A 57,671-nucleotide genomic window follows, 5' to 3' on the forward strand; every position below is an offset into this window, starting at 1 on the left:
TTCCTATCCCCACCTTTGGGGCCAACGATCCCCGCCGGTAAATCGTAGCCGGCCTTCTGCCCTCCTTAGCCTTGTGGGCGGAGGGCGCGCGCCCGGTCCAGGGCGCTCGCCGCAGGAAACGACCCTCACCTGCGCAGCCAAGGAGAATGGAGAGCCACACCCATGCGAATGCCACCCGGTGCGAGTGCCCGGCGGCTCATGGCGACCGCCCTGGCCGTCTGCCTCGTCTCCATCGTGCCGGTGGGGACGAGCCCCGCGACGGCCGCGGAACCCGAGCCGCCCAAGGGGACCGCCGTCACCGAGGCGGAGGCGACGCGCGTGGCGCGCTCGTCGGGGCAGCCGGTGGAGGTGCTGGCGCTGCGCGGCGAGTCGCGCGAGGTGCGCGCCCTTCCTTCGGGCACCTTCGAGCTGGTCCAGCACCAGCGCCCGGTCCGCACCCGCAAGGACGGCGCGTGGACCCAGGTGAACCCTGAGCTGACCCGGCTGCCCGGAGGCGGTCTCGGGCCGATCGCCTCGACGGTGGACCTGCGCCTGTCCGAGGGCGGTTCGGGGCGGTTTGTGACCATGGGCCGGGCGGGACGGACGCTCAGCCTGTCCTGGCCGAAGCCCCTGCCCGCGCCGGTCGTGGAGGGAGATATGGCAACGTACCCCGAGGTGCTGCCCGGCGTGGACCTGAGCGTGCGCGCCGACGTCGACGGCTTCTCGCACCTTCTCGTGGTGAAGACGCCGGAGGCGGCGCGTAACCCCGCGCTGGCCCGGCTCAAACTGAGGACGGAGTCGCCCGACCTGAACCTGGCAGCCGACGCCGTCGGCGTGCTGCGCGCCACCGACAAGGCGACGGGCGGCGAGGTGTTCGAGGCGCCCGCGCCGCTGATGTGGGACTCCGGGCCGCCGGCCGTGGGCCTGCTGTCGGACGGCCAGGCGCGGGAGGCGGGACCCGCCGAGGGCTCCCGCGTCGAGCAGGTGGGCGTCGGCCTGGCGCGGGGCGAGCTGGCCCTCGTCCCCGACCGCGGCCTGCTGACCGACCCCGGCACCCGCTTCCCCGTCTACATCGATCCGGTGTGGAAGACGGTGGACGACGCGGCGAGGCTGATGGTCTCCAGCGGCTACCCCACCACGACGTACTACAACTGGTCGGGTACGCAGGGCGTGGGCCTGTGCGACGTCCAGTTCGACGGGGCCTGCGTCAAGGACCAGAAGAAGCGGCTCTTCTTCCGCATGCCGATCGGTGCGATCGCCGGCAAGCTCGTGATCTCCGCGGAGTTCATCGCCTACGAGACGCACGCCTACAACTGCTCCAACCCCACGTCGGTCCAGCTCTGGCACGCCAGCGGCTTCGGCTCCAGCTCGACCTGGAACAGCACCGACGACAACTGGATCAAACATCTCGCCTCGCGTGACGTGGCCTACTGCTCCCGCACGCCGGTCGAGTTCGGCGGGAGCGCCCTGACCGACGCCGTGAAGGCCGCGGTGAGCAACAAGGACGCCAATATCAACTTCGGGCTGCGCGCCTACTCCGAATCGACGATGGCCTGGTGGAAACGCTTCGCCTCGGACGCCGACCTGCGCATCGAGTACAACACCCCGCCACCGCAGCCGCTGATGAAGAACCTGTCCATGAGCCCCGGCGGGCCGTGCGTCTACTCCTCGCCGCCCACGGTCAACCGGCCGCCCACCCTGTACGCCGTCCTGACCGACCCCGACTCGGGATCGGCGGCCAAGCTGCAGGCGCAGTTCCGCATCCTCTGGGACAACAACACCGGGATCTGGACCGCGCCGCTGACGGCGGCCAAGACGACCGGTTCGACCTTCCAGGTGACCGCGCCCACGACCATCCCGCAGAACAAGACGCTGAGCTGGATCGTGCGCACCTGGGACGGCTACCAGTGGAGCCCGTGGAGCTCGGCGGGCGACGCGACGGGCTGCTACTTCTCCTACGACGCGAGCGCCCCGCCGGCGCCGTCGCTGACCTCGTCCGACTATCCGCCGTCCAACCCCGACAACCCCGACGACCCGTGGTACGACGGCGTGGGCCGCTACGGCTCCTTCACCATCAGCACCACGAAGAGCGACGTGAACCGCTACTGGGTCGGGATCAACGCCACGCCCACGTCGGCGGGCGAATACCGCCCCGCCACCCCCGGCGGCCCGGTCACCGTCAAGGTGGCGCCGACCAGGGCAGGCGTGAACTTCCTCTACGTCAAGGCGCTCGACGCCGCGGGCAACGCCAGCGCGCCCACCACGTACATGTTCCGCGTCAGCGCCGGCGCCGCCCCACGGGCGCACTGGACGCTGGACGAGCCCGCCGGGTCCACCTCGCTGTCGGCCACCGTCCGAGCGGGCACCGCCGCGGTCTCCACGCACGTCTCCGGCGGCGTGACGCTGGGCGTGGACGGCCAGGTGAGCACCGCGATGCGCGGCGACGGCACGACGGGGTACGCGGAGACGTCCGGGCCGGTCATCGACACCTCCAAGACGTACTCGGTGGGCGCCTGGGTCAAGCTCGCGCACACCAACGGCTTCGCCACCGTCGTCAACCAGGACGGCAACGTGGTCAGCGGCTTCTACCTGCAGTACGTCCAGGACGACAACCGATGGTCGTTCAGCCTGAGCAACGCCGACGCGGTGCAGGGCGGCGTACGGGTGCTCTCCACAGCGCCGCCTGAGGTCGGCGAGTGGACCCACCTGCTCGGCGTGTACGACGCGGTCGCCAAGACCGCTCGCCTGTACGTCAACGGGGTGCTGCAACAGGAGAAACCGTTCACCGCGACCTGGAACGCCACCGGCCCGATGGCCGTCGGCCGCGCCAAGCACAACGGCGCCAAAGTGGACTTCTTTCCCGGCGAGATCGACGACGTCCAGGTCTTCGACCGCCTGGTCAGCGCGGAGGAGGCCGCCGACCTGTTCACCCAGCACCCCGTGCTCACCGGCCGCTGGACGCTCAACACCGACGGAAAGGACGGAACCGGCCACGGCCGCAACCTCACGACGGGCGGCGAGGCCCATGTGGATCAGGCGGCGGGTTGGCTGGGCTCACCGCCGGGCGCCCTGGTCCTGGACGGAGCCGGCGACTACGCCGCCACGGAGGGTCCCGTGGTCTCCACCAGCCGGAGCTTCACCGTCGCAGGCTGGGTGACCGCCGCGGGCAGGCCCACCGCCCGCTCGGCCGTCTTCTCCCAGGCGGGCAACACCAACAGCGGATTCACCGTACGCTATGACCCCTCCGCCGCGGGTGGCGTGGGCGGCTGGCAGGTGGAGATGCCGGACTCCGACGCCTCGGGCGCGCTGGCGCAGCGCGCGGAGAACCCCGCCTACCAGAGCCAGCTTGACTGGGACCACGTGGCCATCGTCTACGACTCCTTCGCCGACGTCCTGCGCTTGTACGTCAACGGCTGGCTCGAGGAGACCGAGGAGCGGGTCTCGGCCCGCTGGCACACGATCGGCTTCGACGCCACCGGCCCGTTCCAGCTGGGCCGTTCGAAGACGGCGGGCGCGTGGGGCGAGTTCTGGCCAGGAGCGATCGACGACGTGTGGGCCTTCTCCGGGGTGCTCAGCCAGGAGCAGATCCAGATCCTCGCGGGTTACACGGAGCTCCCGTCCGGCTCTCCGTTCTGATCCCGGCGCAAGTGACCGCCCTCGGGTCCTCGCCCTGGGGCGGTCCACGGCTCAACCTCAGGGGTACAACCCGGGGTTGATGCGCGGCCGCCCCACCCGGGGTTAGCGTGATGGATGTTCTTCACCGGCTCGTCGCCGTTGCAGCGCCTGTCCAGGATCCCTCCCTTGGTCGTGGACGGTGCGATGGCGGCATCCCTGGTCGTGGGCACCTGGTTGTGGGACTGGTACGGGCCTGACATGGGCAGGCCGTCCGACCTGACCGCGATGGCGCTGACGTTGCTGTCCAACGGGCCGCTGGTGCTGCGCAGGCGGGCGCCGATGACCGTCGCGACCATCTGCGCGGCCACGTCGCTGGTCTACCACTGCCTGGGATACCACGTGGGCCTCAACAACATCGCCCTCCTGCTGATGCTCTACACGGTGGCCGTACACCGTTCGTGGCAGGCGACGGCGGCGGCCAGTGTGATGGCGGTGACAGCGTGGACGCACGGCTCGGCGCTCCAGCCGGGCGTCGCCATCGTCTCGGCGCTGGCATCGGCGCTCCTCCTGGCGGTCTGCGCGGTGGGCGCGGGCCTCGGCGCCCGCCTGCTCGCCCAGCGCACCCGGCAGCTCGCCGCCCTGGCCCGGCAGTTGCAGGACGAGCAGGAGGCCGCCGCCCGCCGCGCCGTCACCGGCGAACGCGTGAAGATCGCCCGCGAGCTGCACGACATCGTCGCCCACCACATGTCCGTGGTCTCGGTCCAGGCCGGCCTGGGCCGCTTCGTGGCGCTGTCCGATCCCCCCACGGCGCTCGCGACGCTCGAAGTGATCTTAGAGACCAGCCACGAAGCGCTGAACGAGATGCGGCGCCTGCTGTCGATCCTGCGCATCGAGGCCGACGACGAGGACGGCGCGCTCTACACCACCGCCCCCGAGGTGCGGGATCTGGACGCACTGGCGGAGCGCATGCGCGTGGCGGGGCTGCCCGTCGAGGTCGTCGTCGAAGGCACGGTACGTACGCTGCCGCCCGGCCTCAACCTGTGCGCGTACCGCATCGTCCAGGAGTCGCTGACGAACGTGCTCAAGCACGCAGGTTCCGCCCCCACCCGGGTCCGCATCACCTACGATCCTGCGTCCATCACGGTGTGTGTCACCAACGACGGCCCCGCCGCCGCGCCGCCCCGGCAACCGGGTGGACACGGGTTGATCGGCATGACTGAACGTGTCAAGCTCTACCGGGGAACGATCATCACACGTCGACTCCCGGACGGCGGGTTCGAGGTGCTCGCGACCCTCCCGCTGTCCCCATACGACGAGGTCGAGTGAACCAACCCGATGATCAGCGTGCTCGTGGTCGATGATCAGGTGCTCATCCGCGCCGGCCTGGCCGCGCTCCTGCGGGTGGCGGGCCTGCACGTGCTGGGCGAGGCCACCGATGGCGAGGAGGCCGTCCGTCTGGCCGCCTCCCTCAGGCCCGACGTGATCCTCATGGACATCCGCATGCCGGGCATGAGCGGCCTTCGCGCCACCGAGCTCATCCTCGCCGCCGAGCCGCCTGTGCCCAAGATCCTCATCCTGACCACGTTCGACCTGGACGAGTATGTCTACGGCGCGTTACGGCTGGGCGCGAGCGGCTTCCTGCTCAAGGACACCCCGCCCCAGCGGCTCATCGCCGCCATCCACACCGTCGCCGCCGGCGACGTCCTGCTCTCGCCCACGGCCACCAAGCGGTTGATCGAGGCGTTCACCGACCCGCCGACGACCTCGCTCCTTCCCGAGCTGGACCGCCTGACCACGCGCGAGACCGAGGTGCTGCGCCTGGTCGGCCGGGCCCTGACCAACAGGGAGATCGCCGAACGGCTGTCGGTCAGCGAGGGCACCGTCAAGACGCACCTCAACAGGGTCATGAGCAAACTGGGGCTGCGGAGCCGCGCCCAGGTGGTGGTCCTGTCCTACAACGCCGGCCTGGTGAAACCGTCCGTCCAGTGACGGGGTCGGCCGGCGAGCCAGTCGCAGACCAGCGCGACGCTGCCGAGACCCACGCAGGGCCCGGACACCGCCCTCAGCTCACCGTCTCGTGGTCGTGCTGGCAGACCGAGCAACTGGTCAGCCCTGCCGCCTCCGCCGCGGCCAGCGTCATCGTCTCCACGCCGGTCTCCCCCGCGCCCCTGATCAACGGGCAGGCGGTGCTGTGGTAGCGACGGGTGCCGACGATGACCTTCACCATCTCAGGGCGCCCGCCCTTGCCTTCGGGGCCGGGGCCCGCAGGATCGGTGGGCTCGTCACCGCCGTTGGCGGATCCGGCGGCCTCGGCCTTGGAGGCACCGGTCTTGGAGGCACCGGTCTTGGACGCGGCCGAGCCGCCCGTCTGCGGCGCACCCGAGGCACCCGTCTTCGGACCTGACTGCGGCGCAGCGGGGGCGCCCGTCTTGGGAGCGCCCGAAGCACCTGACTGCGGCGCAGCGGGGGCGCCCGTCTTGGACCCGGCCGAACCACCGGTCCGGCGTGCGGCCTGGTCAGCCGCCTTGGAAGTGGCCGAACCACTCGACTGGGGCGCACCCGCCTTGGGCGCGGCCGAAGCACCCGTCGTAGGAGCGGGCGAGGCACCGGCCTTGGGCGCCGGGCCGCTCTCCGCTCCTCCGGACGGCTCACCCTTGCCGCCGCCGGCACCGGGCGTGTCGTCCCCCTTGGGGGCGGGCGGCTTGGCAGGAGTGGCCTTGGGAGCGCCCGTGGTGGGCCGCTCGGGGCCGGTCTTCCCCGCCACCGCCGGCTTGGCGGCAGCGCCCGTGCCGGAAGGGGGTCCCTCCGGTGATCTGGCGGCCGCGCCGGGGCCGGGAGGAAGAGGACCCTTGGGCTTGGCCTCCGATTCGGCCGAGGACGCGGGCCTCTCGGGCGCCACCGCGCTCTCCCCCGCCGAAACAGGCGTCTTGGCGGCCCCAGAAGGGCGCTGTGACGGCCCGGTAGCCGCAGCCTGGGCACCTGGACGGGGCGGCGCCGCCGAAGAGGGCACACGCGGCTGCGGCGCCGTGGCGGGACCCATGGAGTCGTCGTCCTCATCGGCCGCAGCCGAGGACTCTCCGGGCCTGGCGCCGGACGGCCTCGACGCGCTCGACGACTGTGCCGGCTTGGCGCCCGACGGCCCGGACGCGCTCGAGGGCTGCCCCGGCTTCGTCCCGGAGGGCCGGGGTGCGGCGGTGGATTGGCCGGGCTTGGTCTCAGGCTGCTCGGGCGTCCCGGCCCGCTGCGACGGCTTGCCCGAAGCAGGAGCCCCAGTCTTGCCCGGAGCAGGAGCTCCAGTCTTGCCCTGAGCGGACGCGCTCGGAGTGGACTCACCCGTGGCATGCGATCCGGTGGAGGCCCCGCTCGAGGCACCCTTGGCAGGGGCGCCCGACGAGGGTCGGGGCGGCGTCCGGGCGGGCCCGCGCGTGGCGGCCGGCGGCCGGAGGTAAGAAGTCTGCTTGTCCGCCTGATCGTCGTCGGATTCGGCGGCGGCGGAGGGGCGGCCGAACCACCCGGTGGCACCTTCCTCGTCGGAGGCGGCGGGCTCCGGGGTGGGGGTGGAAGCCTTCGTACCGGGCTTCGGCGGTGCGACCGGCGGACGTACGTCGCGGGTCTCCGCGGAGTCTTCCGCCCGGCTCTCCGCCTTGGCGGCGGGGCCGGGTGCGACGACGGGCTCGGGGCCGGCGGCAGGCGGCAGCTGCCGTCCGCCGAGCGCTGCGTCGGGCAGGCACGCCGTGCAGGGCGTGAAGCCCTCCTCGCGTGCCTCTTCGTACGTGAGCTCCTCGCTGTCCCGGCCGCTCAACTGCCGGCAGCCGGACACGTGGTAGCGCTTGCGTCCGGGGATCACCAGCACGATCGCATCCGGCGAGATGCCGCCGGCCGCGGGGCGGCGCGGAGCGGCGGGAACGGTCGCCGTCCGCTGGGGCGCCTGCGGATGCGGTTGGGGTCGCGGTGGCTGCGGGTGAACCGTGGGGCCGGTCTGGGGGACCGTAGGACCGGTCTGGGTGTACGGCATCCCCGGCGGCATGAGCCCTTTCGGTGGGGTGGCCGGCGCAGCGGCCTGCCCACCACCGGGAAAAAGCTCGTTTCGCCGAAGGAACGCCCCGATCACGAGGAACAGCGCGGACAGCACGCTGACCACGATGGACCACATGATCAGGAACGGCTTAGCCAGTACGAAGCCCGCGATCAGCAGCACGACCGCCGCGAGCACCAAACCAGCACTGATAAGGATCACAGGGGAGCTCTTTCGAGTGACAGGTCCTAGTGACCCGTTACTTTACCGGCGGTCGTTGTGGGGACCGTCACCGCCGGGAAAGGCGCCCTGGGGAGCCTCGCCGCCGAACGGGCTGGGACCACCGGGAAGAGGCTGCTGGCCACCCTGCGACACCGCGTGCGACATGGCGGGAGCCTGACCCTGCGGACCACCGGACATGACCGGGAACCCACCGCTGCCCTCGGCCGCGACGTTGAGCTCGGCGAGCTGGTTCTCCAGGTAGAGCTTGAGCCTGCTGCGGTATTCGCGCTCGAAGCTGCGCAGCTCCTCGACCTTGCGCTCGAGCTCGTCGCGGGTCTGCACCAGCGAGCCCATCGCCTGGCGGTGGCGCTCCTGCGCGTCGCGCTCGAGCGTCTCGGCGCGGGCACGGGCGTCGCCGATGACCTGCTCGGCCTGGCGGCGCGCCTTGGTGAGGATGTCGTCGGCCTCGCGCCTGGCGCGGGTGACCGTCTCGTCCGCCTCCCGGCGGGCGTCGGAGATCGCCTGGTCGGCGGTCTGCTGGGCGAGCGCGAGCACGCGGGCCGCGGTGTCCATGTTGTCCTCGGCGGGAGGCATGTTCATGGCCACGGGGACGGGCTGCTGCACCGGCTGCGGCTCGGGGGCCCGCATGGGCTCGGGCTGCGGCGGGGGCGGCGCCATCATCTCGGGCTTGGGCTGCTCCTGGACCGGGGCGGAGGCCATGGGCATGTTCATGCCGCCCGGCACCTTCCCGCGCAGGCACTCGGCCAGCTTCGCACGGAGCTCTTCGTTCTCTTGGATCAGACGGTCGAGCTCGGCCTCTACCTCATCAAGGAAGGCGTCGACCTCTTCCTCGTCGTAGCCCGGCCGCAGCCGGGTGGTACTGAACTGCTTGTTCCGCACATCAGCGGGCGTCAGCGGCATTTTTTGGTCTCCTTGGCGCGCTTGGAGTCTGTCCGGAGGGACGGTAACCCGAATCACTTCAGCGCGGACACGAGTTGGATCACGACCGGCGCGACACCGGCCCGGTCATCGCAGCAATCCCGCCAGCTGGATCAGGATCAGCACGACGATGAACAGGACAGTGAAGCTTAGGTCAAAGGCCACCGTACCCAACCGGAGCGGAGGAATGAAACGGCGGAGGAACTTGAGAGGTGGGTCGGTTGCGGTGTAGGTGGCCTCGGCCAGTACCAGGATGACACCCGAAGGGCGCCACTGGCGGGCGAAGGCCTGTACCGTCTCGAAGATCATCCTGCCGATGAGCAGCACCAGATAGAGAGACAGGACTACGACCAAGATCTGACTTACGATCCCCACGGCCTGGCCGCGCCTCCACTTCTGATGTGCCCTCCCGGCCTCGGCGAGGCCTGGTTGGGTTCGATAGACATACAGAGACTCTAACTCTGGTTGAAGAACCCGCGTTCCGCGATTCGGGCCTTGTCCTCGGCGGTCACCTCGACATTGGCAGGGGACAACAGGAACACCTTGTTGGTAACACGTTCAATGCTGCCATGTAGTCCAAAGACCAGACCTGCCGCGAAATCGACCAGTCGCTTGGCGTCGCTGTCAACCATCTCGGTCAAGTTCATGATGACCGGGGTGCCGTCGCGGAAGTGCTCGCCGATGGTGCGTGCCTCGTTGTACGTCCGCGGGTGGAGGGTCGTGATGCGGGCCAGATCGGTCGTACGGCGCTCCAGGACGGCCGCGGCGGGTCTCGGCGCGGGGACCCCCGCGTCGACCTCGTCGTCGCGCTCCTGGACCGCCACGGGACGCTCCTCGCCGGTGCGCTGCACCTCGTCCTCGTAGGCGTACTCGTCCGTGTACGTCTCATATCTCTCGTAGCGGTCGTCCTCCACGAGACCGAGGTAGACCGCCATCTTGCGCATCGCGCCGGCCATCGCTGCGTCGTCCTCCTGCTCCTGGTCGCACTCGCTCGGGGTCCGTCGCCGGCGCCCGAGGCGGTAGCCGTACCCCCTTGGAGCTCACCGCTGATCGACCTCTACTTGGTCGTGGGCCTGGAGACCCACTTGAGGGGACATTACCTGACGAAGGGCTTGCGACGGCCGAGCAACGCCGTACCGACGCGCACGTGTGTCGCGCCGTACGCGATGGCTTCCGTGAGGTCTTCGCTCATTCCGGCCGAAATCATCGTCGCGCGCGGGTGCTGCTCCTCAAGACGCGTGGCCACCTCGCGCAGCCGGGCGAACGCCTTGGCGGGCTCCTCGTGCAGCGGCGCCACCGCCATGACGCCGCCGAGCCACACGCCCTCGGTCAGAGCCACCTCGTCGGCCAGCTCGAGCACGTCGGCGGGCCGGGCACCGCCCCTGGAGGGGTCGTCGTCGAGCGCGACCTGGATGAGGCAGCCGATCCTGCGGCCCTGGCGGACCGCCTCCTTGCTGATCGCCTCCACCAGCCGAAGGCGGTCCACCGAGTGGATCACGTCGGCGTACGAGACGACGGAGCGGACCTTGTTCGTCTGGAGCTGGCCGACGAAGTGCCAGGTCAGCGACAGCTCGGCGAGCTCCTCCGCCTTGGGCGCGGCCTCCTGGTCGCGGTTCTCGCCGATGTCGCGCACGCCCAGCTCCGCCAGGATCCGCACGTCCTCGGCCGGACGGGTCTTGGTGACGGCGATCAGCGTGACCTCGCCGCGGTCGCGCCCCACCGCGCGACAGGCCGCCGCGATGCGCGCGTCGACCTCGGCGAGCCCGGCCGCGATCTCGTCCCTTCTCACGTGAGTCTCCCTTTCGCTGCAGACCGGCCCAGGGTACGCGCTCGCGTACACGACGGCGCCGCTCCCGGATCCTGCCGGGGAGCGGCGTCAGGCGGCCGGGCTATTTGAGGAAGTCGGGGACGTCGAGCTCCTCCTCCTGCTCCTCGAAGATCACCCTGGGACGTTTGGCGGGCTCCGACATGCGGGAGGTGATGGGCGTGGGCGGGTTGGCGGGCTCGGGCGTGGGCCGAGGGATCGAGACGGGGCCGGACGGCTCCTCGGCGGCGGGCTCGGCGTCCGCGGGCTCGGGGAGCTGCACCGACTCCACCGGCCGCACCGGCTCGGGACGCGGCGGCTCCGGACGGGCCTCGGGGCGCGGCTCGGGCCTGAACTCGGCGCGCGGCTCCGGACGGGGCTCAGGACGCGGCTCGGGCCTGAACTCGGCGCGCGGTTCCGGACGGGGCTCGGCGCGGAAGTCGGAGCGCGGCTCGGACCTGAAGTCGCCGCGCGGCTCCGGACGCACCTCAGCGCGCGGCTCAGAGCGCAGCGGAGGCTGCTCCGACTTCACGCTGGGGGACGCGACGCTCGGCCGCGCAGGAGCCGACGGAGGCGGCGCGGCGGGCTGCGCGGCGGGACGGCTGACCGGACGGGGCAGCGGCTTCTCCACCGGCGGCGGCACGTCGTCGAAGCCGGCCGCGATCACCGTCACGCGCACCTCGTCGCCGAGCGCGTCGTCGATGACCGTACCGAAGATGATGTTGGCGTCGGGCGCGGCCGCCATGGACACCAGCTGCGCGGCCTCGTTGATCTCGAACAGGCCCAGGTCGGAGCCGCCCGCGATCGACAGCAGCACGCCGTGGGCGCCGTCGATGCTGGCCTCCAGCAGCGGGCTGGAGACGGCCATCTCGGCCGCCGCCACCGAGCGGTCGTCGCCGCGGGCGTGGCCGATGCCCATGAGCGCCGAGCCGGCGCCCGACATGACCGACTTGACGTCGGCGAAGTCGAGGTTGATCAGACCAGGAGTGGTGATGAGGTCGGTGATGCCCTGGACACCCGAGAGCAGCACCTGGTCGGCCGCCTTGAACGCGTCGAGCACGCTCACCTGCCGGTCGGAGATCGACAGCAGACGGTCGTTGGGGATCACGATCAAGGTGTCGACCTCGTCGCGCAGCGTCTCGATGCCGGCTTCGGCCTGCATGGCCCTGCGCCGCCCCTCGAAGCTGAACGGCCTGGTCACGACGCCGATGGTGAGCGCCCCGAGCGACCGGGCGATGTTGGCCACGACGGGCGCGCCGCCCGTGCCGGTGCCACCGCCCTCGCCGGCCGTGACGAAGACCATGTCGGCCCCCTTGAGGACCTCCTCGATCTCCTCACGGTGGTCCTCGGCCGCCTTGCGCCCCACGTCGGGGTTGGCGCCGGCGCCCAGTCCGCGCGTGAGCTCACGGCCCACGTCGAGTTTCACATCGGCGTCACTCATCAGCAGCGCCTGGGCGTCGGTGTTGATGGCTATGAACTCGACGCCCTTGAGTCCCTCCTCGATCATCCGGTTGACGGCGTTGACTCCGCCGCCGCCGATGCCGACGACCTTGATGACCGCGAGGTAGTTCTGCGGTGCTGCCACGACGAGGGGCCTTTCCGCTCGTTGACTTGCCATTTCGGTGCGGATTGTCTCCGCTTTTTCTCACTTCGGGTAACTCTCAACCTCAGGTTGAGATTTAGATTTATGTCAACCTGAGGATTGATACGGACAGTAGGAGTCCCCTGCCTGGCGGGTCAACTAACCGCGCCGCAAGCACGTCCGGCGTGTCGCGGGCTGTCCGTTTCGCTCCGAAGTCGCGCCTGGTCGGGGGCTCCTGCGCCCGACGTACGACTTAAGGCTCTCACGCCATGACCCCCACCTCGCACAAGCTCGGCCATGCCTTGCCGCGGACTTGCCCACTCTTGATCACTTCAGCGTCACGACATCCGGAGAGCTGACGTCGTACACCGTGGCTTTCTCACGTTTGAGCAGGGAAGTGAGGATGCGGCCCTTCTCCTCGGACCGGTCGGCGCCACCCCAGATGACGGTGCGCCCGTCGGACAGCTTCAAGGTCACCCCTTCGGCCGTCCCGGCGCGTACTTCCCTCACCTTGGGCGCCACTTCGCCGGGGACCGCCTGGATGACCTGGAGCGCCGCCATCGTGGCCGGGTCGCCCACCGCGGGCGTGTCGACCTTGAGCACCGGCAGCATGAAAGGCGCCGCGGACTTGACCTCGATCACCACGCCCTGCTTGTCGACGACCGCGAACTTGCCGCCCGCCGGGATCGCGGCGACGGGCTCGCGTTCGACCACCTCGATCTTGAGCGTGCCCGGCCAGATCCGGTCCACCTTGGCGCCGGCGAGCTGTCTGATGCCCAGGACGCGGTTCTGGACGTCGGCGAGGTCCACGGTGGCGAGGGGATGCAGATCGGCCACGCCGGCCTGCTGCTTGATGCGCTCGCTGGGCACTGTGAGATTTCCCACGATCTCTATCGAGCGCACTCCCAGGACGGGCGAGAAGAACACCAGCCAGGCGGCCGAGCCCACCACTCCCGCCGTGAGCAGCACCAGGAACGCCGTACGTGCCTTCATCGCCCTCCCCATGCCGGCCCCTGCGCGTCGGCACAGAACCTACGCCGACGCGCGCCATAACACCGCACGCCACGCCCAACGGGACGGGACACCGCGATCGCCTCTTCAGGTGCCTTTCTCCCCGAGGGCCCCGCCGTCAGGAGGAAAGGCGGGCCACGATCTGCGGCCCGAGCTCCGTGACGTCGCCCGCGCCCATGGTGAGCACGATGTCGCCGGGCCGCGCCCGTTCGGCCACCAACGCGGGCACCGTGGCCCGGTCGGGTGCGTACGCGACCCGCTCGGGAGGCAGCGGCACCCGCCCGGCCACCATCGCCCCCGAGACCCCCGGCTCGGGGTCCTCGCGGGCCCCGTAGACGTCGAGCACGATGGCCTCGTCGGCCAGCCCGAGCGCCGCGCCGAACTCGTCGGCGAAGAAGCGGGTGCGCGAGTAGAGGTGCGGCTGGAAGACCGCGATGACCCGGCCGTCGCCGGAGTAGGAGGCGACCACGTCGCGGGCGGCCTTCAGGTCGGCGACCAGCTCTGTCGGGTGGTGCGCGTAGCTGTCGAACACCGCGATGCCGCCGGCCTCCCCCTTGGCCTCGAAGCGCCGCTTGGCCCCCGTGAAGGCGCCGAGGCCCTGCCTGATCTCCTCGAACGGCAGCCCCAGCTCGTCGGCCACGGCGATCACCGCGGTGGCGTTGAGCGCGTTGTGCGCGCCGGGCACGGCCAGCCGCACGTCGCCCCGGCCCTCGATGTCGAAGACCGTGCCGAACCCGTCCGGCCTGATCCCGCTCACGCGGTAGTCCTCGCCCTGGACGCCGTACGTCTTGACCCGCAGCCCCCGCTCGCGCGCCCGGCGGGCCAGCTCCGTCGCGCCCGGGTCGTCGGCGCAGGTGATGAGCAGCGAGCCGACCCGGTCGGCGAACCTGGCGAAGCTGTCGTGCACGGCCCGCGGGTCGCCGTAGTTGTCGAGGTGGTCGGCCTCGACGTTGGTCACCACGGCGATGTCGGGCGCCAGCATGAGGAACGAGCCGTCGCTCTCGTCGGCCTCGGCCACGAACACCTGCCCCTGGCCGTCGTCGGCGCCGAGCCCGGTGGTGACGAGCTGGCCGCCCACGCAGTAGGACGGGTCGGCCCCGCACTTCTGCAGCGCCACGGTCAGCATCGAGGTGGTGGTCGTCTTGCCGTGGGTGCCCGCGATGGCCACCGCGGTGCGCCCGGCCATGACGGAGGCCAGCGCGGCGGCCCGCGGGATGATCCGCACCCCCTGCTTGAGCGCCTCGCCCAGCTCGGGGTTGGAGTCGCGGATGGCGGTCGAGACGACCACGGTGTCGACGTCTTTCACGTGCGAGGCGGCATGGCCGATGTGGATGGTGGCGCCCAGCTCGCGCAGCTCGGTGATCAGCTCGGAGCTGCGCGCGTCGCTGCCCGATACCCGAACGCCGCGTTTGAGCAGGATGCGGGCGATGCCCGACATTCCCGCGCCGCCGATGCCGATGAAGTGCACCCGCCCCAGGTCCGCTACGGCGACGGGATCGACCAGCTTGACGAGACTCATCGGGCTATCTCCAACACTTTCCTGGCGAGCATGATATCGGCGTCCTTGCGTCCCAGTCTGGACGCCGCCTCGGACATGGCGGCGACCCGCTCGGGGTCGCGGAGGATGGGGAGCACGTTGTGGATGATCCATTCGGGTGACAGGCCGGCGTCGTCGACCATCAGGCCGCCGCCGCCCTGGACGATGCGTCCGGCGTTGATGGCCTGTTCGCCGTTGCCGTGCGGCAGCGGCACGTACGCGGCGGGCAGCCCGACCGCGGTCAGCTCCGCGCACGTCAGCGCGCCCGCGCGGCAGAGCACGAAGTCGGCGGCCGCGTAGGCGAGGTCCATGCGGTCGACGTAGGGCAGCAGCACGTACTGCGGGTCGCCCGGCGGGGGCTCGTGGCTGACGGTGTTGTTCGGGCCGAGCACGTGGAGCACCTGCACCCCCGCCCTGCGCAGCACGGGGGCGGCGCCGAGCGCGGCCTCGTTGAGCGACCTGGCCCCCTGGGAGCCGCCGAACACCAGCAGCGTCGGCCGGTCGTTCTCCAGCCCGAACCAGGAGCGCGCCTTGTCGCCCATGGACAGCCGGTCGAGGTTGACGATCTCGCGGCGGATCGGGGTGCCGAGGTATTCGGCCTTGGGCAGCGTGGTGTCGGGGAAGCCGGTGAAGACGTGGTCGGTGAGCCGGGCGCCGAGCCGGTTGGCCAGCCCCGGGCGGGGATTGGACTCGTGCACGACGATCGGCAGGCCGCGCCGCTTGGCCGCCAGGTAGGCGGGGGTCGCGACGTAGCCGCCGAAGCCGACGAGGATGTCGGCCTGGACGCGGTCGAGTATGGCGGCCGCCGCGTTGATCGCCCCCGCCAGCCTCCCCGGCACGGTGAGCAGGCTCGGGGTGATCGCCCTTGGCAGCGGCACGGCCGGCACCAGCTCCAGCTCGTAGCCCCTGGCGGGGACGAGTCTTGTCTCCAGGCCGCGTTCGGTGCCCATGCAGGTGATGCCGACGCCCTGGTCAAGATGGCGCAGCGCGTCCGCAAGGGCCAGCGCGGGCTCGATGTGCCCGGCCGTCCCCCCACCGGCGAGGACCACCCTCATCTCGGTCACTCCCTAACGTGTCGCTCGGCCTCTGGTCTTACCCCCCAGGCCAAGCCAGCTTAGAGCCCGGGCGGTCGGTCCGGGGCCACGAGCAGCCAAGGCCTCTCGCGCGCCTGGCTCGCGTTTGGCGAACGACAGCAGCATGCCGAGCGCGGCGAGCGTGGGCAGCAGCGAGGAGCCGCCGTACGAGACCAGCGGCAGGGGGATGCCGGTGATCGGCAGCACGCCGAGCACGGCGCCCATGTTGACGGTCGCCTGGCCGACGATCCAGGCCACCATGGCGGCGGCGGCGAGCCTGGTGAAGGCGTCGTTGACGCGGACGGCGACCCGCAGCCCCGCGTAGCCGAGCATCCCGAACAGCGCCACCACCATCAGCGTGCCCATGAGCCCGAGCTCCTCGCCGAGGATGGCGAAGATGAAGTCGCTCTCGCCGTGCGGCAGCCAGCTCCACTTCTGCCGGCTCGCGCCGAGCCCGAGCCCGAACCAGCCGCCCGAGCCCATCGCGATCTGCCCCTGCACGGCCTGGTATCCGGCGTTCTGGGCGTCGGCCCACGGGTTCAGATAGGCCCCGATGCGGGCCATCCGGTACGGCTCCACCTTGATCATGATGACCGCGGCGAGCACCGCCAGCCCCATGATGCCGCCGAACAGCTTCACCGGCGCCCCTACCACCCACAGCAGCGCCAGGAAGATCATGAACAGCACCAGCGTGGTGCCCAGGTCGCGGCCGAGCATGACCATGACGGCCAGGATCGCGGTGCCGGGCATGAGCGGGATCAGCATCTGCCGCCACTCGATGCGGCCCTGCCGCGCCCGCCTGGCCAGCAGGTCGGCCCCCCACAGCACGAGCCCGAGCTTGGCCGGCTCGGACGGCTGGAGCGTGAACGGGCCGATGTAGATCCACCGCTGCGCGCCCAGCTCGGACGAGCCGATGAACAGCACCATGACCAGCGCCAGGATCGACAGCGCCATCATGGGGTAGCCCGCCCAGCGGAAGAACTTGACCGGCAGGCGCGAGCAGGCCCACATCACCGGCACGCCCACCGCGGCCGACAGCGACTGCTTGATGAACCACGTGAACGGGCTGCCGAACTTCTGCAGCGCCTCGACGCTGGAGGCCGACAGCACCATCATCAGGCCGAGCGCGAGCAGCAGCGCGCTGCACATGATGATCAGGTAGTACGTGGTCAGCGGCTTGTCGAGCAGCTCCTTCAGCGCGCCGAGCTGCTCGCGCGCCCAGCCGCCCGGCCCTTCGACGGCGCGCGGCTCCTCAGCGCTCGCGCTCACGTCGCAGCCTCAGCTCGCGTACGGCGCGGGCGAAGGCCTCCCCCCGCGCGGGATAGTTGGCGAACATGTCAAGGGAGGCCCCCGCCGGGGAGAGCAGCACGGTGTCCCCGGGCGAGGCCAGCCGGGCGGCTTCGGTGACGACTCTTTCCATCGCACCAGTGTCCCGATCGGCGATGTCCACGACGGGGACATTCGGCGCGTGTCGCGCGATGGCTTGCGCGATCGCCGCGCGATCCGCGCCCAGCAGCACCGCGCCGCGCAGCCTGGGGGCCGCCTGGCGCACCAGCTCGTCGACGTCGGCGCCCTTGAGCAGGCCGCCCGCCACCCACACGATCGACGGGTACGAGGCCAGCGCCGCGGCGGCGGCATGCGGATTCGTCGCCTTGGAGTCGTCGATGTAGTCGACCTCGCCGACCCGGTCGACGTGGGAGAGCCGGTGGGGGTCGGGCACGAAGTCCCGCAGGCCCTGGCGTACCGCCTCGGAGGGAACACCGAGGGAGCGGGCCAGAGCGGCGGCGGCCAGCGCGTTGGCCACGTTGTGCGGCGCGAAGGGGCGTACGTCCTCCAGCGTCGCCAGCTCCTCGGCCGCCTCCACGGGGTCGGCCACGAACGCCCGGTCGACCAGCAGGTCCTCCACCACGCCGATCTCCCCGCGCCTGGGCACCCGCAACGTGAACCCGACCGCTCCCGGATAGGGCGCGGCCAGCCTCGTGGCCTCAGGGTCGTCGGCGTTGTAGATCACGTGCTGGGCGCGCTCGTAGATGCGGCCCTTGGCGGCGGCGTACTCCTCCATGGAGCCGTGCCAGTCGAGGTGGTCGGGGGCCACGTTGAGGATGGCCGCGGCGTGCGGGGCCAGCGTGCTGGACCAGTGGAGCTGGAAGCTGGACAGCTCGACGGCCAGCGCGTCGTACGGCTCGGCGACCGCCCGCACGACGGGGACGCCCACGTTCCCGACGGCCAGGGCCTTGCGGCCGGCGGCGAGCAGGATCGAGGTGAGCATGCGCACGGCGGTGGTCTTGCCGTTGGTGCCGGTCAGCGCGAGCCACGGCGCCGCCTGCGCGGGCCGCAGCCGCCAGGCGAGCTCGACCTCCCCCACCACCTCGACGCCCGCCTCCAGCGCGGCGGCGATCAGCGGGTGGTGCGGCGCCCAGCCGGTGGTGACCAGCCGCGTCGCCCCCTCCGGGACCTCCATCGCCCCGAAGCGGGTCTCCACGCCCACCGCGGCCAGCTCGGCGGCCGCGGCGAGCTGCCGCTCGCCCTCCACCGCCTCCACGACCACGACCCGCTCGCCGCGCTCGGCCAGGACCCTGGCCACGGCGGTGCCGGAGACGCCGAGCCCGGCCACGCACGTCACGCTCATGGCCTCGGCATCCACTCGATGTAGAACAGCCCCAGCCCGAGAGCCGCGCAGAGCATCGCGATCAGCCAGAACCTGACCACGATGGTGGTCTCCGCCCAGCCCTTCAGCTCGAAGTGGTGCTGCAGCGGCGCCATCCTGAACACCCGTTTCCCGGTCATCTTGAACGATCCGACCTGGATGATGACCGACAGCGTGATGATCACACACAGGCCGGCGAGGATGATCAGCAGGAGCTGGGTGCGGGTGGCGATGGCCAGCCCGGCCAGCACGCCGCCCAGGGCCAGCGAGCCGGTGTCGCCCATGAAGATGCGGGCGGGCGGGGCGTTCCACCACAGGAACCCGATCAGCGCTCCCAGCACGGCCGCGGCCACCACGGCCAGGTCGAGCGGGTCACGCACCCAGTAGCAGTTGGGGCCGAGCTGGTCGATGCAGTTGTTGCGGAGCTGCCAGTTGCCGATCAGCACGTACGCCGCGAGCACGACGCCGGTCGCGCCGCTGGCCAGGCCGTCGAGACCGTCGGTGAGGTTCACCGCGTTGGAGAACCCGACGATCATGAAGAGCACCCAGATGGTGAACCCGACGATGCCGATCGACGGGGGGCCGAAGTCCCGGAGGAACGACAGCCGGGTCTCGGCGGGGGTGATGCCGTAGACGTTCGGCTGGCGGACCACCAGGAACGCGAAGACCGCGCCGATGACGAGCTGGCCGAGCGCCTTGGCGCCGCTGCGGAGGCCGAGGCTGCGCTGCTTGTAGATCTTGATGAAGTCGTCGAGGAACCCGACCGCGCCGAGCCCCGTCATCAGGAACAGCACCAGCATGCCCGACACGGTGGGCGCGGCGAAGGTGGCCAGGTGGGAGGCGCCGTAGGCGAGCAGCGAGGCCAGCACGAAGACGATGCCGCCCATCGTGGGGGTGCCCCGCTTGCCGAGGTGGGCCTGCACGCCCTCCTCGCGGATCTCCTGGCCGTAGCCGCGCCGCGAGAACAGCCTGATCGCCAGCGGGGTGCCCAGCATCGAGAGGATCAGGCCCACCGCACCGGCGATGATGATCTCGGTCACTGGGCGGCACCTCCGAGCAGCAGCTCGGCCGTCCGTTCCAGTCCCATGGCTCTCGGTCCCTTCACCAGCACCGCGTCACCCGGACGCAACCACCCGGCCAGCTCGGCCGCCGCGGCCTCGGCATCGGGCACGTGCACAATTCGCATCGTCTGCGCAGGATACGCGGCCCCCGCGCCGGGCGGCCCTCCGGTCGGGGGTCCCCCTACCGGCCCCCCTGCCACCACGGGCGCGCCCGCCGGCGGCTGCCCGGGCACGGGTCCACCCTCCGGCGACCCACCCGTCGGAGGCTGCCCGGGCGCGACCACACCCACCGGACCCTGCCACCCTTGCGGCGCCTTCCGGCCGGGCTGCGGCGCCTCTTGCTCAGGAGCGGGTCCGTGCCAGCCCTGCGGCGCCCCAGGCTCCGGAACGGGCCCATGCCAGCCCTGAGGCCCGCCCTCGTGAGGGGCGGGGGGCTGCGGCGCGCTCGGCGCTCCTGCGGGGCCCTGAGGCCCTGAGGGGGCGTGCGGTCCCGAGGCCTGCGGTCCCGGCGCCTGGGGTGCCGACGCTTGGGGACCCGAAGCCTGGGGACCCGACGGGTGCGGCCCCGAGGCCTGCGGTCCGGCGGCGGCCTGGGCCGCCGCCTGAGCGTCCAGGGACGCCTGTGCCGCCGCCTGCGCCTCCGCCGCGGCCGCCCGTGCGCCTTCCAGCACGGGCTCCGTGTCAGGGCCCGCCACGATCAGCCCGGCCAGCCCGGAGCCGCCGGCCAGCCGGCCCAGCTCGGCGTTGAGCTCCGGCCCTTCCTCGCCCAGCTCCCGCAGCGCCGCGATGACGGCGAAGCGCCGCCGCCCCCGCCCCAGCACCCCGAACGCCCCGAAGGCGGCCCGCATCGAGTCCGGATTGGCGTTGTAAGCGTCGTTGACGACGGTCACGCCGTCGGCCCGGTCCGTGACCTCCATCCGCCACCGGCTGCGCGGCGTGGCCTCCGACAGCTCCTCCGCGATGGTGGCCACCGGCAGGCCCAGCTCGTAAGCGGCCGCCGCGGCGGCGAGCGCGTTCTCGACCGCGTGCTCCCCGTACAGCTTGAGCGACACGGGCGCGGCCCCCGAGGGCGTGCGGAGCGTGAACGAGGCCCGCCCCCGGGCGTCTACCGAGAGGTTCTCGGCCCGGATGGAGGCGGACTCGGCGCGCCCGAAGTACGTGACGCGCGCCTCGGTGCGCGAGGCCATGGCCCGCACCAGCGGATCGTCGGCGTTCAGGACGGCCACGCCGGTGCGCGGCAGCGACTCCACCAGCTCGCCCTTGGCCTTGGCGATGGCTTCCTTGCCGCCGAACACGCCGAGGTGCGCGGTGCCGACGTTGAGCACCACGCCGATCTGCGGCGGCGCGATGCGGGTCAGCTCCTTGATGTGGCCGATGTTGCGCGCCGCGAGCTCCAGCACCATGAAGCGGGTGTCGAGGTCGGCCCGCAGCACGGTCAGCGGGTGGCCGAGCTCGTTGTTGAAGCTGCCGACGGGGGCGATGGTGGAGCCGATCCGGGCGGTCAGCCTGGCCAGGAGGTCCTTGGTCGTGGTCTTGCCCGCCGAGCCGGTCACGCCGATCACGGTGACCTTGGGCAGCGCGGCCGCCTGGGCGGTGGCCAGCTCGGCCAGCGCGGCGGCGGCGTCGGGCACGATCACCGAGGGCGCGTCGACCGGCCTGGTCGCCAGCACGGCGACGGCTCCGGCCCTGATCGCCTGCGCCACGTAGTCGTGGCCGTCCACCCGCTCGCCCCGGAGGGCCACGAAGAGCGATCCCGGTTCGACGGCCCGCGAGTCGATCACGACGGGCCCGCGCACGACAGCGCGGGGATCGGCCATGCCCGACAGGGCGCCCGAGGTTATCTCGGCGATCCTGGCCAGAGGCAACGGGATCATCAGTGCTTCCTGCTTTCCGTGCTTTCCTTGCGTGCGGCAATCGACTCGGCGACCACGTCGCGGTCGTCGAAGGGGATCACCTCGCCTGAGACGTACTGGCCCTGCTCGTGACCCTTCCCGGCCACGACGACCACGTCGCCGTGGCCGGCCCGGGCGATCGCCAGGCCGATGGCGGCCGCGCGGTCGGGCTCAATGATCACATGAGCGCGGTCGTGCTGCGGAACGCGGAGCGCTCCCTCCATCATCGTCGCGAGAATGGCGAGCGGATCCTCCGAGCGCGGATTGTCGCTCGTGAATACGGCCACGTCCGCCAGACGAGCGGCGAGTTCGCCCATGATAGGCCGTTTGCCCTTGTCGCGGTCACCGCCGCAGCCCAGCACGATCGTCAGCGTGCCCGCCGTGACGGACCGCAGCGAGCGCAGCACCGACTCGACGGCGCCGGGTTTGTGCGAGTAGTCCACGACGGCCTGGAACTCGTCCTCCGAGCTCGTGATCCGCTGCATGCGCCCGGGCACACCGGTGAGCATGCCGACGCCGTGCACGGCGGTCTGCAGCGGCACTCCGGCCTCGACCAGAGTGACGATGGCGCCGAGCGCGTTGGCGACGTTGAACGGGCCGGGCAGCGAGATCTGCGCGTCCGCCTCGACCCCGCCGGGACCGACCACCCTGAACGCGCTGCCGTCCGCGCCGAGCCGGGCGTCGAGTGCCCGCCACCCGGCCTCCGGGTCGCCCAGCGCCGAGAACGTGGTCATCGGCACCTTGGCCAGGCCGAGCAGCTCCCGCCCGTAGCGGTCGTCGATGTTGGTGACGCCGAGCCGGCTCAGCTCCGGCTGGAACAGCCGCGCCTTGGTCGCGAAGTAGTCGTCGAAGTCCTTGTGGAAGTCGAGGTGGTCCTGGGAGAGGTTGGTGAACAGGGCGACGTCGTAGTAGACCCCGTCGACCCTGCCGAGCGCGAGCGCGTGGCTGGAGACCTCCATGGCGGCCGCGCTGACGCCCTCCTCGCGCATCAGGGCGAACAGGCCGTGCAGCTCCGACGCCTCCGGCGTGGTGAGCGTGGGCTGGAAGCGCAGGTCACCCGCGTGGATCTCGACGCCGCCCACCAGGCCCGTGGTGTGGCCGGCGGCCCGCAGCCCGGCCTCGATCATGAACGTGGTGGTGGACTTGCCGCTGGTGCCGGTGACGCCGAGGACCTGGATGTCGTGGGCCGGCTGCCCGTACACCCAGGAGGAGACCTGCCCGAGCAGGGCGCGCGGGTCGGGCACGACCAGCACGGGCAGCCCGGTCGCGACGGCGGCGTCGCGGCCCTCCTGGTCGGTGAGCACGGCCACGGCGCCCTTCGCCATCGCGTCGGCGGCGAAGGCGGCGCCGTGGGCCTGCTTGCCCGGCAGGGCCACGTAGAGGTCTCCGCGCCTGACGTTGCGGGAGTCGATGGTGACACCGGTCAGGGCGGCATGAGGCGACCGCGCCGAGCCTGAGCCGGCATCGAGCATGGTCGCGAGCCCGGTCAGCGGACGGGGCGGGCTGGTCGTGGGACGCATAGACGACGGGGGACGCACGGCGAGAGCGTACCTTCCCTGCTCACTGTCCCGCGCGCATCCGCACCGGAGGCGCGGTGGAGCCTGTGGGAGGAATCTTCTTGCTCTTGATGGCGAACGTCATCACTTCCTTGAACACGGGGGCCGCCAGCTGCCCGCCGAAGTGCCCGTTCTTCGGGTTCTGCAGCACCGACAGCACCACCAGCCTGGGCTGGTCCGCGGGGGCGAACCCGACGAACGAGGCCGTGTAGCCCTCGTAACGGCCGAGTTTGGCATCGTAGCGGTTGGCCGTGCCCGTCTTGCCCGCCACCCGGTAACCGGGGATGGCCGCGAGCAGTCCGGTGCCCTCCGCGCTCACCGCGCTCTCCAGCATGGTCGTGATCTCCTTGGCCGTCGTCGCGCTCACCACCTTGGTCTGCTTACCTGCGGGAGCGGGAACGAACCTGCCGGACGTGTCCGTCGTACCGGCGATGATCTGCGGCTCCACCTTGACGCCGCCGTTGGCGATGGTCTGGTAGACGCTGGCCATCTGCAGCGCGGTCACCGACACGCCCTGCCCGTAGGCGACGGTGCAGTTCTGGCTGCCCGACCAGCTCTTGTAGTCGGGCAGCAGGCCCGCCTCAGCGCTCGGCACGCCGCCGCCGGGCGTCGAGCCGAACCCGAACGCCTTCAGCATCCGGTAGAGGCGCTCGCTGCCGACCTTGCGCGCGGCCATGATCGTGGCCACGTTGCTGGACTCCGCCACGGCCTGCCGGAACGTCATCGACTCGGACTTGTGCGCATGGGCGTCGCGCAGCACCTGGTCGGCGCACTTGATCCGGTCGGGCACCTGGAACACCGTGTCGGGCGTCACCTCTCCCGCCTCGATCGCGGCGGCCGCCGTGATCACCTTGTTGGTGCTGCCCGGCTCGAACACGTCGGCGGCGGCCTTGTTGATGTAGCTGGTGGCGGGGGCCTTGCGCCAGTTGTTCAGGTCGAGCTCGGGGGCGTTGGCCATGGCCATGATCTGGCCGGTCCGCACGTCCATGACGATCACGGTGCCGCTGTCGGCGCCGGCCTTCTTGACCTGCTCGGTGATGGACTCCTGGGCGGCCCACTGGATGTCGCGGTCGATGGTCAGCCGTACGTCCTGCCCGTTCACGGGGGCGGTGCGCTGGCTGCTGGTCATCGGGATGCGCAGGCCGTCGCGGCCGGTCTCGACGCGCTGTTCGCCGTCGCGGCCGGCCAGCAGCTTGTTCTTGGCCTGCTCCATGCCGCCGAGGCCGTCGCCGTCGTCGCCGACGAACCCGATCAGGGTGCCCGCCAGATCGCCTGCCGGGTAGAGCCTGCGGTACGTCTTGGTCGCCGTCAGCGCGGGCACGCGGGCCTGCAGCAGGCGGCTGGCCACGACGGGGTCGACGTCGGTGGCCAGGCGCTGGTAGCGGGTGTTCGTCCTGGCCAGCTTCGCGGAGATCTCCTGCTCGGTCTTACCGAGCTGCTGCGCCAGGAGCTTGGTCCACTTCGCGCGATCCTGCGGGAGGATCTTGGACGGGTCGATCGACAGCTCGCGGGCCTCGACGGTGACGGCCAGCCCGTGGCCGTTGACGTCGGTGATCGAGCCCCGCTTGGCGGGGATCTCCTCGGTGTGCGTACGCTGGCCCACCGCGGCGGCCTCGTACACCTTGGAGTCGAGACCCTGCATCTGGATCAGCCGGCCGGAGAAGATCGACAGCACGAACGTCATGCCGATCAGGCCGATGTTGATACGCCTGCGCGGGTTGCCCAGCCGCAGCACGAGCGGCGGCCTGGGCGGTCGCGGCGGCGGCCGGCGCGACCACCTGGGTGGCGGCACGTCCGCGCCGCGGCGCGCCTCCGCCCGCTCACGGCCCCGTCCCGCCTCCGCCCGCTCACGGCCCCGTCCCGCCTCCGGCCTGGCCTGCGGCCTGGGGCTGCCCGCCTGGGTACGTCGCGCCCCTTCTTCCCTGCTCCGGCTCCGGAGTTCGTCCTCCGGCCTGCTGCGGCGCGGAGGGTCGTCGTCGTGCCGGCCGCGGGCCCGCTCGTCACGCCCCTGATCGCGCCCTCGGAGCCGATCGACGTCATCGCGTCCTTGGGCCGCGCGCCCCCTGGGACGCTCCCTCTCGTCACGGCTCTGGCCGGCACGTCCCCTGGGACGGTCATCCTCGTCACGGCCCAGTCCCGCACGCCCTCTGGGACCGTCGCCCTCGTCCCGGCTCTGCCTGGCGCGCCCTCTGGGACCGTCACCTTCGTCCCGGCCTTGACCGGCACGCCCTCTGGGGCGCCCGTCGCCGCGGACCCGCCGCGCGCCGTCCCGTGGGCGGTCGTCCTCGTCGCCGCCGCCCACGCTGCGGCTTCTCGGGCGGTCGTCCTCGTCGTGCGGGCGCGGGCGCGTGCCTCGGTCCGCCTCACCGCGCGAGCGGGCGCGCGGCACCTCGCCGCGGGAACGGCCCGCCGCACCGCCCTCCCGGCCCGCCGCACCGCCCTGACGGCCCGCCGCGCCGCCCTGGCGGCCACGGTCCTGGCCGCCTTGGCGCGTGCCACCGGAGTCGCCGGAACGGGAGCGGCCGGGACGGCCCTGATCGGCGCGGTCCGCGCGTTCGGCGTCGTCACGCGGAGAGCGGGAACGCGAGGAGCGACCACGCGGATCACCGCCGGCATCACGCGAAGAACGACCACGCGGGTCACCACCGGCATCACGCGAAGAACGGCCACGCGGGTCACCACCGGAATCGCGCGGCGGACGCGCCCGGGGCTCGTCGTCGTGGCCGAACGGCAGGTCGAGAGGGTCCTGTGGGCGCTTGCGCGGCTGGCGCGGCGGGTTCTCCGCCGAGCCCGGGCGGCCCGTGCCCTCGGAGCGCCCCCCGTCAGAACGGGAAGAGCCCCCCTGGCGCCCTGACCGCCCAGGACCGCCGGGCGTACGTCGAGCGGCGCCGGGCCCTCCCTGAGAGCCGGCGCCGCCAGCGCCGCGGCCGGGACCCTGACCCCTGCCGCCTGAATTACTCACCGTTCCGTGTCCGCCTGGCCGGCCGGAGCGTCATCGCCGGTATAGCTGTTGACCTTGTCCCACTCGCGATGCCCACCCTGGTTCTCGGCCAGGCGGCCGAGGTTCCCCGGCTGCATCTTGAACTGGTAGTCCTGGTCGATCTTCTCCTTCTCCTGCCGCGCCACCGCGATCTCGTCGCGCAGCTTGGCGTCGGTGATGGCGTCCTTGGCGAGCATGGTGTTGAGCAGCAGCAGGCTCACCAGGCCGCCGCAGAGAAGACCGACGACGAGCAGCACGAACGGCGCACGCTGCCGCCGGGTGGGACGCCGTCGCGGCGCCGGCCTCCTGACCTGCTCCTCCGCCGGGCCGGGCCGCGTCCCCGCGGCAGGACGCACGCGTTCGGTGACGGGCCGCTTACCACCGACGTCCGTACGCGTCCGCGGCGAGGCGGTCGAGGCGTCCGTGCGCACGCGCGCGCCGTCCGTCCGCGCCCGCTCGGCGGCGGACCCCTTGCCGTCGAGGTCGAGGCGCGCCCGTTCGGCGGCCGACAGCTTGCTCTCGACGTCAGGACGGGGCCGCGGCTTGGACTGGTGCGGCGCCCCGAGCCGGCGCGTGCCCGTCTTGGGCCCCGGCTTGAGCGTCGCGCGGCGGCCGGGCGCCTCCCGGCCGGTCTCCTGCTCAGTCGTCAACACGGATCCTCTCTGCCGCCCGTAGCCGGGCCGAGGCCGCCCGCGGGTTGCGGGCGAGCTCTTCTTCGCTTGGGAGCTCGGCTCCCCTCGTCAGCAGGCGGAACCTCGGCTGGTGAGCCGGCAATGAGACGGGCAGCCCGGGGGGGCTGGTGTCCCTGGTTCGCGCCGTGAGGGCCTGCTTGGTGAGCCGGTCCTCCAGGGAGTGGTAGGAGAGCACGACGACTCGCCCACCGAGCGCCAGCGCGTCGAGTGCCGCGGGAAGCGCCGCCTCCAGGGCGGTCAGCTCCGCGTTCACCTCGATGCGCAGCGCTTGGAAAGTCCTCTTGGCGGGGTTTCCCCCGGTGCGCCGGGTCGCGGCGGGAATCGCCTCGCGCACGATGTCCGCAAGCCGCTTGGTCGAGGTTATTGCCTCTTTAGCCCGTTCCTTAATGATCAGGGCCGCGACACGCGGGGCGAATCGTTCCTCGCCGTAGTCACGCAGGATGCGGGTCAGCTCCGCGGCGGAGTAGGTGTTGACCACTTTCTCCGCCGTCAGCTCCTGCTCGGTGTCCATCCGCATGTCGAGCGGCGCGTCGTAGGAGTAGGCGAACCCCCGCTCGGCCTCGTCGAGCTGCGGCGAGGAGACCCCCAGGTCGAACAGCGCTCCGTTGACCGTGGTGCGGCCCGCGCGGGCGAGCACCTCGGCCAGGTCACCGGAGGACGCGTGGACCAGGGTGATCCTGTCCGCGTACGGGCTCAGCCTGCGGGTCGAGTGGTCGATCGCGAACGGGTCGCGGTCGATCCCGATCAGATGGAGCGCGGGAAATGCGGCGAGCAGGGCCTCCGAGTGGCCACCGAGACCGAGGTTGGCGTCGACGACGACGGGTGACTCGCCCGTCAGCGCCGGGCCGAGCAGCTCCAGAACGCGCTCGAGCATCACCGGAACGTGACCGCCCGTGCCAGCGTTGTCGTGCATCTCCAACCCCCCTCTCGCGCCCTTGCTCGCGGATGACGCGTACAGATCGATCGTCGGTCACTCCTGAGTCCCCACCCGGTGCCGCCCGGCCAGGTCCCCATCCGCACCCTCTTCGTGGACGCCCGCCATCTGACACCGGGGAAGGTGCATCAGCTGGCAAGCAGTGGTTGCGGGTGGAGACCTCGCCGAACGACAGCACCGACGGATCGACCGTGACTCCTACAAGATCCCTGGCAGCACCTCCTCCGACAGATCGGCGAACGCCTGCTCCTGCGCGCTGAGATAGGTGTCCCAGGCCTGCGCGTCCCAGATCTCCAGCCGGGTGTTGGCCCCGATGACCACGCAGTCACGCTCAAGCCCCGCGTACTGGCGCAGGCTCTGCGGGATCGTGATGCGGCCCTGCTTGTCCGGTTTCTCGTCGGACGCACTGGCGAAGAAGACGCGGCTGTAGTCACGCACCGCCTTGGCGGTGACCGGGGCGGTGCTGAGAGCCTCGGTAATGCGCTGGAACTCCTCCACGGGAAAGACGTAGAGGCATCGCTCCTGGCCTTTGGTGATCACAAGACCCTCCGCCAGCTCCTCACGGTACTTAGCCGGCAGGAACAGCCGTCCCTTGTCGTCCAGACGCGGTTGATGGGTGCCGAGGAACACCGGCCCCACCTCCCGTGCCTCGTGAAGCGCTCAGCGCTGGCGCACCGGGCCCTCCACTGCGCACCACCATACTCCACTTCTCCCCACCGTCAACTGATTCGAACGGTCTTCATCATTGGTTTCCGTTGAGTTTCCGCAGGTCAGAGCGATGGAGCGGGGTGGAGGGCGGTGACCGGACGGTCAACCCTCATGGGCGTGTCGAGGGTTCAAAAGCGCGGGGAAATAGGGGCTCGGCCCCTTCGCGAAGCCTTCGGTGGTGGAAAGTGGAGCACCCAGAGGGGGGCGTGTCACGGGATTCGCACCGCTATGCGACAAGAACGGGAACATCGCCAGGGTTCCCTTGAATATCCACAAATGTCGCCCGCGAACCCACAGCGTCGTAGGGTCGTACACACAATGGAAAAGGAATGGCATGGCTCCCGCAAAGGCACAGTACGGGCAAGCCGTCGCACTTCTCTCATGGAGGCCCGGTGGCAGTTACCCATGATGTCCCTCCCCAGCTCGACGAGCTGGTCTCCACGGCTCACCGGATTCGCAGCGCGATCGAATCGGTGATCGAGGGCAAGAGCGACGCCGTACGCCTCACTCTCACCGTCCTGCTCGCGGAGGGCCACCTCCTGATCGAGGACGTGCCAGGGGTCGGCAAGACCATGCTGGCCAAGGCGTTGGCGCGCTCCATCGACTGCCCTGTGCGCCGCGTGCAGTTCACCCCCGACCTGCTGCCCAGCGACATCACCGGGGTCAGCGCGTACAACCAGCAGACCAGGGAGTTCGAGTTCAAGCCCGGCCCGGTGTTCGCGAACATCGTGGTGGGCGACGAGATCAACCGCGCCTCCCCCAAGACGCAGTCCGCGTTGCTGGAGTGCATGGAGGAGCACCAGGTGACCGTGGACGGGGTGACGTACGCACTGGACTCGCCCTTCATGGTGATCGCCACGCAGAACCCCATCGAGATGGAGGGCACCTATCCCCTCCCCGAGGCGCAGCGCGACCGCTTCACCGCGCGCATCGCGATGGGCTACCCCGAGCCGCACGCCGAGCTGGAGATGCTCGACGTGCACGGCGGCACCTCGCCGCTGGACAAGCTGGAGCCGGTGGCGACGACGGCCGAGGTACGCGCCCTGATCGAGGCCGTACGCGGCGTCTACGTCTCCCAGGCGGTCAAGAAGTACGCCATCGACGTCGTCGTGGCCACCCGCCACTCCCCCGACCTGCGGCTGGGCGCCTCGCCCCGGTCCACGCTGCAGCTGGTACGGGCCGCCAGGGCGCACGCGGCGCTGGCAGGCCGCGACTACGTCATCCCCGACGACCTGCAGGACCTGGCCATCCCCGTGCTCGCGCACCGGCTGCTGCCCAGCGTCGAGGCCCAGGGGCAGCGCCGCCTGCCCGAGCAGGTGGTGACCGACCTCATCAGGCGCGTGCCGGTGCCGGAGACGCGAGGCCGCTAATGGATCCATTGAGTGAGGCGCTGTGAGGGCCGGCCTGCGGGCGCTGACCTCCAGGGGCAGGTCGTTCCTCGCCTCCGGCATCGCGGCGCTGCTGATGGCGTTCTTCCTCGGCGAGAACGACCTGTTCAGGATCGGCGTGCTGGTGACGGCGCTGCCGCTGCTCGCGGCCATGGTGGTGGCGCGCACGCGCTACCGGCTGAGCTGCGCCAGGCGCCTCGACCCGCCCAGGGCGGAGGTGGGCGGCGAGGCCACCGTGACCCTGCGGCTGGAGAACGTCACCAGGCTGCCGACCGGTCTGCTGCTCATCGAGGACACCGTTCCTTACGCGCTGGGTGTGCGGCCGAGGTTCGTGCTGGACCGGGTCGAGTCCCGGGGCGTCCGGGAGATCGACTACCGGGTCCGCTCGGACCTGCGCGGCCGTTACACGATCGGCCCGCTGTCGGTCCGCATCGCCGACCCGTTCGGGCTCGTCGAGCTGACCCGCTCGTTCACGATCAGCGACACGCTCGTGGTGACGCCGCACGTGGCGGCGCTGCCCCACGTACGGCTGTCGGGTGAGTGGACGGGCGGCGGCGACAGCCGTACCAGGAGCGTGGCGGCGGCCGGCGACGACGACGTGGCGCCGCGCGAATACCGGCAGGGCGACGACCTGCGACGGGTCCACTGGCGCTCGACGGCCCGCCACGGCGAGCTGATGGTGCGCCGCGAGGAGCAGCAGTGGCAGAGCCGCGGCGCGCTCCTGCTGGACAGCCGCAGGTACGCGCACCGCGGCGAGGGCCCGCGCTCGTCGTTCGAGGTGGCGGTCTCGGCCGCGGCCTCCATCGGCGTGCACCTCGCCCACGAGGGCCTCGGCCTGCGGCTGGTGACCGACCAGGGCGCCGAGCACCTGACGGACACCGGCCTGAGCTGGTCGCTGCTCGACACTTTGGCCGTGATCCGGCACAGCCCGGCCCGCACGCTGGAGATGGGCGTGTCGGCCCTGCGCCAGGGCGGCGGCGACGGGCTGATCGTGGCCGTGCTCGGCGATCTCGATCCGGAGGAGGCAAGGGAGCTGGCCAGGCTGAGGCACAGCGGCATCACGGGGGTGGCGGTCCTGCTCGACGTGAGCACGTGGGACGCCGGCGACCGGACGGCTGCGGAGAACCACCAGGCCGTCCAGACGATCCTGGCCGGGTACGGCTGGCGCATCGTGCGGCTGCCCGCGGGCACCTCGATCGCCTCCGTCTGGCAGCACGCCGCCAACCGCGGCAGGTACGCGCTCAACCCGACGGGAGGCGCGGCATGAGGCTGACCTCCGCCGCCGGGGTGGCCACGTTCGCCGCCGCGCTGCTGCTCTACCCGCTCTTCCAGGGCGGCGCCTGGTTCTGGACGTCGCTGGGCGCCGTGCTCGCCGTGATGGCGGCGGGCCTGCTGAGCAGCCGGCTGTCGCTGCCCGCGTGGGCGGCGCCGCCGGTCGCGCTGGTCGCGACGTGGATCTACCTGACCGTGGTCTTCGCGGCCGGCAAGGCGTGGGCGCTGGTGATTCCCACCAAGGCGTCGGTGGTGGAGCTGGGCAGGCTGCTGGGCGTCGGCTGGACCGACATCCAGCGTTTCGCCGCTCCGGTGCCGCAGACGGACGGCATCACGCTGCTGACCGCGGCCGGCGTGGCGCTGATCGCGATCGCCGTGGACCTGCTGGCCGCGCGGTTGCGCAAGGCGGCGCTCGCCGGGCTGCCGCTGCTGGCGCTGGCCACCGTGCCGGCGACGATCCTGCCCGACCCGATCAGCTGGCCGGCGTTCATTCTGGCGGCTCTCGGGTTCGTCAGCCTGCTGATCGCCGACGGCCGCGAGCGGGTGGGCCACTGGGGCAAGGCGGTGCTGGTACGGCGGACGCGCGCGGCCACCTCGCAGCCCGCCTCGCGCAACGGGGCGGACACCAGCGGTCTGCGGTTGTCGGGCAAGCGCATCGGGTTCGCCGCGATCGCGCTGGCCGTGGGCGTGCCGGCGCTGCTGCCGGCCATGGAGCCGGTGTCGTTCTTCACGTTCGGCGTGGGCGGCACGGGCCTGGGCAAGGGCAACTCGATCAGCATCCCCAACCCGGTCGCGTTCCTGAAGGGCCAGCTGGACCTTCCGGAACGGCGGGTGGTCCTCACCTACACCAACAGCGACGACAAACCCCGCTATCTGCGGATCTACGCGCTTGACACCTTCGACGGCCAGCAGTTCGGCATGACCGATCCGAAAGGGGTGGCGCAGAACAGGACGGACAACGGCCCGCTCCCCGCGCCGCCCGGACTGGGTCCACAGCCGAAGATCGCCAACGTGGTCACGAAGATCCAGATCAGCGACGAGATCACGAAACTGCAGTTCCTGCCGCTGCCGTACCCGCCCAGGGAGATCCAGGTGGACGGCGACTGGCGGGCCGACGTGGACACGCTCATGGTCTTCTCCACCCGCGACGAGGCCGCGGGCCTGGACTACCAGGTGGCCACGAGCGAGCCGCAGCCGACGCCGGATCTGCTGGAATCGCTCGGCGGGACCCGGCCGACCACCGACCCCCGCTACCTGAAGCTGCCGGACAACCTGCCTCCCGAGATCGCCAAGCTGGCGTCCGACCTGACCGCGGACGCCAAGACGGACTACGACGCGGCGGTGAAGCTGCAGCAGTTCTTCACCAAGGACGGCGGCTTCACCTACAACCTGCGCACGCAGGTGCAGAGCAACTCGGCGCTGAGGGACTTCCTGCTGCGTGACCGGGTCGGCTACTGCGAGCAGTTCGCCGCGTCGATGGCGGTGCTGGCCAGGCTGGTGGGCATCCCGTCGAGGGTGGCCATCGGCTACACGGGCGGCACGAAGGTCGGCGACAGGTGGCAGGTCGGCACGAACGACTCCCACTCCTGGCCCGAGCTGTATTTCGAGGGCGTGGGCTGGCTGCCGTTCGAGCCGACCCCCGCGGGGTCGCTCGGCCAGGGCAGCGCGCGCGTGCCCGAGTACACCCAGCCCAGGCCGCGGTCCGCGGGCGAGGCCGCGACGCCGACGCCGGGGGCGACCAGCTCGTCCGCGGACGAGCCCGTCGCACCGCAGACCCGGCGTAACCCGCGGGAGCTGGACCGCGAGGGCGTGGTCGCCACCGGCGGGCTGCCGCCGGACGACTCCATGCCGCTGATCGCCAAGATCGGCATCGGCGCCGGGGCGCTGCTCCTGCTTCTGCTGATCCCCGCCGGTCTGCGGGTGCTCACCAGGAACCGGCGCGTACGCACCCTGGGCTGGAAGGTGTCGGCACCCGCCGACGAGCTGACGTCCGCGATGGTCTCGGATGCCTCGCGCCGCCATCCGTCGGTGGCCCCGTCCGTGGCCGCGGCATGGGCGGAACTGGATGACGTGCTGTACGACTACGGCATGGCCCGCCAGACCAGCGAGACCCCGCGGGCACTGGCGCGGCGGCTGGCCCAGCAGTACGAGTTCGACGCGGAGTCGGCGGCGGCCGTCGCGGCCATCGCCTCGGCGGTGGAGCGCGTGCTGTTCGCCCGGGATCCCGGGGAGATCGGCCCCATGCGGAAGGACCTGCGCAAGGTGCGCCAGGCCCTGGCGGCCACGGTGTCACGCGGGCGGCGGGTGCGGGCGGTGCTGCTGCCGCCGTCGACGCTGCGGCGGCTGCGGGCCGTGGGAGAGCGGCTGCTCGACGGGTTCGACCTGCTGGAGAACATCAGGCTGCGGCGGACGGCGGCCCAGAAGGGCTCCTGACCGGCGTGTCCGGCCGTTCCCCGGAGGAAGGGGAGCGGCCGGACCGGTCACTCTCCAACGCCTCCGGCACGACGACCAGAACGGTCGCACTCAAGAGCCGGGCCGGTCGCACTCAAGACACGGCAGCCGGGGGGACGGCTCGGCCGGTCGGGGCGCATCCAACACGACGGCCGCCCGGGCGGATGCCGGGCGGCTGTGCCGGATCAGCGGTCAGCGATCGTCGTGGCGACGGCGCCAGCGCTCTTCCATGCGCTCCATGAAGGTGCCCCGGTTACGGCGGGCCTGCTTGCCCTGAGGGGTGCCCGTGCCGGAGGAGGGAGGGGAGTCACCGAACCCATTCATACGTTTCCAACTGGACAGGCCCCACAGACACGCGGCGAGCATGACCACGAAACCGCCGACGCCGAGCGGGATCAGCGCACTGCCACTTATCACCACGCCGACCATCATGACGACGACGCCGAGAGCAAAGCCGATGGAGGCTCTGATCAGGCGACGCTTGTAATGGGTGCGCGGGTCACTGATCCTTACGGTGTTGGCCCACTTCGGGTCCTCGGCGTAGAGGGCCTGCTCGATCTGTTCGAGCAAGCGCTGCTCGTGCTCAGAGAGCGGCACGGCGCCTCCCAAGGACGGCCCCAGGACGGGGAAGACGGCAACGGACGACACGGGGTGTCCGAACCTCGCGGTCGGTTATCCCCAGAATACGAGGCTGTAGACGTAGGCGAAAGCAAACGTCCAACGCAGACCAAACCGGAGGTGTCGTCATGGCTCCATTGTGACCCATCTCGCCCCCTTCCCCCCAAAATCGCCACACCTAGGCCCCCAGCAAATCCGGACATCAGCGTCATGTCTCTGCTTCATCAAGCTTGCCACGTACGAGCGATGCCGGGACCACCGCATCGGGACCGAATCTCCGGATCGCCTTGTCCATCGCCTGCTCGGCCTCACGCCAGCCGGTCTCCCGCTCCCCGAGGCTGAGCTGCCGGGTGGCCTCCTCCGCCGGCCGGAGGTTCTCCATCCGGACCCCCACCAGGCGCAGCCGTACGCGCTGGAGGCCGGCCGCCTCGAACAGCTCGCAGGCTGTGGCGTATATCACCTGAGCCACGTCGGTCGGCTCGCGCAGCGTGCGCGAGCGGTTGATCGTGGTGAAATCGGCTCGGCGTAGCTTCACACTTACAGTCCTTCCCACGTGGCCGCCCTTACGCATCCTGGCGGCCACCCGCTCGGAAAGGCGCAGCAGCTCCCGCTTGATCACCTCGGGATCGTCCACGTCGACCGCGAACGTCTCCTCGTTGCCGATGCTCTTGTCGGGCACGTGGGAGCTCACCGGCCGCTCGTCGCGGCCCCACGCCAGCGCCGCCAGGTGGCCGCCCACGGCCTGGCCGAGCTCGCGCTGGAGGGTGGCGGGCGGCACTCTGGCCAGGTCTCCGACGGTGCGGATGCCGAGGCGTACGAGGGACTGCTCAGTGCGCTCGCCGACGCCCCACAGCGCCGACACGGGCAGCGGGTGGAGGAAGTCCACGACCTGGTCGGCGGGCACCACCAGGAGCCCGTCGGGCTTGCACTGCTTGGAGGCCAGCTTCGCCACGAACTTGCTGCTCGCCACGCCGACCGAGCACGTGATGCCGTAGCGCTCGAGGACCTGCTCCCTGATCATGGCGGCGATGGCGGCGGGCGGGCCGAGCCTGCGCCTGGCGCCCCCGACATCGAGGAACGCCTCGTCGGAGGCGATGGGCTCCACCAGCGGGGTGATCGCGTGGAAGATCTCCATGACGCCCTTGGAGACCTCGGAGTATTTGCCGTGGCTGGGCGGGATGACCGTGGCCTGCGGGCAGAGCCTGCGCGCCCTGCTCATCGGCATCGCGGAGTGCACGCCTTGGGCCCTGGCCTCGTACGTGGCGCTGAGCACGACACCGCGCCCGGCGGGCGAGCCCACGATCACCGGGCGGCCGCGCAGCTCCGGGCGGTCGAGCAGCTCGACGCTGGCGAAGAAGGCGTCCATGTCGACGTGGAGGATCGGGCAGCCGCTGTCATCGGCCCCGGTACGCGGAGCGGGGCCGATGCCTGTGATCTGCTTGCGGGACACGCCGTCGATTCTATCCGAACAAGCGTTCTAAAGCCTATGACCGAGCACGTGCAGCTGTGTGGCGATGTCTCTCAGCACGGGATGGGCGGCGGCGGCCTGTTCGAGCGCGACGAGCGCCTCCGCCGCGCCGGGCTCGCCGTCGACGAGCCTGCTCGGCACGAGGTCGGCGAAGACCCGGACGCCGTGGACGGCGCCCACGGAGAACCCGGTGGCGCTCAGCAGCTCGGCGAGCGCCTCCGCGGCGAAGCGCCTCGGAGTGGGATCGCGATCGCCCCACGTGCCGTCGGGATCGCCCAGCACGGCCCGCGCCTCGTCGAACTGGCCGGCCAGCGCCCGGTGGATGGCGCTGGCGACGGGGTTGGCGGCCAGCACGCTCACGGCGCCGCCCTTGCGCAGCACGCCCGCGACGGCGGCCAGCGCGCTGGTCGGATCTTCGACGTACTCGAGCACGCTGTGACACAGGACCAGGTCGGCGCTGTCACGGCTGAGCAGCTCGCCCAGGCCGTCGGCGTCGCCCTGCAGGGCGCGTACGCCCACGCCCTTCTCCTTGGCGCGGCGTTCGAGCGCGGCCAGCGAGTCGGGGCTCGGATCGACGACGGTGACGGTGTGGCCGAGCGCGGCCAGCGGCACGGCGAACCCCCCGGTGCCGCCTCCGGCGTCGACGATGTCGAGCGCATCGCGCCCGGTCGCCGCCGCCCGCTCGGTCAGCACGGACCGCAACGCGTCCCAGACGACGGCGGTCCGCACCGCCGGGGTCCTCGTGGCGCCTTCAGCACGCAACGTCGGCTCGCCTCCCTCTCCCCTCGCGACGCGGGGCCCGGCGCCCGGCCGTCGCGAACGTGCACCCCGCGAACTGCTTCTTCGCGGACGGGCCCAGCCTACGCGGTACGCCGGTCGCCTGCTTCCCGCCTGCCCACACCCGCGCCCGGCCGAACCCCCCGCCCGCCACCGCATGCGCTGACGGCGGGCCCGCCTCCCGAGCGCCGCGTGGCGACACGCCGCACACGACGCACAGGGCGCCCACAGACGGGGACGACGGACCCGGCGGGTCGAGGGGTCAGACGTCGTAGGCGGCCGCCAGCCGCTGCGGGGCCCGGAGCCGCCAGGCGTCGGTCAGCAGCTCGCCCAGCTCACCGGCGTCCACCGCCCCGAACCGCACCAGCACGGTGGCGGAACCGTCGTAGTGCGGCGTCGTGAAGAACGTGCCGGGTTCGGCCGCGATGAGCCCGGCCTTCTCCTCCTCGGAGCCCACCGGCAGCACCAGCACGCCGCCCTCGTCCCTGACCCGGGCGAACCATGTGCCGCGCACGTAGAAGGCGGGCGTGCCGTACATGGTCTTCTCAAGGGTCTCGGGCAGCGCCAGCGCGAGCCGGCGCACGTCGGCCTCGGTCACCATGCCCCTACGATACGCACCGCGGGAAGGGCGGAAAGGGGCGCGTCGCGGCTGGTGACGCGCCACTTGTCCGCCCGCTCCCGCGCCGGACGGCCAGGCACTCGCCGACCGGGGCGCCTGACCGCGTGACAGGACGTGTCCTGCGCGGAGCCGTGCAGGCCGGCGTGGTTGGAACCGTACCCCGAACACGCGCTCCTGACGGTGTCTAAAGGGTGAGGCTTGGCTTGAGCTGCTTGAAGCGGGCCAGCAGCCCGTTGACGAACTGCGGCGACTCGTCGGTGGACAGCTCCCCCGCCAGGTGCACCCACTCGCTGATCACCACGCCCTCGGGCACGCCGGGCATCCACAGCAGCTCGTACGTGCCGCCGCGCAGCAGGTTGCGGTCGACGGCGGGCATCCGGTCGAGGGTCCAGCCCTCGGCGTACGTGGTGATGAGCTCGTCGATGCGCGCGTGGTGCCTGGCGACGCCCTCGACGATGGTCGAGGTGTATTCGTTCACCGGGGGCTCCTGCCGCTCCACGCGTTCGGCGAGGATCTTCAGCGGATCCTCGCTGCGCAGCTCGGCCTCGAAGAGGATGTCAAGCGCCCGCCGGCGTGCTTTGCCGCGTGCCGACACCTCAGGCCCGGCCGAGGTATTCGCCGCTGCGGGTGTCGACCTTGACTTTCTCGCCGGTGGTGATGAAGAGCGGGACCTTGATCTCGGCGCCGGTCTCCAGCGTGGCGGGCTTGGTGCCGCCGGTGGAGCGGTCGCCCTGCAGGCCGGGCTCGGTGTTGGAGATGGTCAGCTCGACGGCGGCGGGCAGGTCGACGTAGAGGGCCGAGCCCTCGTTGAACGCGATCGTGGCCAGAGTGTTCTCCAGCATGTAGTTGGCGGCGGTGCCGACGGTGCCGCTGGGCACGTTGACCATGTCGTAGGTCTCGGTGTCCATGAACACGAAGTCGTCGCCGTCCTTGTACGAGTACTGCATCTCGCGCTTGTCGACGTTGGCCACATCGACCTTCACCCCGGCGTTGAAGGTCTTGTCGACGACCTTGCCCGACAGGACGTTCTTGAGCTTGGTGCGCACGAACGCGCCGCCCTTGCCCGGCTTGACGTGCTGGAACTCCACGACGGCCCACAGCTCACCGCCGTCGAGCTTCAGCACCATGCCGTTCTTGAGGTCGTTGGTCGTCGCCACTCGATCTTCTCCCGCGTGCGGCCGCTCTAAAGGGCGAGCAGCTCCTTTGTCGTCTTCGTGAAAAGTTCCGGCCCGCCCTCACGTGTCACGAGGGTGTCCTCGATGCGAACCCCACCCCGGCCCGGGAGGTAGACCCCAGGCTCGACGGTGATCGGAACTCGATCCTCTAGTCTACCGGTCCGCGAAGGGCCGAGGAACGGCTCCTCGTGGATCTCCAGGCCGACGCCGTGTCCCAGGCCGTGCCGGAAGTGGTCTCCGTGGCCCGCGTCCTCGATGACGGTACGGGCCGCGGCGTCCACGTCGCTGGCCCCGGCGCCGGGGGCGAGCGCGTGCCTGCCCGCCCTTTGCGCCTCGGCGACCAGGTCGTAGATCTCACGCTGCCAGCCGGCGGGCGCGCCCAGGCAGACCGTCCTGGTCATGTCGGCGTGGTAGCCCTGGTAGCGGGCGCCGAAGTCCATGGTGACCAGGTCGCCGGCGCGCAACTCCCTGCCGGTCGGCGCGTGGTGCGGGATCGCGCCGTTCTCGCCGGCGGCCACGATCGTGTCGAACGCGGGCTTGTCGGCCCCGAGCTCCGTCATGCGGTTGTCGAGGAGGCGGGCGAGGTCGCGTTCGGTGATCCCCGGGGCGATCTTCCCGGACACGTCGGCGAAGGCCTGGTCGGTGATCTGGCAGGCCGTACGGAGCAGCTCCAGCTCGCCGTCGTCCTTGACCGCCCGCAGCAGCTCCACCACCGGCTCCAGCGGCACCAGCCCCTTGTCCAGGCGCCGGTACGTGGCCACGCTCATCCACGCCGCCTCGATGCCGGCGCCGGGCTCCACCAGCTTCTCCGCCACGTCGTACGCCTCGACCGACGGGACGTCCAGCGCGCGGGCCGCCTCGATGTAGCGGTTGTCGGTCGCCAGCAGCGCCGTGCCGTCGGTCCTGACCAGGACGGCCGCGTTCGAGCTGGCCAGCCCCGTGAGGTAGCGGACGTTCACCGGGGAGGTGACGAGCAGGGCGTGGACCTCACGCGCGGGCAGCAGCTCGGCGAGGCGCGCGCGCCGCGCCACGTAGTCGAAGGTCATGGCGCCAATGTACGTGTTCCTGCCCTCGCGTCACTATCGCCTGCCTTGCCCCAGAGCGGCGGCCGGCTATTCGCCGGGGAGCCGCCAGTCCCGCAGGACGTTCGCCGCCGGCCCGGACGTTTCCATGTCGCCCTTCTGCTGAGCCCGCTGCAGGTCGTGATAGACACCGGCGATCTGTTTGATGCCCGGGTCGACGTGACCCTCGGTGAACTTCCTGGCCGCCTTCCTGATCTTCTCCCTGGCCTTGCCCGCGACCTCGGGGTTGATCCCGCCCATCGCCTGCTGGTCCGACAGCGCCTTGTCGAACTCCGACAGCCACTTGCCCCACCCGCCCCGCGGGACCGCGTCGCCCAGGGTGGCCTTGGGAGCGGCCGTCTCCTGCAGGGAGGTCGGCTCGGGCACCAGGGTGGTCACGAGGCCGGGCGACGGGTCGGAGGTGGGTGTCTCGATGGGCGTCTCGGTGGGCGGCGTGAACGTGGAGGGAGCGACAGTCGGGGTGGGCACGGCGACCGGCTCCTCCTTCCGCGAGCCCGCCCAGATCACCATGACCACGGTCACCATCGCGATGATCGCCACGGCGGCGCCGAGCTGGAGGAGGAGCTTGCGGTTGGAGCCGGGTCCGGGTTCGAGCTCGCCCGCCTGGTAGACGGCGGTGTCACCGGCCCGAGGGCCGCCGCTCTGCCCCACGGACTGGAAAACCTCGGTGGCCCCCTGCTCGTTGGGCGGCAGGCCGCCGTCGCGCAGGGAGGCGCCGGTCACGGGCATGGCCGGTGCGGCCGGGTTGGCACGCGGCCGGGCGATGCCCGCCAGGGCGCGCCTGATCGCCTCGCCGCTGGCGGGCCGCTTGGAGGGCTCCTCAGCGATCATGGCCAGCACGAGCCGGTCCAGCTCCGCCGGCACCTCGGCCCTGAACGCACTGGGCGGCGCGGGCTCACCCCCGCCACCGCCGGAAACGGGCCCGCCGTCATCAGCGGGGGTCTCACCAAAAGGCGGACGGCCGCAGAGCAGCTCGTAGCAGACACATCCGAGCGCGTACAGGTCCCCGGAGGCCGTGGCCTCCTGCCCCGCGACCCGCTCCGGCGCCACGTACCGGCTGGACGGCGGCACCCGGTCGTCCATCCCGAACCCGACGACCTTGAGCACCCCGCTCCCGGCCGACCGGAAGCTGTCCGGGTCGACCTGGCCGTGCACCACCCCGGCCCGGTGCGCCGCGTCGAGCCCGGCGGCCGCCTGCCCGATCAGGTCGCACACCTCGACGATCCCCAAGGAGCCCCGCGCGGCCAGCTCCTCGCCCAGGCTGAGCCCCGTGAGGAACTCCATCACCAGGAACGGCGCGCCCTCGTGCTCGCCGACGTCCAGCACCATGGCCACGTTCGGGTGGATCACCCTGGCCACGGCCTGGGCGTGCTGCCTGAGCACCTCACGCGTGGCGGCCCCCGCCGCCCTGGCGCCGAGCACCTTCACGGCCACGACCCAGTCGGCCCGCGTGTCGTACCCCCGCCAGACTTCGCCCATCGGCCCGCTGCCGATGCGCTCGTCAAGCCGGTAACGATCAGCGACCAAGGACGGCGCGCGCTCCGTCGAGTCGGACATATCCCCGCCAAACACTCGAACATCAGGATTTTCGACCAACCATAGGGCCCCACGACCCCCGCCGCCCCCTCATCCGCCCGCACGGCGGCTCGACATAACGAATATCGTTATTTACGATTATCGTTATGACAACACGATGGCTGATCCGACTCGAGATCCTGCTGACCTTTGGGCTCGTCCTGGCTTGCCTGGGCGCCGTGGCCGGTCTCGCCATGACCGCCGGGATGGCCTTCTTCGGCACGCCCACCGGGCTGGGCATCTCGCTGCGCGTGTTCGACGTGCCGGTCGAGGGAATGGCGGCGGCCGGCGCCGCCGTCAGCGACGCGACCGCCGAGGTGGTGGTCCGCCCGGAGGGCGCCGCACCGCTCGCCGCCCTGCTCTACCTGCTGCTGTGGGGTCCCGGCACGACGACGTGGCTGCTCTCTCTGCTCGCGCTCGTTCGCGCGCTGCGCAGGGCGAGGTCGGGCGACCGGGCGCTGTTCTCCGCCGTCACGGCCGGGCATCTGCGCCGGCTGGGCTGGATCCTGATCGTGGGTTCGGCCGTGTCGGCCGTGCTCGGCATGGTCGCGGAGGCCATGCTGTCCTCCAGGCTGGTGACCGAGAGCCACCCCTTCTACCCGCCGTCGAGCGCACTGCTCGGGAGCGTCGTGGCCGGGTTCGCCGCTCTGGGCGTGTCGGAGATCGTACGGCGGGGCCTGACCCTGCTCGAAGAGGTCGAGGCCACCATCTGATGGGTGAGCGCGTCATCAGGGTCCGGCTCGACGAGCTGCTCCAGGAGCGGGGCATGACGCTCACCGAGCTGTCGCACCGCGTGCAGATCACCGTGGTCAACCTGTCGATCATGAAGAACGGCCACGCCAAGGCGATCCGGTTCTCCACGCTGAGCCGTCTGTGCGACGCGCTCGGCTGCCAGCCGGGCGACCTGCTCACGTACGAGTGAGCGGGCCGCCCGGCGGCGATCAGGCAGCCGCGGGCTGCGCGGCCCCCGAAGGAGCGCTGTCGAGCGGCGAGGGCGGCGCGTTGAAGACGGCCTCGTCCAGGCGGCCCTCCGAGCGGGCCACCAGGACGGGCACCACCATCTGCCCGGTGACGTTGGTGGCGGTGCGGATCATGTCCAGGATCGGGTCGATGGCCAGGAGCAGGCCGACGCCCTCCAGGGGCAGCCCGAGCGTGCTGAGCGTGAGCGTCAGCATGACGATCGCGCCCGTCAGACCGGCCGTGGCGGCCGCGCCGACCACCGACACGAACGCGATCAGCAGGTAGTCGCCCACCCCGAGGTGGACGCCGAACACCTGGGCCACGAAGATCGCGGCCAGCGCCGGGTAGACGGAGGCGCACCCGTCCATCTTGGTGGTGGCGCCGAACGGCACGGCGAAGGAGGCGTAGTCGCGGTCCACGCCGTTGCGCTCGATGGTGACCCGCTGCGTCAGCGGCAGGGTGCCGACCGAGGAGCGGGAGACGAACGCCAGCTCGATCGCGGGCCAGGCGTTGCGGAAGAACTGGACGGGGTTGACCTTGCCCCACACCGCCAGCAGCGTCGGGTAGACGGCCAGCAGCACGATGAGGCAGCCGGCGTACACGCCGAGGCTGAGCTTGGCCAGCGGCGCCAGCAGTTCCCACCCGTACGTGGACACGGCCTTGCCGATCAGGCCCGCCGTGCCGATGGGGGCGAGGCGGATGACCCACCACAGCGCCTTCTGGACCAGCTCCAGGACGGAACGGGAGAGGTTCAGGAACGGCTCGGCCTTGTCACCGATCGCCAGGGCCGCCGCGCCGAGCACGATGCCCAGGAAGACGATCTGGAGGACGTTCACCTCGGTGAAGGACGTGACGATGTTCGTGGGGAGGATGCCGGTGACGAAGTCGAGCCAGGTGCCCGCGCCCTCGGTGTCGACGGCCTTGGCCGCGCCGGTGTCGAGGGTGACGCCCTGGCCGGGGTTGATCACCAGGCCGAGCCCGATCGCGAACGCCACGGAGACGAACGCGGTGACGAGGAACCACAGCAGCGTCTTGGTCGCGAGCCTGGCCGCGCCGTTGACGTTGCGCAGGTTGGCCACACTGACCAGCACGGCGGTGAAGACGAGGGGCGGGACGGCCAGCTTGAGCAGCTGGACGAAGATCTGACCGGCCTTCGTCAGCGTCTCGGCGAGCCAGGCCACGTCCCAGATCTTGGCGACGAAGCCCAGCGCGATGCCGGCCACGAGGCCGACCAGCAACTGCAGGGAGAAGGAGAATCTCTTCATGGGTGGGGAACTCCGGCAAATCACGGCATGCGGCGGCAAGCACAGTGCAGGGCATACCAAAGGGAGGGGGACGATCGTGGGCGTGTCGGTCAGCGACAGAGCGATCCGCGCAGCCGGCACAGATCAACGTGCAGCCGCTCGACCAGCCAGACGGACACCAGAGAGAACCTCACGAGCCGCTGCAACACCCACATGACCGGAGATATTCCCCATAAACGAAGTAGACTTACCTCACAATTTCCTTGATCGTCTCGATCAGCCGCACCCGGTCCTCGTGCGTCCCGGCGAGCGGGGTCACGTTGAGCGTGGTCACCCCCGACTCCTTGAGCGCCTGCACGCGGTCGCGCACGAACCCCTCGCTGCCGATCAGCGACATCTTCTCCAGCAGCTCGCCGGGCACCAGGGCGGCCGCCTCGTCCTTCTTACCCTCGAGGTAGAGGTCCTGGATCTGCTCGGCCTCCTTCTCGTAGCCGTAGCGCCTGGCCAGGTCGTTGTAGAAGTTCCTGCCCTTGGCGCCCATGCCGCCGATGTAGAGGGCCGCCATCGGCCGCCCGAACTCCAGCAGCCCGGCCACGTCGTCGCCGATCGCCAGGAACGCCTGCGCGATCACGTCCAGCTCGCCCAGCTCCGGATCACGCCTGGCCTTGCCGGCGGCCAGCGACGGGCCCCACACGTCGGCGGCCTTCTCGGGAACGTAGAAGATCGGCTCCCAGCCCTCGGCGAGCTCGGCGGTCAGCTCGACGTTCTTGGGGCCGATGGCGGCGACCACGATCGGGATGCGGGGCCGTACCGGATGGTTGATGAGCTTGAGCGGCTTGCCCAGGCCCGTCCCCTGCTCGGGCGGGAGCGGCAGCGTGTAGTGCCGGCCGTCGTGCTCCAGGCGCTCGCGCCGCCACACCTTGCGGCAGATCTCGATGATCTCCCTGGTACGCCCGAGCGGCGCGGCGTACGGCACCCCGTGGAACCCCTCGATCACCTGCGGCCCGGAGGCGCCGATGCCGAGCGTGAAGCGCCCGTCGGAGACGTAGTCCATGCCCGCGGCCGTCATGGCCAGGAGCGTCGGTGTGCGGGAGTAGATCGGCAGGATGCCCGAGGCGATCTCCAGCCGCTCGGTCCTGGCCGCGATGTAGCCCATCTGGCTGACGGCGTCGAACGAGTACGCCTCGGCCACGAACACGATGTCGAGCCCGGCCTTCTCGTAGTCGGCCAGCTCGGCCACCGCCTCCTTGAAGCCGCCCGAGTACTTGAGTGCCATTCCGATGCGCATGCCGGGCTCCCGCTGAAACCGAATGATATTCCGTTGCGACGCGACCAGGCTATCGCGTCGGCATGCCGGGTGGTGAGCCACTAGCCTGGATCAGGTGCTGAGTCGGCTCGTCATCGTCGTGAGCGCCGTGGTTGCCCTGGCCCTGGCGGGGCATCAGCTGATCCCGGCACTCGGCGGGTTCACGCCCGTCATGGAGAGCCTGCTGCCCTGGCTGGGGCTGACCGTTCCGCTGCTGCTCATGGCGGCCGCGTTGGCACGTTCCCGGGCCGCCGCCCTCACGGCGCTGCTGCCGGGGGTGGTGTGGGCGGTGATGTTCGGTTCCACGCTCTTGCGCACGCCGCCGGGCGGCCCGAGCGACCTGGCCGTCGGCACGGTCAACGTGGGCGTGACCAACAACGCCTCCGGAGAGGCCGTGCGCATGATCGCCAAGGATCTCGACCTGCTGGCCGCCCAGGAGCTGACCAGCGGCGGGCCGGCGGCCAAGCAGCTCAACAAAATGTTCAAGTACCACTACCCGGTCAGCACGGTCGGCCTGTGGAGCCGCTATCCGATCAGCGACACCAAGCCGCTCGACGTCGGCCTGGGCTGGCCCCGGGCCCTGCGCGCGGTGGTCACCACCCCCAAGGGCAAGGTGACCGTCTACGTCATGCACCTGGCCTCGGCCCGGCCGGGGGCCACCACCTCGCGCGACGCCTCGCTCGCGCACGCGCGCGAGCTCATCGACGCCGACCCCAGCAAGCGCATCCTGCTGCTCGGCGACCTCAACACCGCCACCACCGACCGGGGCATGCGGGGGCTGACGCCGCCGCTGACCGACGCGCAGACCGCGGCGGGCGACGGGTTCGGGTTCACCTGGCCGTCGGAGTTCCCTGTCACGCGGCCTGACCACATCCTGTTCAAGGGCATGACGGCGACCAAGGCGGGCGTCGCCCCGGCCACCGGCAGCGACCACCGGGCCGCCATCGCCTCACTGCGGCTCTAGCAGCCTCAGGTCCCCCGGCGTGTCGATGTCGGCGGGGTCTCCGTGCTCGTCGCAGGGCACCTCGGTGACCAGCTCGGGATGGGCCTTCATGAACGGCCTGGCCCCGACGTCCCCGACGGCCAGCTCCGTCACCCCGGCGAAGTGCTCGCGGGCGATCAGCACCGGGTTCCTGCGCCTGCCTCCGTAGGTGGCGACCGCCAGGCCGGCGCCCGAGCCGATCAGGGCGCGTACCGCGCCGGGACGGATGAGCGGCTGGTCCACGAGGGCGACCACCACCGACTCGGCCTCCTCCGGCAGCGCGGCGAGCCCGACCCGCAGGGACGAGCCCATGCCGGAGGCCCAGTCAGGGTTGCGCACGGTCACCGCGCCGCGCACCTGCACCGTGGCCGCGCCGAGCACGACCACGACGGGGTGGCAGCCGCCCTCCTCCAGCAGCCGCACGCCCCGGTCGACCAGCCGCTCGCCCGCGTACTCGACCAGCGCCTTCGGCGTGCCCAGCCGGGCGCCCTGGCCCGCGGCCAGCAGCAGCCCGGCGACCCTGTCGCCTCTCACAGGGCCGCCTCGTGGTGGATGCGCCCCCGCGTGCTGGACAGCGGGCGCCCGGAGCCGCCCCAGCGGAGCTGGATCAGCTCGGCGGCGATCGACACGGCGGTCTCCTCCGGGGTGCGCGCGCCGAGATCGAGCCCGATCGGCGAGCGCAGCCCGGCCAGCTCGGCCTCGGTGAGCCCGCACTCGCGCAGCCGGGCGAGCCGGTCGTCGTGGGTGCGGCGCGAGCCCATCGCGCCCACGTACCCGGCCTTGGTCCGCAGCGCCACCTCCAGCAGCGGCACGTCGAACTTGGGGTCATGGGTGAGCACGCAGATCACCGTGCGCTCGTCCACCTGCACCGACGACAGGTAGTCGTGGGGCCACTTGACCACGACCTCGTCGGCGTCGGGGAAGCGCTTGGGAGTGGCGAAGACCGGGCGGGCGTCGCAGACCGTCACGTGATAGCCGAGGAACTTGCCCACCTTGGCCACGGCCGCCGCGAAGTCGATGGCCCCGAAGACCAGCATGCGCGGCGGCGGCGCGAACGACTGGACGAACACCGCCAGGTCGTCCAGCCGCCGCTCGCCCTGGCCGCCGTAGCGCCTGATGCCGGTCAGCCCCTGGGCGAGCATGCCGCGCGCGTCGTCGTCCACGGCCTCGTCGAGGCGCTCGAGGCCGAGGGTGCCGGAGAAGCGGTCCGGCCAGACGACCCGGCGGGCGCCGATCCGGCCGGGGCCGGAGACGACGGTGGCCACGGCGACCGGCTGGTGCGCCTCCACGGCCGCGGAGATCTCCCCCAGCTCGGGGAACGTCTCGATCGAGACGGGCTCGACGAGGATGTCGATGATGCCGCCGCAGGTGAGCCCGACGGCGAACGCGTCGTCGTCGCTCACGCCGTACCGCTGCAGGACGGGCCGGTCGATCTCGGCGGCCAGCTCGAACACGGCGCCCTCGACGCAGCCGCCGGACACGCTGCCGACCACCTCGTCGCCGCGGACCGCCATGGCCGCGCCCGGCGGCCTGGGCGCGCTGCTGAACGTGCTCACCACGGTCGCCAGCCCGAACCGGAGACCGGACCGCCACCACTTCATGATCTCCGGCAGCACGTCACGCATGGGCCAGCCTTTCGCTGAGTTGCTCGAAGGCGGCCAGGCTGTGCCCGGCCACCAGGTCGTCGATGTGCGGGAGGGCGGCGCGCATGCCACCGGTGAGCGGCTGGTAGTCCTCATACCCCTTGTGCGGGTTGACCCAGATCACCCGGTACGCCTGCCTGGCCAGTCTGGCCATCTGCGCTCCCAGCAGCGCCGGATCGCCGCGTTCCCACCCGTCCGAGGCGATCACGGCTATCGCCCCTCTCGCGCTGTAACGGGACAGGTATTGCCGGAGTTCCTCCCCCAGCCGGGTCCCGCCGCTCCAGTCGGGGATGGCCTTGGAGACCTCGTTCAGCGCGGTGCCGGGGTCGCGGTGACGCAGCTCGGCGGTGATCGGGGTGAGCCGGGTGCCGACCGAGTAGACCCTGGTGGCCCTGGGCTCGCTCCTTACCAGCGCGTGGGCGAAGCGCAGCAGGGTCTCGGCGTACGGGGCCATCGAACCGCTGACGTCCACGAACAGCACGACCGTGCGCGGGCGGGTGGTGTGCCTCTTGCGCCGGAGCCTGGCGACGTCGCCCTTCCTGAGCGCGTCGCGGATGGTGCGGCGCGGGTCGAGCACGCCCCGGCGCGCGCCCTCGAAGCGGCGCGAGAGCCGCCGGGCCCGCGCGGTCCTCAGCATGGCCAGCATCCTGTGCACCTCGGCCCGCTCGGCCTCGGTCAGCCGGGCCACGTCGCGGTGCCGCAGCACCTCGGCCCGGCTCGCCGTCGCGGGCGCCGCCGTCCCGTCGTCGCCGCCCTCCCCTTCCGGCTCGGCCGCCAGGTGCCTGGTGACGCTGGTCGTGCCCGTACGGGTGCCCCGTTTGAGCAGCGCCGCCTTCCGGCCGCCGAAGTACGCGGCGAAGCACCGGTCGTACCTGGGCAGGTCGTCGGGCGTGGCGCAGAGGGTGAGCCGCCCGGCCCAGTAGACCTCGCCAGGGTCGGCCACGTCGAGGTGGTCGAGCGCTCTGAGCATGTTTCCCGTCCGCTCGTGATCGGCCCCGACCCCGGCCGCCCGGAGCGTCCTGGCGAACCCGGTCACGGTGGCGACCAGCTCATCCATGGGAGAGCAGCCCGTTGCCGAGCACGCTCGCGACGTCCTCGCGGTACTTCAGCGCCGCCCCCAGAGTGGCCGCGGCCAGCCCCGGATCGAGCTCCTTGGCGCCGAGCGTCAGCAGCGCCTCGGTCCAGTCGAGCGTCTCGGCCACGCCGGGCGGCTTGACCAGGTCCGCCTGCCGCAGCCGCTCGGCCGCCCGCGCCACCTGCGCGGCCAGCGTCTCGGTGCAGTCGGGCAGCCGCCGCAGCAGGATGGCGACCTCGCGGTCGAAGCTCGGGTGCTCCAGCCAGTGGTAGAGGCAGCGCCGCTTGAGCGCGTCGTGCACCTCGCGTGTCCTGTTGGAGGTCACCACGACCACGGGCGGCGTCGTGGCCCTGACCGTGCCCAGCTCGGGGATCGAGATCGTGAAGTCGGAGAGCACCTCGAGGAGGAACGCCTCGAACTCGTCGTCGGCCCGGTCGATCTCGTCCACCAGCAGCACGCTCGGCTGCGTCTCGACGGCCTTCAGCAGGGGGCGCGCGATCAGGAACCTGCGGTCATAGATCTCGCCCTCCAGCCGGCTCACGTCGGTGATCCCGGCGGCCTCGGCGGCTTTGAGGTGGAGGAGCTGGCGGGCGAAGTCCCAGTCGTACAGGGCCTGGGCCGCGTCCAGCCCCTCGTAGCACTGGAGTCTGATGAGCGGCGCGTCGAGCAGCGTGGCGAGCGTCTTGGCCAGCTCCGTCTTGCCGACCCCCGCCTCGCCTTCGAGGAAGAGCGGGCGGCCCATCTTCAGCGCCAGGAAGACGGCCGTGGCCAGCCCCTCGTCGGCCAGGTAGGCGTGCCGGTCGAGCAGCTCGACGAGCTTGTCCGGCGACTCGATGTCCCTTGCCCTGATTGTCGGCCGCAGCACCCCTTCAGCCTACGTTCTCGCGCAGGACCCGCCTAATCTTCGCGGGCCTCCGCGCGCTCCCGGATCAGGGCCTCCAGCTCGGCAGTGGCCCTGCGGGCGCGGTGCTTCTCCGAGCCCTGGATGCCCATCGCCCCGATGGTGCGCCCGTCGGAGAAGTCGATGCGCGGCCAGGGGTCGCCCACCAGCAGCGTGACCTCCAGGATCTCCGGCCACGTGTAGCGGTGGCTGCGGATGGCGTTGACGATCGTGACGCCCTCGTCGTCCGCCTCCACCCGCACCCGGCCCAGCAGGTGCAGCACGAACGCCACCGCGCAGCCGAACAGCACGATCCCGATCCGGTCGGGCAGCTTGAACGGCTCCGCGATGAAGACCGCCATGATCACCGCCCCGAGCACGATCAGTGCGGCGAAGCCGTACGCGACGATCCGCGGGCGGCGGGGCCGCCAGATGACGGGCAGGGGCGGTGGAGACACGGGCTCTGGCACGAGGGAAACCTATCTCAGCTCAAGGGAGGTCCCTCAGCAGGAGGGCGGTCTCGAGCGCGGCGATGGTGGACTCGTACCCCTTGTCCTCCTTGCTCCCGGGCAGTCCCGAACGGTCGAGGGCCTGGTCCAGGGTCTCGACCGTGAGGACGCCGTTGCCGACCGGCGTCTCCTCGTCCAGCGAGATCCGGGTCAGGCCCGCGGTCACCGAGTCGCAGACGTAGTCGAAATGGGCGGTCTCGCCCCTGACGACCGCCCCCAGCGCCACCACCGCGTCACAGCGGCGGGCCAGCGCCTGGGCGACCACCGGGATCTCCAGCGACCCCGGCACCCGCACCACGGTGGCCGTGGCGCCGCTGTCGGCGCAGGCCTGCACGGCCCGCGCCACGAGCTGGTCGGTGATCTTGGCGTGCCAGCTGGCCGCCACCACCCCCACGCTCAGCCCCGAGGCGTCGGGCGCCGCGACGCCCGGCCGTCCTTCTCCGCTCATGAAGCCTCCGAGATGTGCCCTGAAATATCATGGCCGAGGCGGTCGCGCTTGGCCTTGAGGTACCGCTCGTTGTGCGGGTTCATGGCCACGGGCAGGGGCTCGCGGCCGAGGACCTTGATGCCGTACCCGTCCATGCCCTTGAGCTTGGCCGGGTTGTTGGTGAGCAGCCGCACCGACTTGACGCCGAGGTCGGCGAGGATCTGCCCCGCGTTGGAGAACTCCCGCGCGTCCACCGGCAGCCCCAGCTCGACGTTGGCGTCGACGGTGTCGCTGCCGTTGTCCTGCAGGCTGTACGCCTTGAGCTTGGCCAGCAGGCCGATGCCCCTGCCCTCGTGGCCGCGCAGGTAGACGACCACGCCCCGGCCCTCCTCCGCGATGGCCGCCATGGCGTGGCTCAGCTGCACCCCGCAGTCGCAGCGCAGCGAGCCGAACACGTCGCCGGTCAGGCATTCGGAGTGGGCCCTGACCAGGATGTTCTCGCCGTCCTCCAGGTCTCCGTAGACGAGCGCGATGTGCTCGCCGCCGTCGAGCGCGCTGGCGTAGCCGTACGCCCGCCACATCCCGTGGGCGTTCGGCAGCCGCGTCTCGGCCACCCTCGTCACCATGCTCTCGGCCCGGCGGCGGTAGTCGACGAGCTGCTCGATGGAGACCAGGGCCAGGTCGTGCTCGTCGCAGAAGCGGCGCAGCTCGGGCAGCCTGGCCATGGTGCCGTCGTCGTTGACCACCTCGGCCAGCGCGCCCGCGGCCGACAGCCCGGCCAGCCTGGCGAGGTCGACGGCCGCCTCGGTGTGGCCGCGCCTGGCCAGCACGCCGCCCTCCTGGTAGCGCAGCGGGAAGATGTGACCCGGGCGTACCAGCTCGGTGGGCTCGGTGGCGGAGTCGGCGAGCGTGCGGATGGTCCTGGCACGGTCGGCCGCCGAGATGCCCGTGGTGACGCCGTCGCGGGCGTCCACGGTGATCGTGTACGCCGTGCGCATGCGTTCCTTGTTCTGGAAGACCATGAGCGGCAGCCCGAGCCGGTCGAGCTCCTTGCCGTCCATGGCCACGCAGATCATCCCGCTCGTGTGCCTGATCGTGAACGTGCACAGGTCAGGCGTGGCCTTGGCCGCGGCGAAGATCAGGTCGCCCTCGTTCTCCCTGCTCTCGTCGTCGACGACCACGACCGCCTTGCCGTCGCGGATGTCCTCGATGGCCCGCTCGATCGGGTCCAGCTTGATGTCGCTCACTGCGCCACCGCCACGCTGAGCTCGGCGGTCCGGTATTCACGCAGCCACTTCACGAACCCGACGACGACCAGCGCGAAGAAGATCCCGTACACCCAGCCGGAGACCACCAGCCCCGAGCTGAACGCCAGCGGCACGCCCACCAGGTCGACGGCCACCCACACGATCCAGAAGTCCACCAGCGCCCTGCCCTGCGCCCAGGTGGCCATCGCGCTGCCCACGAAGATGTAGGCGTCGGCGGCCACCAGGAAGGCGCCCTTGGGCAGCGGCACCTGCGCGCCCCACGACAGGCCGGTGACGAAGAACAGCAGCCCGACCACGGCCGTGCCCAGCAGCATGACGCCGATCAGCAGCGAGCGCTCCCACCACTGGGCGGGGCGGACGGCGAGTTGCTTGCCGTCCTGTGTGCCGCGCCGCCACGCCCACCAGCCGTAGACCGCCAGGCCGGCGAACAGGGCCTGCTTGAGCGCGTTGCCGGTGATGTGCGCGTTGATCGAGGCGATGAACAGCAGCACCGATCCGGCGAACTGCACCGGCCAGGTCCACATCGACTTGCGCATGGCGAGCAGGACCGTCGACAGCGCGGCGATGTTGCCGATCAGGTCGGTCCACAGCACATGGGTGCCGAATACCTCGAATCCAGCGTCGGCCCAGTTCATTGCCTGACCACCAGCCTTTCCACATACTTCGCGATCACGTCGACCTCGATGTTCACCACGTCGCCGACCTGGCGGTCGCCCATCGTGGTGAGCTGGAGCGTCGTGGGGATGAGGCTCACACCGAAGCTTTCGTCGTCAACCGTCGTCACCGTCAGGCTGATTCCGTCGATCGCGATCGAGCCCTTCTCCGCGACGTACGGGGCGAGCGCCTCGGGGAGCGAGAAGCGCACGTCGTCCCATCGCTCGCCCGGGTCGCGGGAGAGCAGCACGGCGGTGCCGTCCACGTGGCCCTGCACGATGTGGCCGCCGAGGCGCTGGTCGGCGCGTACGGCGCGCTCCAGGTTCACGGGGGAGCCGTGGACGAGGCCGCCGAGTGAGCTGCGGTCGAGGGACTCCCTCATCACGTCCACGGTGAACACGTCGTCCTTGGCCTCCACGACCGTGAGGCACACGCCGTTGACCGCGATCGAGTCGCCGTGCTTGGCGTCGGAGGTCACGACCGGGCCGCGTACCGACAGCACGGCCCCGCCGCCCACCTGGTCGATGGCGACTACCTCGCCCTTTTCCTCAATGATTCCGGTGAACATCACTACTCCCTGCCTGGTTGGGGGCTGCGGGCCGGGCAATTAGCCGTACATCCGGCCCAATAAGGGATATTTCGTCAAATGTCAGGCGGTGGATCTCGCCGATCGTGCCCACCCCGGCGGCGCCCAGCGCGGCCCGGCCGGAGCCCAGCAACGCGGGCGCGACGTACGCGACCACGCGGTCGACCAGGCCCCGCCTGAGGAACTCACCTGCCAACGTGGGGCCGCCCTCCAGGAACACGCTCACGATCTCGCGCGCCGCCAGCTCCCTCAGGAGTGCGTCCAGGTCGAGGCCACGGCCTTGACGGGGCAGGCGGAGGAGGTCGGCCTTGAGGTCGGTGTCGGCGTCCTCGGCGACGGCGACCAGCGTGGGGGCGCTGCCGTCGAGCACCCTGGCGTCGCGCGGCGTCCGGGCCCGCGTGTCGACCACGACCCGCAACGGCCCCCGCCCATTCGCCTTCTGCCCTCCACGGGCTCGGCCACCGACGCCCTCGACACCACCACCGGCCCCCACCTCCAGGCCCGCCCCGTATTCATCACTCGCGCCTTGGCCTCGTGCGCCAGCACGGACGCCCGCCTCAAGACCCGTGCCACCTCCGTCACCCGCGCCCTGGCGCCCCTCCGCGCCGGCCACGCCTTGACCGTCCCCGGCACCGCGCTCGGCCGGAGCAAGCAGGCCGTCGCCAACGGCCGTCTCCCGGCCGCCTCGTGCAAGGTGATCCTGCCCACCGCCGACAGCCCTCCCACCGAGACGCCCCGCCACAGCCGGAGCGACCGCGCCGTCACCGACGGGACCCTCCGCGTCGCGCCCGGCGCCGCCGTCCCCGCGGCCCTCCGACCCGAGCCCAGCGCCACCTTCCCCGCGGCCCTCCGACCCGAGCCCAGCGCCTCCGTCCCCACGGCCCTCCGACCCGTGCCCGCCACCCTCCTCGGGCTGCCCCTCCCGTGCGCGGCGAGCGCCATCCCCGGCGTGGGCCGGCGAGACCGGGAGAGCGGCGGCGGCCTGGGGGCGGGCGGTGAGGTGGGGGTCGTCGGCGAGGACGGTGCCGATGCCGGCGACGATCGCGTCCGAGGCGGCCCGCAGCCGGTGCACGTCGGCCCTGGCCTCCGGCGAGGTGATCCACTTGCTGGTCCCGTCCGCGGCCGCCGACCGCCCGTCCAGCGTCGCCGCGAACTTCCACGTCACATGCGACCGTCCGAGCCGCGCGTACGTCAGCCACTCCTCGTTCACCAGCGAGGCCTCGGCGGCCAGCACCCCTGTCGTCACGGAGACCCCGTGCGCCCGCAGCCGCGCCGCCCCGCCGGCGGCCTTCGGGTTGGGGTCGGCCACCGCGATCACCACCCGCGCGACCCCGGCCGACAGCAGCGCCCGGCTGCACGGCCCCGTCCGTCCGGTGTGGTCGCAGGGCTCGAGCGTCACGTACGCGGTGCCGCCGCGCGCCCGCTCCCCCGCCTGCGCCAGCGCGACGACCTCGGCATGCGGCCCGCCCGCGTACGCGTGGAACCCCTCGCCCACGACCAGGCCCGCGGCGTCGAGCACGACGCAGCCCACGACAGGATTGGGGCTGGTGGTGCCGTGTCCGCGCGCGGCCAGCTCGACGGCGCGCGCCATGTGCGCGGCGTCCTGCGGGGGGATCTCCACCCGGGTCTCCTACTCGCCAGTAGCTACAAGCCACGGCGGGCCCCGGGGGATTTTCTACCGCGATGCGCAGATGCACCACGGCAAGCGCCCGGCTGGGACGCCGGACACCTCGCGCGCTTCCTCCCATCCGGACTTTAACCGTCGGTCCCGGAATTTCACCGGGTCAACCGGCCGATGGCATCGGCCGGGTCGCGGACTGTAACCGCCGGTTCGGAATTTCACCGACCCCGGAGCACGCTAGCTCTCTTTCGCTACCAGTGTGCCATGCCCCAATTGTCGCGCGCGACCACCCCTAGCCAATTACCAAACAAGCGCTAGTTTCAGGCGACCATGAGCCGGCGCGCCCGCCGTGCCGCCGGGCTGTAGAGGACGTCGCCGGGCACCAGCCCGATCCCGGTGTGCAACGTACGCAGCGTGGCCGTGGCCCACAGGTCGCCGACCGGCGTGGCGGGCAGCCCGTACAGGCGCCTGGCCCAGCGCGGCAGCGTGGCGATGGCGAGGAACGTCAGCGCGGGCAGCGCGGGCTTGAGCGGCGTCAGCCTGCGCGGGAGCGGGGCGTTGAGCGACAGGCGGAGCGGATGGGCCGCCTCGGGCACGAACCGCAGCCCCGGCCGCGCGGCCTCGATGTAGTCGTGCAGCTCGGCCACCGACCCGGGAACGTCCTCGGCCTTCAGCCCCACCACCTCGGCGGCCCGCCGCCACTCCGCGACGAACGCGTCCGCCTCGGCGTCCGACAGCCGCACCCCGGCGCGACGGGCGACCGACAGGTAGGAGTCGACCTCGCCGACGTGCACCCAGCGCAGCGCGTCGGGATCGTCGAGGTGGAAGGTGGTGCCGGTGTCGGGGTCGTAGGCGCTCAGCTTGGCATGGATCTTGCGGACGCGCCGCCCCGCGCGTTCGACCTCGGCATTGGTCCCGTACGTACGGACGCGCACGAACTCCGTGGTCCGCACGAACCGCGACCAGGCCTCGTGTGGATCCATGAGCGCGGAGTTCTGCAGCACGCCGCGCATCGCCCTCGGATGCAGCCCCTGCATCAGCAGCGCCCTGATGCCCCCCACCAGCAGGATCGGCTCGCCCATCACCCGCCACGTCACCGAGCGGGGACCGAAGATCCCATGGTCGCCCATAAGTGAATGGTTACCCGGCGATCGACCGATCTATGCGTTTTTGCGACTGGCCGCGGCGCGGAGGGCGTCGACGGCGGAGGCCGGATCGGAGGCCCCGTAAACGGCGCTGCCCGCCACGAACACGTCGGCGCCCGCTTCCGCGCAGCGCTCGATCGTGCCGGCGTCGACTCCCCCGTCCACCTGCAGCCAGACCCTTCCGCCGTGCCGCTGGATCATCTCCCGTGCCCGCCGCACCTTGGGCAGCACCCCGTCGAGGAACTTCTGCCCGCCGAAACCCGGCTCCACGGTCATCAGCAGGAGCATGTCAACCTCGCCCATCAGGTCTTCGTACGGCTCCACGGGCGTGGCCGGGTTGAGCGCCAGCCCGGCCCGGGCGCCCAGCGCGCGGATCTCGCGCAGGGTCCTGATGGGCCCCTTGGCCGCCTCGGCGTGGATGGTCACGCTGCCGGCCCCCGCCTCCGCGTACTGCGGCGCCCAGCGGTCGGGGTCGTCGATCATGAGATGGCAGTCGAGGGGTGTCGAGGTCGCCTTGCGCAGCGCCTCGACCACAGGCAGCCCGATGGTGAGGTTGGGGACGAAGTGGTAGTCCATGACGTCGACGTGCAGCCAGTCGGCGTTGGGCACGGCGGCGGCTTCGTCGGCGAGCCTGGCGAAGTCGGCGGCGAGGATGCTGGGCGAGATCTGTACGGCCATGATTGACCAAGTCTATTGACACGCCCCGCGTTGAAGAAGCGCGGGGAGTCCAGCGGCCGCCCGCCAGGTTCCCGCTTCTCGGGCAGCTGAACCCGGGAGAACCCGCCGCATACGCCTCACCTGGGATGACGCTTACGCAGCGGAGGCAGGCCCTCATCGGACCAGACACCACACGCTACGCGTCTCACACGGAAGGCCGCTTACGCAGCAGCGCCAGGAACATGGCGTCGGTGCCGTGTCGGTGCGGCCAGAACTGGACGTGCGGGCCGTCGCCCAGGCCCTCGACCTCGGGCAGGTAGCCGCGGGCGTCGAGCTGCTCGACGTCGTGCCTGCGCGCCAGGATGTCCCCGATCACCACCCGGGTCTCGGCCAGGTGCGGGGAGCAGGTGACGTACGCGACGACGCCGCCGGGGCGCACGGCGTCCAACGCGGTGTCGAGCAGCCGCCGCTGCAGCCTGCCCAGCTCGGCGATCCCGGCCGGGTCCCGCCGCCATCGCGCCTCCGGCCGCCGCCGCAACGCCCCCAGCCCGGTGCAGGGCGCGTCGAGCATCACCCGGTCGAACACCCCGGGCCGCCACGCCGGCTCGGTGCCGTCAGCCGTCACCACGACCGCGTCCCTGGTCGTCTGCCAGACCAGCCGGGCCCGGTGCTGCTGCACGTCCGCCGCCAGCAGCCGCGCTCCCCCAGGAAACGCCGCACCACGGTCACCGGCCCCTTGACCGGCGGCATCCGCACCACCGCCGCGCCCCTCCTCCGTGGCTTCGCCGACCGCGCCGGCGGGCGTGGAGGTGTGAGTGCGTTCCCTGCGCAGACCTTCGAGGTCGCCGTGGGTGGCGATGGCGTCGAGCAACCCCGCCTTGCCGCCGGGCCCCGCGCACATGTCGAGCCACAGCTCGTCTTCGTCCCCCTCGAGAGGGACCCGGGTCAGGGCCAGGGCCACCAGCTGGCTGGCCTCGTCCTGGACGGCGGCTCGCGTCTCCGCCACCGCCTCGATCTGCCCGGGATCGCCTTCGCGCAGGTAGGCGGCGTACGGCGAGTAGCGGGCCGGGAGTGCGCCGAAGCCTTCGAGCTCCTCCACCGAGCTCCGCCCCGGCCGTGCCACGAGCGTCACCAGGGGCCGGGCGTTGTCGGCGTCGAGCAGGTCGGCCATCTCGTCAGGGCGGCCGAGTGCGTCGCGGAAGGCGGAGACGATCCAGCGGGGATGGCCATAGGCGATGGCGAGGTGGCCGACGGGGTCGTCGGCCGGGTCGGGCGCGACGATGGGGATCCACTCGTCGAGCGTCCTCGAGCCGATCTTCCGCAGCACCGCGTTCACGAACTTGGCCGCCCCTTGGCCGATGCGCAGGCGCACCAGATCGACGGTGGTGCCGACGGCCGCGTGCGGCGGGACGCGCATGCGCAGGAGCTGGTGGGCCCCGAGCCGCAGGGCGTCGCGTACGTCGGGATCGGGCGCACGGTCGCTGCACATCTCGATCACGGCGTCATAGGTGCCGAGCCCGCGCAGCGTCCCGTACGCGAGCTCGGTTGCCAGCGCGGCATCGCGTCCCTTGATGCCGCGCTCGCGGAGAAGCCGCGGCAGGAGCAGGTTGGCGTACGCGTCACGCTCGTCGACCGCGCGCACGACGTCGAAGGCCGCGTTGCGTGCCTGGTCGCGTGCTGGTCTCGGTGGCTTCCGCGTACGGCTCCCGCCGCCCCTGCCTCCGGCCCCTTGGTCCCCCCGTGTCCTCATCCCTCAAACTTTCCTTTATGCCTTGGCAGGCAGCCTCTCGAGCACCTCGCCGAGCAGCGCCTTGACGTCGATCAGGTCACTCTTGACGACCGTCTTGAGCTCCGCGACATCGATCTTGAGCTCCGCGACGTCTGTCTTCAGGACCGCGACATCCGTCTTCAGCTCCTTGACGTCGGCCTCCAGTACGGATACCCGACCGCCGAGTGCGTCCAGCTTCTCCCCCGCCTGCACGGCCAGTCCGAGGGCCTTGTCGGTCTTCTGCTCGACCCGCGCCACCTTGCCGTCGAGTTTC

General features: G+C 71.5%; 51 protein-coding genes, 1 pseudogene and 1 riboswitch (1 of these 53 running past the window's edge). Of the genes and pseudogenes, 10 read left to right on the forward strand and 42 right to left on the reverse strand.

The features are described 5' to 3' along the window. The first annotated feature begins 162 nt into the window (after positions 1-162). The 3 genes from AB0J64_RS40875 to AB0J64_RS40885 all read left to right on the forward strand — a co-directional run bounded on the left by AB0J64_RS40875 (position 163) and on the right by AB0J64_RS40885 (position 5,583). Complete coding sequence (locus tag AB0J64_RS40875; RefSeq protein WP_364040084.1) at positions 163-3,615, forward strand: LamG-like jellyroll fold domain-containing protein; 3,453 nt, start codon at positions 163-165, stop codon at positions 3,613-3,615. Between the two features lie 171 nt (positions 3,616-3,786). Next, a complete protein-coding gene (locus tag AB0J64_RS40880; protein ID WP_364040228.1) occupies positions 3,787-4,920 on the forward strand; it encodes a sensor histidine kinase in 1,134 nt (377 codons plus the stop codon). A gap of 9 nt (positions 4,921-4,929) precedes the next feature. After that, positions 4,930-5,583 carry a response regulator transcription factor gene (locus tag AB0J64_RS40885; RefSeq protein WP_364040087.1) on the forward strand — a complete coding sequence of 218 codons (654 nt, stop codon included), beginning with the start codon at positions 4,930-4,932 and terminating at the stop codon, positions 5,581-5,583. Between the two features lie 73 nt (positions 5,584-5,656). On the opposite strand, the gene AB0J64_RS40890 is transcribed toward AB0J64_RS40885, so the two are convergent. From AB0J64_RS40890 to AB0J64_RS40960, 15 genes and pseudogenes are all read right to left on the reverse strand, one after another. Further along, positions 5,657-7,831: a hypothetical protein gene (locus AB0J64_RS40890; protein WP_364040090.1), complete on the reverse strand. Its 2,175-nt coding sequence runs from the start codon at positions 7,829-7,831 to the stop codon at positions 5,657-5,659. Between the two features lie 42 nt (positions 7,832-7,873). Next, positions 7,874-8,752: a DivIVA domain-containing protein gene (locus AB0J64_RS40895; RefSeq protein WP_364040093.1), complete on the reverse strand. Its 879-nt coding sequence runs from the start codon at positions 8,750-8,752 to the stop codon at positions 7,874-7,876. 105 nt (positions 8,753-8,857) lie between these two features. After that, on the reverse strand, positions 8,858-9,145 hold the full coding sequence (locus AB0J64_RS40900) for a YggT family protein (RefSeq protein ID WP_344985171.1): 288 nt from the start codon (positions 9,143-9,145) through the stop codon (positions 8,858-8,860). 80 nt (positions 9,146-9,225) lie between these two features. After that, entirely contained in the window at positions 9,226-9,726 is a 501-nt protein-coding gene (sepF, locus tag AB0J64_RS40905) for a cell division protein SepF (protein WP_344985172.1), read from the reverse strand. Between the two features lie 140 nt (positions 9,727-9,866). Then, positions 9,867-10,559 carry a YggS family pyridoxal phosphate-dependent enzyme gene (locus AB0J64_RS40910; RefSeq protein ID WP_364040098.1) on the reverse strand — a complete coding sequence of 231 codons (693 nt, stop codon included), beginning with the start codon at positions 10,557-10,559 and terminating at the stop codon, positions 9,867-9,869. Positions 10,560-10,659: 100 nt separating this feature from the next. After that, positions 10,660-12,159: a cell division protein FtsZ gene (ftsZ, locus tag AB0J64_RS40915; RefSeq protein WP_364040101.1), complete on the reverse strand. Its 1,500-nt coding sequence runs from the start codon at positions 12,157-12,159 to the stop codon at positions 10,660-10,662. Between the two features lie 324 nt (positions 12,160-12,483). Further along, the gene (locus AB0J64_RS40920) at positions 12,484-13,149 is read right to left on the reverse strand and encodes an FtsQ-type POTRA domain-containing protein (RefSeq protein WP_364040104.1); all 666 of its coding nucleotides are present in this window, start codon (positions 13,147-13,149) and stop codon (positions 12,484-12,486) included. A 136-nt stretch (positions 13,150-13,285) separates the two neighbouring features. Further along, on the reverse strand, positions 13,286-14,686 hold the full coding sequence (murC, locus tag AB0J64_RS40925) for a UDP-N-acetylmuramate--L-alanine ligase (protein ID WP_364040107.1): 1,401 nt from the start codon (positions 14,684-14,686) through the stop codon (positions 13,286-13,288). Further along, positions 14,683-15,759, reverse strand: coding sequence for an undecaprenyldiphospho-muramoylpentapeptide beta-N-acetylglucosaminyltransferase (gene murG, locus AB0J64_RS40930; protein WP_364040110.1), 1,077 nt, complete (start codon positions 15,757-15,759; stop codon positions 14,683-14,685). Before murG ends, murC begins: the two co-directional genes overlap by 4 nt. Positions 15,760-15,771: 12 nt before the next feature. Next, positions 15,772-17,046, reverse strand: coding sequence for a putative lipid II flippase FtsW (ftsW, locus tag AB0J64_RS40935; RefSeq protein ID WP_364040113.1), 1,275 nt, complete (start codon positions 17,044-17,046; stop codon positions 15,772-15,774). Further along, on the reverse strand, positions 17,030-18,406 hold the full coding sequence (gene murD / locus AB0J64_RS40940) for a UDP-N-acetylmuramoyl-L-alanine--D-glutamate ligase (protein ID WP_364040116.1): 1,377 nt from the start codon (positions 18,404-18,406) through the stop codon (positions 17,030-17,032). Before murD ends, ftsW begins: the two co-directional genes overlap by 17 nt. Then, on the reverse strand, positions 18,403-19,464 hold the full coding sequence (mraY, locus tag AB0J64_RS40945; RefSeq protein ID WP_364040119.1) for a phospho-N-acetylmuramoyl-pentapeptide-transferase: 1,062 nt from the start codon (positions 19,462-19,464) through the stop codon (positions 18,403-18,405). The genes murD and mraY overlap by 4 nt, the downstream gene beginning before the upstream one ends. 650 nt (positions 19,465-20,114) lie before the next feature. Further along, positions 20,115-21,359 (reverse strand): annotated as a pseudogene (gene murF / locus AB0J64_RS40950) (UDP-N-acetylmuramoyl-tripeptide--D-alanyl-D-alanine ligase); the annotation flags it as partial. Further along, entirely contained in the window at positions 21,359-22,897 is a 1,539-nt protein-coding gene (locus tag AB0J64_RS40955; RefSeq protein WP_364040122.1) for a UDP-N-acetylmuramoyl-L-alanyl-D-glutamate--2,6-diaminopimelate ligase, read from the reverse strand. The pseudogene murF and the gene AB0J64_RS40955, both read right to left, overlap by 1 nt. 40 nt (positions 22,898-22,937) lie before the next feature. Further along, positions 22,938-24,725: a penicillin-binding protein 2 gene (locus AB0J64_RS40960; protein WP_364040125.1), complete on the reverse strand. Its 1,788-nt coding sequence runs from the start codon at positions 24,723-24,725 to the stop codon at positions 22,938-22,940. 186 nt (positions 24,726-24,911) lie between these two features. Between AB0J64_RS40960 and AB0J64_RS40965 the strand changes: the two genes are divergently transcribed. Next, complete coding sequence (locus AB0J64_RS40965; RefSeq protein ID WP_364040127.1) at positions 24,912-25,787, forward strand: hypothetical protein; 876 nt, start codon at positions 24,912-24,914, stop codon at positions 25,785-25,787. Positions 25,788-25,891: 104 nt separating this feature from the next. Here the strand turns inward: AB0J64_RS40965 and AB0J64_RS40970 are convergent, their stop codons facing one another. From AB0J64_RS40970 to mraZ, 3 genes are all read right to left on the reverse strand, one after another. Continuing rightward, the gene (locus tag AB0J64_RS40970; RefSeq protein WP_364040130.1) at positions 25,892-26,563 is read right to left on the reverse strand and encodes a hypothetical protein; all 672 of its coding nucleotides are present in this window, start codon (positions 26,561-26,563) and stop codon (positions 25,892-25,894) included. After that, the gene (gene rsmH / locus AB0J64_RS40975) at positions 26,553-27,518 is read right to left on the reverse strand and encodes a 16S rRNA (cytosine(1402)-N(4))-methyltransferase RsmH (RefSeq protein ID WP_344985188.1); all 966 of its coding nucleotides are present in this window, start codon (positions 27,516-27,518) and stop codon (positions 26,553-26,555) included. The genes AB0J64_RS40970 and rsmH overlap by 11 nt, the downstream gene beginning before the upstream one ends. Positions 27,519-27,737: 219 nt before the next feature. Further along, the gene (gene mraZ, locus AB0J64_RS40980; protein ID WP_090930667.1) at positions 27,738-28,169 is read right to left on the reverse strand and encodes a division/cell wall cluster transcriptional repressor MraZ; all 432 of its coding nucleotides are present in this window, start codon (positions 28,167-28,169) and stop codon (positions 27,738-27,740) included. A gap of 470 nt (positions 28,170-28,639) precedes the next feature. On the opposite strand from mraZ, the gene AB0J64_RS40985 reads away from it, so the two are divergent. Genes AB0J64_RS40985 through AB0J64_RS40995 form a run of 3 tightly spaced genes read left to right on the forward strand, consistent with a single transcriptional unit; the run spans position 28,640 to position 33,340 of the window. Continuing rightward, entirely contained in the window at positions 28,640-29,617 is a 978-nt protein-coding gene (locus tag AB0J64_RS40985) for a MoxR family ATPase (protein ID WP_344985189.1), read from the forward strand. Between the two features lie 22 nt (positions 29,618-29,639). Continuing rightward, positions 29,640-30,902, forward strand: coding sequence for a DUF58 domain-containing protein (locus tag AB0J64_RS40990; RefSeq protein ID WP_364040135.1), 1,263 nt, complete (start codon positions 29,640-29,642; stop codon positions 30,900-30,902). Beyond that, on the forward strand, positions 30,899-33,340 hold the full coding sequence (locus AB0J64_RS40995; RefSeq protein WP_364040138.1) for a DUF3488 and transglutaminase-like domain-containing protein: 2,442 nt from the start codon (positions 30,899-30,901) through the stop codon (positions 33,338-33,340). Before AB0J64_RS40990 ends, AB0J64_RS40995 begins: the two co-directional genes overlap by 4 nt. A 210-nt stretch (positions 33,341-33,550) precedes the next feature. Here AB0J64_RS40995 and AB0J64_RS41000 read toward each other — a convergent pair whose 3' ends face one another. From AB0J64_RS41000 to AB0J64_RS41035, 8 genes are all read right to left on the reverse strand, one after another. After that, complete coding sequence (locus AB0J64_RS41000) at positions 33,551-33,955, reverse strand: DUF3040 domain-containing protein (RefSeq protein ID WP_364040141.1); 405 nt, start codon at positions 33,953-33,955, stop codon at positions 33,551-33,553. 229 nt (positions 33,956-34,184) lie between these two features. Then, positions 34,185-35,426: a DNA polymerase IV gene (gene dinB / locus AB0J64_RS41005; protein ID WP_364040144.1), complete on the reverse strand. Its 1,242-nt coding sequence runs from the start codon at positions 35,424-35,426 to the stop codon at positions 34,185-34,187. Between the two features lie 27 nt (positions 35,427-35,453). Beyond that, on the reverse strand, positions 35,454-36,206 hold the full coding sequence (locus tag AB0J64_RS41010) for a methyltransferase domain-containing protein (protein WP_364040147.1): 753 nt from the start codon (positions 36,204-36,206) through the stop codon (positions 35,454-35,456). Positions 36,207-36,483: 277 nt separating this feature from the next. Continuing rightward, complete coding sequence (locus AB0J64_RS41015) at positions 36,484-36,822, reverse strand: MmcQ/YjbR family DNA-binding protein (RefSeq protein ID WP_364040150.1); 339 nt, start codon at positions 36,820-36,822, stop codon at positions 36,484-36,486. A gap of 202 nt (positions 36,823-37,024) precedes the next feature. Further along, positions 37,025-37,435, reverse strand: a complete 411-nt coding sequence (gene nusB, locus AB0J64_RS41020) for a transcription antitermination factor NusB (protein ID WP_357728756.1) — start codon at positions 37,433-37,435, stop codon at positions 37,025-37,027. A gap of 1 nt (position 37,436) precedes the next feature. Then, positions 37,437-37,997: an elongation factor P gene (gene efp, locus AB0J64_RS41025; RefSeq protein ID WP_344985196.1), complete on the reverse strand. Its 561-nt coding sequence runs from the start codon at positions 37,995-37,997 to the stop codon at positions 37,437-37,439. Positions 37,998-38,023: 26 nt separating this feature from the next. After that, on the reverse strand, positions 38,024-39,061 hold the full coding sequence (locus tag AB0J64_RS41030) for an aminopeptidase P family protein (RefSeq protein ID WP_364040154.1): 1,038 nt from the start codon (positions 39,059-39,061) through the stop codon (positions 38,024-38,026). Positions 39,062-39,127: 66 nt separating this feature from the next. Beyond that, complete coding sequence (locus tag AB0J64_RS41035; protein ID WP_364040157.1) at positions 39,128-40,654, reverse strand: serine/threonine-protein kinase; 1,527 nt, start codon at positions 40,652-40,654, stop codon at positions 39,128-39,130. Between the two features lie 125 nt (positions 40,655-40,779). Between AB0J64_RS41035 and AB0J64_RS41040 the strand changes: the two genes are divergently transcribed. Both AB0J64_RS41040 and AB0J64_RS41045 read left to right on the forward strand, forming a co-directional pair. Then, positions 40,780-41,385, forward strand: a complete 606-nt coding sequence (locus tag AB0J64_RS41040; RefSeq protein WP_364040160.1) for a DUF2975 domain-containing protein — start codon at positions 40,780-40,782, stop codon at positions 41,383-41,385. Next, entirely contained in the window at positions 41,385-41,594 is a 210-nt protein-coding gene (locus AB0J64_RS41045; RefSeq protein WP_364040163.1) for a helix-turn-helix transcriptional regulator, read from the forward strand. The genes AB0J64_RS41040 and AB0J64_RS41045 overlap by 1 nt, the downstream gene beginning before the upstream one ends. A gap of 19 nt (positions 41,595-41,613) precedes the next feature. Here the strand turns inward: AB0J64_RS41045 and AB0J64_RS41050 are convergent, their stop codons facing one another. Further along, the gene (locus AB0J64_RS41050) at positions 41,614-42,897 is read right to left on the reverse strand and encodes a dicarboxylate/amino acid:cation symporter (protein WP_364040166.1); all 1,284 of its coding nucleotides are present in this window, start codon (positions 42,895-42,897) and stop codon (positions 41,614-41,616) included. A 226-nt stretch (positions 42,898-43,123) separates the two neighbouring features. After that, the gene (locus tag AB0J64_RS41055; protein WP_364040169.1) at positions 43,124-44,164 is read right to left on the reverse strand and encodes an LLM class F420-dependent oxidoreductase; all 1,041 of its coding nucleotides are present in this window, start codon (positions 44,162-44,164) and stop codon (positions 43,124-43,126) included. A 94-nt stretch (positions 44,165-44,258) separates the two neighbouring features. Between AB0J64_RS41055 and AB0J64_RS41060 the strand changes: the two genes are divergently transcribed. Further along, entirely contained in the window at positions 44,259-45,146 is an 888-nt protein-coding gene (locus tag AB0J64_RS41060) for an endonuclease/exonuclease/phosphatase family protein (protein WP_364040172.1), read from the forward strand. Here AB0J64_RS41060 and AB0J64_RS41065 read toward each other — a convergent pair. From AB0J64_RS41065 to AB0J64_RS41130, 14 genes are all read right to left on the reverse strand, one after another. After that, positions 45,132-45,698, reverse strand: a complete 567-nt coding sequence (locus AB0J64_RS41065; protein ID WP_364040175.1) for a nucleotidyltransferase family protein — start codon at positions 45,696-45,698, stop codon at positions 45,132-45,134. The two genes, AB0J64_RS41060 and AB0J64_RS41065, sit on opposite strands and share 15 nt — an antisense overlap. After that, positions 45,695-46,789 carry an XdhC/CoxI family protein gene (locus AB0J64_RS41070; protein WP_364040178.1) on the reverse strand — a complete coding sequence of 365 codons (1,095 nt, stop codon included), beginning with the start codon at positions 46,787-46,789 and terminating at the stop codon, positions 45,695-45,697. The genes AB0J64_RS41065 and AB0J64_RS41070 overlap by 4 nt, the downstream gene beginning before the upstream one ends. Beyond that, positions 46,782-47,864, reverse strand: coding sequence for a VWA domain-containing protein (locus AB0J64_RS41075; protein ID WP_364040181.1), 1,083 nt, complete (start codon positions 47,862-47,864; stop codon positions 46,782-46,784). The genes AB0J64_RS41070 and AB0J64_RS41075 overlap by 8 nt, the downstream gene beginning before the upstream one ends. Continuing rightward, on the reverse strand, positions 47,857-48,747 hold the full coding sequence (locus tag AB0J64_RS41080; RefSeq protein ID WP_364040184.1) for a MoxR family ATPase: 891 nt from the start codon (positions 48,745-48,747) through the stop codon (positions 47,857-47,859). The genes AB0J64_RS41075 and AB0J64_RS41080 overlap by 8 nt, the downstream gene beginning before the upstream one ends. A gap of 32 nt (positions 48,748-48,779) precedes the next feature. Beyond that, positions 48,780-49,232, reverse strand: a complete 453-nt coding sequence (locus AB0J64_RS41085) for a PH domain-containing protein (RefSeq protein WP_364040187.1) — start codon at positions 49,230-49,232, stop codon at positions 48,780-48,782. A gap of 19 nt (positions 49,233-49,251) precedes the next feature. Continuing rightward, positions 49,252-49,719 (reverse strand): 6,7-dimethyl-8-ribityllumazine synthase, encoded by a 468-nt coding sequence (ribH, locus tag AB0J64_RS41090; RefSeq protein ID WP_364040190.1) that lies wholly within the window; start codon positions 49,717-49,719, stop codon positions 49,252-49,254. Beyond that, on the reverse strand, positions 49,716-50,945 hold the full coding sequence (locus AB0J64_RS41095) for a bifunctional 3,4-dihydroxy-2-butanone-4-phosphate synthase/GTP cyclohydrolase II (RefSeq protein ID WP_364040193.1): 1,230 nt from the start codon (positions 50,943-50,945) through the stop codon (positions 49,716-49,718). The genes ribH and AB0J64_RS41095 overlap by 4 nt, the downstream gene beginning before the upstream one ends. After that, on the reverse strand, positions 50,942-51,601 hold the full coding sequence (locus AB0J64_RS41100; RefSeq protein WP_364040196.1) for a nicotinamide mononucleotide transporter family protein: 660 nt from the start codon (positions 51,599-51,601) through the stop codon (positions 50,942-50,944). The genes AB0J64_RS41095 and AB0J64_RS41100 overlap by 4 nt, the downstream gene beginning before the upstream one ends. Further along, on the reverse strand, positions 51,598-52,188 hold the full coding sequence (locus AB0J64_RS41105) for a riboflavin synthase (RefSeq protein WP_364040199.1): 591 nt from the start codon (positions 52,186-52,188) through the stop codon (positions 51,598-51,600). The genes AB0J64_RS41100 and AB0J64_RS41105 overlap by 4 nt, the downstream gene beginning before the upstream one ends. Beyond that, positions 52,169-53,827, reverse strand: coding sequence for a bifunctional diaminohydroxyphosphoribosylaminopyrimidine deaminase/5-amino-6-(5-phosphoribosylamino)uracil reductase RibD (gene ribD / locus AB0J64_RS41110; protein ID WP_364040202.1), 1,659 nt, complete (start codon positions 53,825-53,827; stop codon positions 52,169-52,171). Before ribD ends, AB0J64_RS41105 begins: the two co-directional genes overlap by 20 nt. A gap of 109 nt (positions 53,828-53,936) precedes the next feature. Then, positions 53,937-54,067: riboswitch (FMN riboswitch) on the reverse strand. Positions 54,068-54,147: 80 nt separating this feature from the next. Further along, positions 54,148-54,957, reverse strand: a complete 810-nt coding sequence (locus tag AB0J64_RS41115) for an oxygenase MpaB family protein (protein WP_364040205.1) — start codon at positions 54,955-54,957, stop codon at positions 54,148-54,150. Positions 54,958-54,987: 30 nt separating this feature from the next. Then, the gene (gene rpe, locus AB0J64_RS41120) at positions 54,988-55,650 is read right to left on the reverse strand and encodes a ribulose-phosphate 3-epimerase (RefSeq protein WP_364040208.1); all 663 of its coding nucleotides are present in this window, start codon (positions 55,648-55,650) and stop codon (positions 54,988-54,990) included. 184 nt (positions 55,651-55,834) lie between these two features. After that, complete coding sequence (locus AB0J64_RS41125; protein ID WP_364040210.1) at positions 55,835-57,379, reverse strand: transcription antitermination factor NusB; 1,545 nt, start codon at positions 57,377-57,379, stop codon at positions 55,835-55,837. Positions 57,380-57,394: 15 nt separating this feature from the next. Next, positions 57,395-57,671, reverse strand: partial view of a hypothetical protein gene (locus tag AB0J64_RS41130; RefSeq protein WP_364040213.1) — the 3' portion only. 197 nt of this gene lie beyond the right edge of the window; the window shows 277 of its 474 coding nt (coding positions 198-474); its start codon lies beyond the right edge, outside the window; it ends in the stop codon at positions 57,395-57,397.

Source organism: Nonomuraea sp. NPDC049695, from assembly GCF_040674955.1.
GTDB lineage: Bacteria > Actinomycetota > Actinomycetes > Streptosporangiales > Streptosporangiaceae > Nonomuraea > Nonomuraea helvata.

Excerpts from the sequence above, each read along its gene's own strand:
- AB0J64_RS40955 (WP_364040122.1), bottom strand. The coding sequence starts at position 22,897 with ATGCGTCCCACGACCAGCCCGCCCCGTCCGCTGACCGGGCTCGCGACC.
- AB0J64_RS40885 (WP_364040087.1), top strand. The coding sequence starts at position 4,930 with ATGATCAGCGTGCTCGTGGTCGATGATCAGGTGCTCATCCGCGCCGGC.
- ribH (WP_364040190.1), bottom strand. The coding sequence starts at position 49,719 with ATGAGCGGAGAAGGACGGCCGGGCGTCGCGGCGCCCGACGCCTCGGGG.
- AB0J64_RS41035 (WP_364040157.1), bottom strand. The coding sequence starts at position 40,654 with ATGTCCGACTCGACGGAGCGCGCGCCGTCCTTGGTCGCTGATCGTTAC.
- murC (WP_364040107.1), bottom strand. The coding sequence starts at position 14,686 with ATGAGTCTCGTCAAGCTGGTCGATCCCGTCGCCGTAGCGGACCTGGGG.
- AB0J64_RS41105 (WP_364040199.1), bottom strand. The coding sequence starts at position 52,188 with ATGTTCACCGGAATCATTGAGGAAAAGGGCGAGGTAGTCGCCATCGAC.
- AB0J64_RS40995 (WP_364040138.1), top strand. The coding sequence starts at position 30,899 with ATGAGGCTGACCTCCGCCGCCGGGGTGGCCACGTTCGCCGCCGCGCTG.
- AB0J64_RS41045 (WP_364040163.1), top strand. The coding sequence starts at position 41,385 with ATGGGTGAGCGCGTCATCAGGGTCCGGCTCGACGAGCTGCTCCAGGAG.
- AB0J64_RS41015 (WP_364040150.1), bottom strand. The coding sequence starts at position 36,822 with ATGGTGACCGAGGCCGACGTGCGCCGGCTCGCGCTGGCGCTGCCCGAG.
- AB0J64_RS41040 (WP_364040160.1), top strand. The coding sequence starts at position 40,780 with ATGACAACACGATGGCTGATCCGACTCGAGATCCTGCTGACCTTTGGG.
- murD (WP_364040116.1), bottom strand. The coding sequence starts at position 18,406 with ATGAGCGTGACGTGCGTGGCCGGGCTCGGCGTCTCCGGCACCGCCGTG.
- sepF (WP_344985172.1), bottom strand. The coding sequence starts at position 9,726 with ATGGCCGGCGCGATGCGCAAGATGGCGGTCTACCTCGGTCTCGTGGAG.
- rpe (WP_364040208.1), bottom strand. The coding sequence starts at position 55,650 with ATGGCCGTACAGATCTCGCCCAGCATCCTCGCCGCCGACTTCGCCAGG.
- AB0J64_RS41100 (WP_364040196.1), bottom strand. The coding sequence starts at position 51,601 with ATGAACTGGGCCGACGCTGGATTCGAGGTATTCGGCACCCATGTGCTG.
- AB0J64_RS40895 (WP_364040093.1), bottom strand. The coding sequence starts at position 8,752 with ATGCCGCTGACGCCCGCTGATGTGCGGAACAAGCAGTTCAGTACCACC.
- AB0J64_RS41070 (WP_364040178.1), bottom strand. The coding sequence starts at position 46,789 with ATGCGTGACGTGCTGCCGGAGATCATGAAGTGGTGGCGGTCCGGTCTC.
- AB0J64_RS41115 (WP_364040205.1), bottom strand. The coding sequence starts at position 54,957 with ATGGGCGACCATGGGATCTTCGGTCCCCGCTCGGTGACGTGGCGGGTG.
- murG (WP_364040110.1), bottom strand. The coding sequence starts at position 15,759 with ATGAGGGTGGTCCTCGCCGGTGGGGGGACGGCCGGGCACATCGAGCCC.
- AB0J64_RS41050 (WP_364040166.1), bottom strand. The coding sequence starts at position 42,897 with ATGAAGAGATTCTCCTTCTCCCTGCAGTTGCTGGTCGGCCTCGTGGCC.
- AB0J64_RS41125 (WP_364040210.1), bottom strand. The coding sequence starts at position 57,379 with ATGAGGACACGGGGGGACCAAGGGGCCGGAGGCAGGGGCGGCGGGAGC.
- AB0J64_RS41075 (WP_364040181.1), bottom strand. The coding sequence starts at position 47,864 with ATGGATGAGCTGGTCGCCACCGTGACCGGGTTCGCCAGGACGCTCCGG.
- AB0J64_RS40920 (WP_364040104.1), bottom strand. The coding sequence starts at position 13,149 with ATGAAGGCACGTACGGCGTTCCTGGTGCTGCTCACGGCGGGAGTGGTG.
- rsmH (WP_344985188.1), bottom strand. The coding sequence starts at position 27,518 with ATGCACGACAACGCTGGCACGGGCGGTCACGTTCCGGTGATGCTCGAG.
- AB0J64_RS41055 (WP_364040169.1), bottom strand. The coding sequence starts at position 44,164 with ATGCGCATCGGAATGGCACTCAAGTACTCGGGCGGCTTCAAGGAGGCG.
- AB0J64_RS41030 (WP_364040154.1), bottom strand. The coding sequence starts at position 39,061 with ATGACCTTCGACTACGTGGCGCGGCGCGCGCGCCTCGCCGAGCTGCTG.
- AB0J64_RS40875 (WP_364040084.1), top strand. The coding sequence starts at position 163 with ATGCGAATGCCACCCGGTGCGAGTGCCCGGCGGCTCATGGCGACCGCC.